The organism is Pseudomonas palmensis, assembly GCF_049942755.1.
Classification (GTDB): domain Bacteria; phylum Pseudomonadota; class Gammaproteobacteria; order Pseudomonadales; family Pseudomonadaceae; genus Aquipseudomonas; species Aquipseudomonas palmensis.
On the sequence record NZ_CP187958.1, the window covers coordinates 5297065 to 5354003 of the forward strand.

Below are 56939 nucleotides of genomic sequence, written 5' to 3' on the forward strand. Positions count from 1 at the left end.
CCTGATGCTCGCCAACAGTGCCTTTGCCGACAAGCTCACGGTGATCTCCTATGGTGGCGCGAGCAAGGCCGCGCAGGTCACCGCGTTCTACAAGCCCTACGAAGAAAAGACCAAGACCCAGGTGATCGCTGGCGAGTGGAACGGTGAAATCTCCAAGCTCATCGCCATGAACGACACCAAGACCGTGACCTGGGACGTGCTCGATACCGAAGACACCGACCGTGCCCGTGGCTGTGAAGAAGGTCTGTTCGAAAAACTCGACTACGAACGCCTCGGCACGCCGGGCGACTGGATCGAAGGCACCAAGAGTGACGACGGCTGTGGCGTCGGTATCTTCGTGTGGTCCAACGTGCTGGCCTACAACGCCGACAAACTGAAGGTCGCCCCTACCGGCTGGGCCGACTTCTGGGACGTGAAGAAATTCCCGGGCAAGCGCAGCCTGCGCAAGTCTGCCCGTGGCTCGCTGGAATTCGCCCTGATGGCCGACGGCGTGCCGCCTGCCGAAGTCTACAAGCTGCTCAGCACCAAAGAAGGTGTGGACCGCGCCTTCAAGAAACTGGACGAGATCAAGCCGTACATTCAGTGGTGGGAAGCCGGTGCACAGCCGCCGCAGTACCTGGTGGCTGGCGATGTGGTGATGGCGTCCTCGTACAACGGCCGCATCCACGCTGCACAGCAGAGCGGCAGCAACCTGAAGATCGTCTGGAACCAGAACCTGTACCAGTTCGACGAGTGGGCCATCCCGCGCGGCACCAAGAACCTGGACAAGGCCTACGACTTCATCAAGTTCGCCATGCAGCCTGAGCAGCAGAAGCTCTACACCGAGCAGATGGCCTACGGCCCGTCCAACACCAAGGCCGCCGAAATGCTCGACAAGTCGCTGGCTGACGACCTGCCCACCGCGGCAGAGAACCAGAAGAATGCACTGCGGGTAAACGTCGAGTTCTGGCTCGAGAACGCAGAAACGCTTGAACAGAAGTTCAACGCCTGGGCTAGCAAGTCCTGATTTCCCCTCCCTGTGCGCCTCATGGATGATCAGCGCACAGGTTCTATTCTCCTGTCCAGGGCCCTCCCCGCAGCCATGTCCAGTCCGCTAGACTGCGATCCTCTATCGTGTCTGGATCGTGGATTGCACATGAAACTCGCCACAGCCCTGGAACAGACCTCCCTCAGCCAGGCCACCGTGGTCGCGGGCAGGCAATGCCTGGACCGCGACCTGGCGTGGGTGCATATCGTCGATCACCCCGACATCTTCAACTGGCTGAAAAAGGGCGACCTGCTGCTGACCACCGGCTACAACTGGCCGCAAGACCCGCAAAAATGCCGCGACATGGTTCGCCGCCTGGCCGAGCTGGGCCTGGCCGGGGTCGTGATGGCAGTCCCGCACTTTCACGAACACTTCCCCCAGGCGGCCATCGAAGAGGCCGACCGCTGCTGTTTTCCCTTGCTGGAACTGCCTTGGGAAGTCGCCTTCAGCGACATCACCCAGCAGGTTCTCGAACAGATCATCAACTTCCAGACCCGCATCATCCGTCGCTCCGACCTTATCCACCGCATGCTCACCCGCGCTGCCATCGAGGCCGACAACCTGCAGAGCCTGGCCAGCGCACTCACCAGCGCCCTGGAACTGCCGGCGCTGATCGTGGCCAGCTCCGGCAGTGTGCTGGGGGCCAGCGAGCCGGCCAATGACGCCGTGGAGCTTGCCGTGATGCGCCACCTGAACGAGCAGGCCAACCTGCTGCAGGGGGTCGAGCCGCAGGTGCTGGAGCTGGACGCCGATGCCGGCGCGTTTCGCCTGGGCTGCCCCATCCGCCTGCAGGGCGAGCGGGTCGGCGTGGTGTGGCTCAAGGGCCAGCGGGACAGCTTCGAGGAGCTGCACTGCCGCGCAGTGGAACATGCTGCGCTGATCGCCGCCCTGCAGCTGTCCCATCAACGCGAATTGCTGGACCAGGAAAACCGCCTGGGCCATGCCCTGGTGGCAGGTCTGCTGGAAGGCAAGTTCCCCGAAACGCCGCGCGCCATCGAACGTGCGCTGGTGTCCGGCTGGTGTCATACCCGCGATTACCGCGTGTGCCTGGTGTTGCTGGACGAGCCGATTCCCCTCAGCCGCGAGGGCTTCCAGCGGCGCAAGGAGCAGGCCGAGCGCATCACCGAGATCATGCAGGGGTTGGGAATCGCGCCCCTGCTGTCGGTGTCGTTGAACCAGATCAGCCTGATCGTGCCGGCCGATGTGATGCCCGAGTCGATCTGGAAGCATATTCGACTGGACGGCGGCGCCATGGCCGCCAGCCGCGTGCACCGGGGCGTGGCAGGCATGGCCCAGGGCGCCGGGGATGTGGCCAGCCTGCTGCCGCTGCTGCGCCCGGGCAAGCTGCATGGGTTTGACGAAGTGCTGTTTCCGCGGGCGCTGATGGGCGACGACGATGCACGGCGCATGCTGCTGGAGCGCCTGGTGACCCCGCTGACCCGGCACAAGAACGGCGCCATGCTCATGGAAACCCTGTGCACCCTTGCCAGCGAAGGCTTTCAGCTGGCCAGCAGCGCCCGCTGCCTGGACATCCACATCAGCACATTACGCTACCGCGTGGAGCGCATCGAAGAGCTGCTGCAGCTGTCGATGGAGAACCCGCAGGCGCGCTTTCAGCTGCAGGTGGCAACCGAGATGTACCGCCTGCAGAACGACGCCTGACAAACAATCTGCTGCCTGTACCGCCCGGTGGCGGGCCAGGCCCGCTCCAGCAGGCCGTCAGTGGCCTTGCGGGAGCGGGCTTGACCGGCGCTGGAGACACCTCGACCACCCCCGCAGCATAGTGTGCTGCCAACCTCCTCAATACGGCATTTATGCCTGGCCCGAGCGGCCATCTCGGCATCGGTCACTGCGTGCCTGTTCTTACAATCGTGCCATTCACCGGACCCGTAGAAGGCACCCTCTCCATGTTGAAAAGCACACTGCGTGACCCCTCGCTGCTTGTCGAACGCGCTTACGTCAATGGCAGCTGGATCGATGCCGACAACGGCGAAACGATTGCCGTGATCAACCCCGCCGACGGCAGCGAAATCGCCCGGGTCCCAGCCCTCGGCGCCGCCGAGACGCGACGCGCCATCGAGGCCGCCCAGGCCCGTTTCGAAAGCTGGCGCGAAGTCCCCGCCGCCACCCGCGCACGTCACCTGGAAGCCTGGTACAGCCTGATCCTGGAAAACCAGGAAGACCTGGCGCTGATCATGACCGCCGAACAAGGCAAGCCCCTGAGCGAGTCGCGCGGCGAAATCGGCTACGGCGCCAGCTTCGTCAAATGGTTTGCCGAAGAGGCCCGTCGCATCTACGGCGACACCATCCCCGCGCCCACCAACGACCGCCGCATCCTGGTGCTCAAGCAGCCGATCGGCGTGGTGGCGGCCATCACCCCGTGGAACTTCCCCAACGCGATGATCACGCGCAAATGCGCGCCGGCCCTGGCCGCCGGCTGCACCGTGCTGGTCAAGCCGTCCGAGATGACCCCGCTGTCGGCCCTGGCCCTGGCGGTACTGGCAGATCGTGCTGGCATCCCGGCCGGGGTGTTCAACGTGCTCACCGGCCTGCCTGCCGGCATCGGCAGCGAAGTGACCGCCAACCAGGCCGTGCGCAAGTTGTCGTTCACCGGCTCCACGCGCATCGGCAAGCTGCTGATGAGCCAGTGCGCCGACACCCTCAAGCGCCTGAGCCTGGAGCTGGGTGGCAACGCGCCGTTCATCGTGTTCGACGACGCCGACCTCGACCTGGCGATTGCCGGGGTGATGCTGAGCAAGTTCCGCAACGCCGGGCAGACCTGCGTGTGCGCCAACCGCATTCTGGTGCAGGACGGCATCTACGACCGCTTCGCCGAGCGCCTGCGGGCTGCCGTGGCCGAGCTGAAGGTGGGTGATGGCCTGGGCGAGAACGTGACCATCGGCCCGCTGATCAACGCCGCCGCCGTCGCAAAAGTCGCCAGCCACATCGGCGATGCGGTGGAAAAAGGCGCCAGCATCTCGATTGGCGGCGTGCCCGACGACACCGGCCTGTTCGTGCAGCCGACCGTGCTGCTGGACGCCACCACCGACATGCTGCTGGCCACCGAAGAGACCTTCGGCCCGGTTGCCCCGCTGTTCCGTTTCAAGGACGAAGCCGAGGCCCTGGCCATCGCCAACGCTACCCCGTTCGGCCTGGGCGCCTACTACTTCACCCAGGACATGCGCCGCGCCTGGCGTGTGGGCGAGCGCCTGGAGTTCGGCATGGTCGGCCTGAACACCGGGATCATCTCCATGGAAGTGGCCCCGTTCGGCGGCATGAAACAGTCCGGTACCGGCCGTGAAGGCTCCAAGTACGGCCTGGACGAGTTCCTCGAAATCAAGGCCTGGCACATGGGCGGCCTCGACTGAATACCTGCGTTCCCGAACCCCTGACACCATCGTTAGTTAATGGAGCTGCACCATGAATTCTGCACTGACTGAAAATCAACGCCTGCTGGCCCTGCGCGAGCAGCACGTACCCCGCGGCATCGCCACCGCCCACCCGATCGTGGTCAGCCACGCCCAGGGTTCGGAGCTGTGGGACGTGGACGGCAAGCGCTACCTGGACTTCGTCGGCGGCATCGGCGTGCTCAACGTCGGCCACAACCACCCGCGTGTGGTCGAGGCCGTGCGCCGCCAGGTGGGCGAGATCTCCCATGCCAGCTTCCAGGTGGTGGCCTATGCGTCGTACATCGATGTGGCAGCGCGCCTGAACGCCATGGTCGGTGGCGGCGAAGCCTACAAGAGCGTGCTGTTCACCTCCGGCGCCGAAGCGGTGGAGAACGCCATCAAAATCGCCCGTGGCTACACCAACCGCCCGGCGGTGATCTCGTTCCGCGGCGGCTTCCACGGGCGCACCCTGCTGGGCGTCACCCTGACCGGCATGAGCCAGCCGTACAAGCAGAACTTCGGCCCGTTCCCGGCCGAGATCTACCACGCCACCTACCCCAACGAATACCGCGGCGTGAGCAGTGACGACGCCCTGGCCGAACTCGACCACCTGTTCGCCACCGACGTGGCCCCCGACCGCGTGGCGGCCATCCTGATCGAGCCGGTGCAAGGCGATGGCGGCTTCCTGCGCGCCCCCGATGCCTTCCTGCGTGCCCTGCGCGAACGCTGCACGCGCCACGGCATCGTGCTGATCCTGGACGAGATCCAGGCCGGCTTCGGGCGTACCGGCAAGCCGTTCGGCTTCCAGCACTCGGGCATCCAGCCTGACCTGGTGACCGTGGCCAAGAGCCTGGCCGGCGGCATGCCGCTGTCGGGTGTGGTGGGGCGTGCCGAGATCATGGACGCGCCGACCCCGGGCGGCCTGGGCGGCACCTACGGCGGCAACGCCGTGGCCTGCGCGGCTGCACTGGCGGTGATGGACCTGTTCGAGGAAGAAGACCTGCTGGCCCAGGGCGAGCAGCGTGCGGTGCAACTGCGTGAAGGCCTGCTGGCCCTGCAGAACCGCTACCCGTGCATCGGCGACGTGCGTGGCCTGGGCTTCATGCAGGCCATCGAGATCGTGGCCGACGACGCCGCGCAGACCCCGGACGCGAACCTGGCCCAGGCCATCATCGACCAGGCCCGTGAAGCCGGCCTGCTGGTGATCAAGTGCGGCGTGTACCGCAACGTGGTGCGCTTCCTGGCACCGCTGGTGACCACCGAGGCGCAGATTTCCGAAGCGCTGCGCATGCTCGACCAGGCGTTGACCCGCGCTACGGCCTAATCCGCCCCTCTGCGGCGCCACCTTCGCTGGCAATGCCGGCTCCCGCCGGGAGCGGCCTTGCCAGCGAAGGCCCCGTGGGTGAAAGTGTGTTTTTTTGTCATCCCGCATTTCAGGAGTCAGGAATGGAAGCGGCAACCAAGCTCGATCGGATCGATATCAACATCCTGGTCCAGTTGCAGAAAGACGGCCGCATGACCAACGTCAGCCTGGCCGAAGCCGTGGGGCTGTCGCCCAGCCCGTGCCTGCAACGGGTCAAGCGACTCGAGGCGGCAGGCTATATCAGCGGCTACGAAGCCCACCTGAACCTGGCAAAGTTCGCCAACTCGGTAACCATCTTCACCGAAGTCACACTGAGCGACCACAAACGCTCCGACTTTCAGAAATTCGAATCGAGCATCCGCAACATCGACGAAGTGCTCGAATGCCACCTGATCAGCGGTGGCTATGACTACCTGGTGCGCTTTCTGACCAGCAGCATCCAGCATTACCAGGAGCTGATGGAAACCATCCTCGACCAGAACATCGGCATCGAGAAGTACTTCAGCTACATCGTGATCAAGTCGCCGGTGATGAAGAACAAGGTGCCCCTGCGCAGCCTGCTCGCCGCCGTCTAGCGCCTGGCCTCGGCCTGCTGTTCATGCAGGCTGTCGAACAACGCCTGGGCCGCAGCCGACAGTTCGTGGCCCGGCTTGCTCAGCACCCCGATGGCACGTTCCACCGGGTCGCGCAGGGTGATGCAGCGCGCGCCCAGCTCGTGCATCTGGCCGGCGCACAGGGCCGGCACCGCGCTGACCCCAAGCCCGCTGGCCACCATGCGACCCACTGTCACCAGTTGATGGCTCTCGAACTCCACCGCCAGCTTCATGCCGCGCGCCTTGAGGTGTTCTTCGAGCATCACGCGCACGTTCGAGGGCCGTTGCAAGGTAATGAACGGCTGCTGCAGCAAGGTCTGCCAGTCGATTTCATCCAGCGCGGCCAGGGGCGAATCCAGCGGCACCACGGCAGTGAACCGGTCGACGTACAGGGGCGAGAACACCAGCGACGAGCCTTCGAACGGTTCGAACGCCACCCCCAGCTCCACCTGGCGGTCACGCACCATCTCCAGCACCTGTTCGTTGATCACGTCGTTCACCGTGACCCCGATGTTCGGGTAGCGGGTGCGAAAGTTCTTCAGGATGGGCGGCAGCAGGTTGCCGGCGAACGACGGCATCGCCGCAATGGTCACGCGCCCGCGCTGCAGGGTGAAGCGCTGGCGGATCTCGTCCTCGGCGTTGTCCCAGTCGGCAAGCAGGCGGCGCGCCAGGGGCAGCAGCGATTCGCCTTCCGGGGTCAGCGTGACGTTGCGCGTGGTGCGCGTGAACAGCCGCCCGCCCAGGCCCTCCTCCAGCGACTTGATGGTCAGGCTCAGTGCCGACTGCGACAGGTGCAGACGCTCGCAGGCCACCGCAAAACTCAGGCTCTGGGCCACTGCCCAGAAGGCACGCAGTTGCTTGACGGTCATGCTGACTCCGGCAAAAGGAGGAATTGTTGAGGTTTATCGATCAATCCATCTCAAAAATCAACTTAACAAATATATGTAATGGCGCAACACTCACGCCACTGGACCACTAACAAGGAGAATATTCCATGCAAGACGTCGTCATTGTCGCGGCCACTCGTACCGCCATCGGCAGTTTCCAGGGTTCGCTGGCCGCCATCCCGGCCCCGGAGCTGGGCGCAGCGGTGATCCGCCGCCTGCTGGAGCAGACCGGGCTGGCCGGCAGCGAAGTGGATGAGGTGATTCTGGGCCAGGTGCTCACCGCCGGCAGCGGCCAGAACCCGGCGCGCCAGGCCGCGATCAAGGCCGGCCTGCCCCATGCGGTACCGGCCCTGACCCTGAACAAGGTCTGCGGCTCGGGCCTCAAGGCCCTGCACCTGGGCGCCCAGGCGATCCGCTGTGGCGACGCCGAGGTGATCATCGCCGGCGGCATGGAGAACATGAGCCTGGCCCCCTACGTGCTGCCTGCCGCGCGCACCGGCCTGCGCATGGGCCATGCCAGCATGATCGACAGCATGATCAGCGACGGCCTGTGGGATGCCTTCAACGACTACCACATGGGCATCACCGCCGAGAACCTGGTGGACAAGTACGCCATCACCCGTGAGGCCCAGGACGCCTTTGCCGCCGCCTCGCAGCAAAAGGCCTGCGCGGCCATCGAAGCCGGCCGCTTTGCCGACGAGATCACCCCGATCCAGATCCCGCAGCGCAAGGGTGAGCCGCTGGTGTTCGCCACCGACGAACAGCCCCGCGCCGGCACCACCGCCGAGTCGCTGGCCAAGCTCAAGCCGGCGTTCAAGAAGGACGGCAGCGTGACGGCGGGCAACGCCTCGAGCCTCAACGACGGCGCAGCGGCGGTGCTGCTGATGAGCGCGGCCAAGGCCAAGGCCCTGGGCATGCCGGTACTGGCGCGCATTGCGGCCTATGCCAATGCGGGCGTGGACCCGGCGATCATGGGTATCGGCCCGGTCAGCGCGACCCGTCGCTGCCTGCAGAAGGCCGACTGGTCGCTGGATCAGCTGGACCTGATCGAAGCCAACGAAGCCTTCGCGGCCCAGGCGTTGTCGGTGGGCCAGGAGCTGGGCTGGGACGCGAGCAAGGTCAACGTCAACGGCGGCGCGATTGCCCTGGGCCACCCGATCGGTGCCTCGGGTTGCCGGGTGCTGGTGTCGTTGCTGCACGAGATGATCAAGCGTGATGCGAAGAAGGGCCTGGCAACCCTGTGCATCGGTGGTGGGCAGGGTGTGGCGTTGGCCATCGAGCGCGCCTGACCCTCGATCTGCAGCGCCTCGTCGCGGGTCAAGCCCGCTCCCACAAGATTGCCGTGGCCCCTGTGGGAGCGGGCTTGACCCGCGATGGCGTCGACACCTTGCATCGCCTGGCTACTGCACCTGCACCATCAGTTCCACCTGCACCTTGGCCAGCATGTGCTCCACCCCCCCGCCCCGGCGCATTCCGCGCACCGGGCACGCATCCAGGTAATCCAGCCCCACCGCCAGCTTCAGGTGGCGCTCGGGCCTGGCCAGCCGATTGGTGATATCGAAACTGTACCAGCCCTCCCCCAGCCAGGCTTCGGCCCAGGCATGGCTGGCCAGGTGCGTGGCGTCCTCGGTGCACAGGTAGCCCGACACATAGCGCGCCGGGATACCCAGGCTGCGCACACAGGCCAGAAACGCATGGGTATGGTCCTGGCAAACCCCCGCCTGCCTGGCGAACGACTCGGCCGCGGTAGTGCCCACCTCGGTGGCGCCGGGGCTGTAGGTCATGTGCTCGGCCAGCGCATTCATCAGCTCGATCAGCGCCGCCCTGTCGCGCCGCTCGCCGCAATGCTGCGCGGCAAACGCCAGCAGCGCCTCGTCGGCGGCGGTCAGCGGGCTGCTGCGCAGAAACGGCAGCGGCGACTGCAGGTCCGGCTCCACCTCGCGGGTGGGGTCGATTTCCACCTGGCCGTGGGCGCACAGCACGATCTCACCGTGGGGCTCGTCCAGGGTCAGTACATGCAGCACGTTGCCATAGGGGTCGAGCTGGCTGCGCGCCTTGCGCGGCATGTCCACCTGCCAGTCGATGACCCGCTGGCGCTCGCTGTCCTGGGGCGTGAGGCGCAGGAACTGGATGCTGGTGCACACCTCGTTGGCATAGCTGTAGGTGGTGTCGTGGCGAATGGACAGTTTCATACCACCTCCAGGTAGGCGTCGTGAATGGCCTGGCCCAGGTCGCGTACCTGATCGATGAACTCGATCAGCCAGGCGTGCAGGCCTGCATCGAGGATCTCGTCGATGCCGGTATAGCGCAGGCGAGCGTTGAGGCCGGCGGCCAGGCGCTGCGCCGGGCGGCCGTTGATGCCGGGCAGGTTGGACAGTTCAAGGTCCAGCTCCTGGATGCAGGCATGCAGCGAGCGCGGCACCTCGGCGCGCAACAGCAGCATTTCCGAAACCTGCTCGGCGTTCGGTGCGTTGCGGTAGATCTCGTTGAAAGCCTCGAACGACGACAGGGCGCGCAGCAAGGCGCTCCACTGGTAGTAGCCACGGGCCGACTTGTCGCTGACCTCCTCCGACTCCTCGCCAAACATCTCGTAGCGCGCATCCAGCAGGCGCAAGGTGTTGTCGGCACGTTCGATGAAGGTGCCCAGGCGAATGAAGCCATAGGCCTCGTTGCGCATGATGGTGCCCGAGGTGGCCCCGCGAAACAGGTGCGAACGCTCCCGCACCCATTCGCAGAACTGGCTGATGCCGTAGCGGCCCAGGCCGTTGCCGGCAATGGCGCGCATCTCCAGCCAGGTGGCATTGATGTTCTCCCACATGTCGGCGGTGATGCGCCCGCGCACGGCGTGGGCATTGCTGCGCGCCGCACGCAAACAGCAGTAGATGCTGCCGGGGTTGGCCTCGTCCAGGGCAAAGAAGTGCAGCATGTGCTCGGTGTCGAGCGCGCCGTGGCGGGCCTTGTAGTCTTCCAGCGTGCCGGCCGCCAGCAGCGACATGGCCAGCTCCGCGTGGCCGTCGCTGCGCCCGGCCTGGGGCATCAGCGACAGCGAATAGCTCACTTCGAGCATGCGCGCGAGGTTTTCCGCGCGCTCCAGGTAACGCGACATCCAGTAGAGGTCTGCAGCGGTTCTTGAAAGCATGGTTCAGTCCTCCACCACCCAGGTGTCCTTGGTACCGCCGCCCTGCGACGAGTTGACCACCAGCGAGCCTTCGCGCAGCGCCACCCGCGTGAGGCCGCCGGGCACCAGGCGGGTCTGGCTGCCCGACAGCACGAACGGGCGCAGGTCGATATGGCGCGGGGCAATGCCGCTTTCGACAAAGGTCGGGCAGGTGGACAGGCACAAGGTGGGCTGGGCGATGTAGTCCTGCGGCCGGGCCTTGAGGCGCAGGCGGAATGCTTCGATCTGCGCTGCCGTCGACGCCGGCCCCACCAGCATGCCGTAGCCCCCGGAGCCCTGGGTTTCCTTGACCACCAGGTGCTCCAGGTTGGCCAGCACATGGGACAGCTCGGCCGGCTTGCGGCACTGCCAGGTGGGCACGTTCTTCAGGATCGGCGCTTCGTCCAGGTAGAAGCGGATCATCTCGCCCACGTAGGGGTAGATCGACTTGTCGTCCGCCACCCCGGTGCCGACCGCATTGGCCAGCACCACGTTGCCCAGGCGGTAGGCGGCAATCAGGCCGGGCACCCCGAGCATCGACTCAGGGTTGAAGGTCAACGGGTCGAGGAAGGCGTCATCCAGCCGGCGGTAGATCACGTCCACCGGCTGGGGGCCGCAGGTGGTGCGCATGAACACGCGGTCGTCACGCACGAACAGGTCGGCGCCTTCCACCAGTTCCACCCCCATTTCGCGGGCCAGGAACGCATGCTCGAAGTACGCACTGTTGAAGCGCCCCGGGGTCAGCACCACCACCGTGGGGTTGTCCAGCGGGCTGGCGCTCCTGAGCGTGTCGAGCAGCAGGTTGGGGTAATGGTCGATGGGCGCGATGCGCTGGGCGGCGAACAGCTCGGGGAACAGGCGCATCATCATCTTGCGGTCTTCGAGCATGTAGCTCACGCCGCTGGGGGTGCGCAGGTTGTCCTCGAGCACGTAGTAGCTGCCGTCGCCATCGCGCACCAGGTCCACCCCCGCGATATGCGCATAGAGGCCCCGGTGCAGCCCCAGGCCACGCATGGCCACCTGGTAGCCCTCGTTGGCCAGCACCTGCTCGGCCGGGATGATGCCGGCCTTGAGGATGCGCTGCTCATGGTAGATATCGGCCAGGAACATGTTCAGTGCCTGCACCCGCTGGATGCAGCCACGCTCGATGACCTGCCATTCGCTGGCCTTGATGCTGCGCGGAATGATGTCGAACGGGATCAGGCGTTCGGTGCCCTGCTCGTCACCGTAGAGCGTGAAGGTGATGCCTGCGCGGTGGAACAGCAGGTCGGCTTCGCGGCGGCGTTGCGCCAGCAGTTCCAGCGGCGTGTCCGCTAGCCAGCGGGCAAACTCGCGGTAATGCGGGCGACACTGGCCCCCTGCGGCATACATTTCGTCAAAAAAAGCTCCGGACATACCCCACTCCTCGCCGTGTTCGTAACGGCTTCTTCTAATTGGCTGCTGTCTTCCAGTACCCGGGCCTTTCAACAGACTTTAGCAAGGGCTGTGCCCAACGCCCGGGAATCGCTCTGCCACGCCCCTCGAGCGCGGCGGGCGACCCGAGCGGTGCATGCATTTGCCCCATAACGGTGCGCGCAACCTGCCCGGTGCACGCTGCGCACCTTTTCGTAAAGACTTGTATCTACGGGGCCTCCCCAGCAGCACATGGCGATCTGGTGGCCTAGAATGCCGACACCTCTTTTCTGCGAGTTGCTGCCATGACCGCTTCGCCATTGCTGACCGCCTTCCTGCCCGTTGCGCTGGGCATCATCATGTTCGGCCTGGGGCTTTCGCTGACCCTGGCCGACTTCGCCCGGGTGGTGAAATACCCCAAGCCGGTGGTCATCGGCCTGGTGTGCCAGATCCTGCTGCTGCCCTTCATCTGCTTTCTGATTGCCAACGGTTTTGGCCTGGCACCGGCCCTGGCGGTCGGCCTGATGTTGCTGGCGGCCTCGCCCGGTGGCACCACCGCCAACCTGTTCAGCCACCTGGCGCACGGTGACGTGGCGCTCAACATCACGCTGACGGCGGTGAACTCGCTGATCGCGATCCTGACCATGCCGCTGCTGGTCAACCTGTCGCTGAGCTACTTCATGAGCGCCGACCAGGCCATCCCGCTGCAGTTCGCCAAGGTGCTGCAGGTGTTTGCCATCGTGCTGGTGCCGGTGGCACTGGGCATGCTGGTGCGGCGCCTGACCCCGGCCTTCGCGGCGCGCATGGAGAAACCGATGAAGCTGGTGGCGGCGCTGTTCCTGGCCGGCACGGTGATGCTGGCGCTGATGAAAGACTGGGCCACCGTGGTCGAGTACGCGCCCCTGGTAGGCGCAGCCGCGCTGTTGTTCAACCTGGTGAGTCTGGGGCTGGGCTACTATGTGCCGCGGATACTGAAGATTCCGAAGCGCCAGGCCATCGCCATCGGCATGGAGATCGGCATCCACAACGGTACGCTGGCGATTGCACTGGCGCTGAGCCCGACCCTGCTCAACAACTCGACCATGGCCATTCCGGCGGCGCTGTACAGCCTGATCATGTTCTTTACCGCCGCCGGGTTTGGCTGGTGGGTGAGCCGCAACCCGGAACCGGTGGCAGTGCTCGACTGACTGCACGGCAAGGCCGGCTGCTACGGGGTTCTGTGAACGGCGCAACCCCCTGTAGGAGCCGGCCTTGCCGGCGAAGCAAGCCAACACCGTTCAATTGCGTTGCTCCAATCGCCGCTGCCGTCTACCCAGCCAGCCCCCGGTAGCCGCCCACCCCAGCGCAATCCCCGCCCCGATCAGCATCGCCAGTTGCGGGTGCTCACCCAGCACATCCAGCCCGCGCTTGACCCAGCCACTGAGCGCATCGCCACCGCGATAGACCACCGTGTCGATGAAGTTCTTGGCGCGGTACTTCTGCTCGGCCGGCAACACGGTGTACAGCATCTCGCGCCCCGGCCGTACCAGCGCATACTCCCCCGCACGGCGCACCACCATCACTACCACGAACACCGCAAACACCGGGGCCAGGGCCAGCCACAGGAAGCCGGCCACCATCACCAGCGGCACCGCCACCAGCAACACGCCCACCCCCATGCGCCGCGCGATCCGCCCTGTGAAAAACAACTGGGTGAGGATCGCCAGCGCCTGCACCACGGTGTCGATCAGGCCGAACACCTGGGTCTGGCGGGTGCGGTCGGTAAAGGTCTGTGCCACCAGCCGCGCCTGCTCGAAGTACAGGAAGGTGCTGATGCTGGCCAGCAGCACCACGAACAGCGCCAGCATCAACAGGTAGGGCGAGCGCAGCACCTCGCCGGCCCCGGCGAACGGGTTGCCGCCCAGCGGCCGGGAGCGCGGGTGTTCGGCCTCCGCCGGCAAGGGCGCACGGTCGCGCCAGCGCTGCAGGTAGGTTGCCGCGCCGATGCTGCCCAGCAGAAACAGCGTGGCCAGCAACACCAGCCCGGCATGCCCGACCACGCCCACCAGCAGGGTACCCAGTATCGGCCCCACCAGCCCGCCCAGGCTCGCACCGGCTGCGAGCAACCCGAACAGGCGCTTGGCCTGCTCGTTGCTGAACAGGTCGGCCAGTACGCTCCAGGCCAGCGAGATGCTCAGCAGGTTGAACACCGACAGCCAGATGTAGAACGCCCGGGCCACCCACAGGTTGTCGGGCTGCACCGCGAACACCAGGGCGAAGGCCAGCAGGTTGCTTGCCAGAAAGCCGTAGGTCCAGGGCAGGATCCTGCGCCGCCGGGCCCGCGCCACCACCCAGCCGAACAGCGGCAATGCCAGCAAGGTGACGATGAAGGTGCCGGTGAACAGCCATTGCAGGTTGTCGACGCCGCCGGCCACCCCCATGGTCTCGCGTACCGGGCGCAGCATGAAATAGCCGGCGAACAGCAGGAAGAACAGCGCAAGGCCGCCCACCACCGCCGGGGTTTCGTCGTCGTGAAAGGTGAACAGCCGGCCCAGCAGGCGCATCAGCCGAACATCTTGATCAGCGCCTGCTGCCGGGCCGTGTCGAGCAACGCGCCACTGCCGGCCTTGAGCTGGTCGCGTTGACGGTCCGGGCGGCTGGTGGCCGGGATCACGGTCGTCACTGCCGGGTGACTGAGGGCAAATTTGAGAAACAGCTGCGCCCAGCTGCCAATGCCGGCTTCGCCGGCCCAGCCCGGCAACGGCTGGCCCTTGACCCTGGCAAACAGCCTGCCGTCGTCGAAGGCGCGGTTGATCAGTACCGCCACGCCCTTGTCCTGTGCCAGCGGCAGCACCGTGCGCGCGGCGCCAGGTGCATTCACCGAATAGTGGATCTGGATGAAGTCCAGCGGCTCGCGGCGCAGGATGCGCTCCAGTTCGTCCAGCCCGCCATCGGTGTAATGGGTAACGCCCACGTAACGGGTCTTGCCCTGGGCCTTGAGTTCACGGGCGTAGGGCAGTTGGCGCTGCCAGTCGCGCAGGTTGTGCACCTGCAGCAGATCGACCTTGTCGGTGCGCAGGCTGCGCAGCGTCTGGGCCCATTGCGCCTGCGCCGCAGCCTGGCTGTCGGCGGCGATCTTGGTGGCCAGGAAGGTGCGCTCGCGCCAACCGCCCTCCTCCAGCAACTGGCCCAGTATCGCGTCGGCGCCGCCATAGTTGGGCGAGGTATCGATGACCCGGCCGCCACCGTCGAAGAACACCTGCAGCACCGCTTTGAGCTGCTGGTACTCGGGGGAACCCGCCGTCACCTCGAAACTGCCCGAGGTGCCGGCGCCGATCACCGGCAAGGCCTCGCCGGTGGACGGCACCTTGCGCTCGAGCAGCGCCGTGTGGGGCTGCGCCAGGGCGTGCGGGCGGCTCAGCAGCAGCCCCAGGCCAGCGGCCAGGGCAGCACTGGTGGCGAGAAAACGGCGACGCGTAGGCATGCGCAGGCCTCCTGCAAAGCGGCGTTGGAAGGGGTCAAAGGGTCAAGCATAGACCATGGCCCAACGGCGCCGATTTGCTCAATTGCCATGCGCTTCTATATTGAGCTAGTCCCTGTTGCGAGTGCCAAGCGTGGCCAGCACCGATCGGTTGATCATCTGCGAACACTGCGACTGCGTGTATGAACGGGTCGAGCTCGCCAAACACCAGAAAGCGCTATGCCTGCGTTGCGGCGCCGTGCTGCAGCGCCATAACGGCCTGGATGTACAGCAGCGCCTGGCGCTGAGCCTCACTGCAGCGATCCTGTGGATGTTCGCCAACTTCTACCCGGTGATGAGCATCAGCCTGCAAGGCCTGCACAACAGCGCCACGTTATGGGACTCGGTGCGCGCCCTGGCCACCGGGCCGATCACCTTCATCGCCCTGGTGGCCGCCATCGCGATCATCATCGCGCCGATGTTCCAGCTGTTGCTGCTGCTGTGGGTGCTGGTGCATGCCCTGGGCCGACGCCGCTCGCCGGCCTTCAGCCTGTGCATGCGCTGGCTGGAAACCCTGCGCCCGTGGAGCATGCTGGAGGTGTGCCTGCTGGGGTCGATGGTGGCGGTGTTCAAGCTGGCCGGGCTGCTCGATGTGCTGCCAGGCCTGGGGTTGATCGCCCTGGCCGCCCTGAGCCTGCTGATGATCCGCCTGGCCGGGCGCGATATCCGCGACCTGTGGGTGTACCTGTCTTGAACGCGCCGCCGCTGGCCAGCGAGCTGGGCCTGGTGCTGTGCCATGCCTGCGGGCTGGCCTGCGACAACCGCGACCACCCCACCCAGTGCCCTCGCTGCGCAGCGCCGCTGCATGAGCGCAAGCCCGAGTCGCTGACCCGAACCTGGGCGTACCTGATCGCCGCCCTGGTGTTCTACATTCCGGCCAACCTGCTGCCGGTGATGAACACCAAGCTGTTCGGTGCCGGCGACGACAGCACCATCATGAGTGGCGTGCTCGAGTTCTGGTCCCATGGCTCATGGGACATCGCACTGATCATCTTCATCGCCAGCATCGCGGTGCCGGCCACCAAGTTCGTGGCCCTGGGCCTGCTGCTGGTGACGGTGCAGCGCGGCAGTACCTGGGCCCAGCGCCAGCGTTCGAAGCTGTTCCGCTTCGTCGAGCTGATCGGCTACTGGTCGATGCTCGATGTGATCGTGGTGGCGCTGGTTGCCGCGCTGGTCAAGTTCCAGGCCCTGGGCGACATCGAGCCGCGCCTGGGCATTCTGTTTTTCGGCATGGTAGTGGTGTTCACCATGCTCGCGGCCATGAGCTTCGACCCCCGCCTGATCTGGCAACCGCCCAACGGCAAGGAACCCGCGCATGAGTGAAGACAGCAACCACAGCGCGGCACAACCGGCCCGCCCGGCGGTGCAGACCCGGCGCTTCAGCGTGTCGCTGGTGTGGATCGTGCCGATCGTGGCAGTGCTGGTGGGCATCTCGCTGGTGGTGCACAACTGGCTGCAGGAAGGCCCCAGTATCCAGGTCACCTTCAAGACCGGACAGGGGCTGGAGGCCAACAAGACAGCAGTGAAGTACCGCAACGTGGTGATCGGCCAGGTCAGCGAAGTGGAGCTCAGCCAGGACCAGAAGAGCGTCACCGCCACCATCAAGCTGGTCAAGCAGGCCGAGAACTTCACCCGCCAGGACTCGCTGTTCTGGGTGGTGCGCCCGCGCATCGGTGCGGGCGGCGTAACGGGTATCGACACGCTGTTCTCCGGTGACTTCATCGGCGCCGATGCCGGGCAGTCGGACACCCGCGCCAAGACCTTCACCGGCCTGGAGACACCACCGCCAATCACCTACGGCGAACCCGGCAAGCGCTTCAACCTGCATGCCTCCGACCTCGGCTCGCTGGGCGTCGGCTCGCCGGTGTACTACCGCAAGATCCAGGTCGGCCAGGTGGTGTCGTACGCGCTGGACGCCAACGGCAAAGGGGTCAATGTCGAAGTGTTCGTGCACGCCCCCAACGATGCCTTCGTCACCGACAACACACGGTTCTGGAACGCCAGCGGCGTGGATGTAGAGGTGGGTGCCAACGGCTTTGCCCTGCGCACCGAGTCGCTGTCGTCGCTGATGGTCGGCGGCGTGGCCTTCAGGGCCCCGGACTACAGCCCCGACGACCAGCCGGCAGCCGAGGACAAGACCTTCGAGCTGTTCGACGACCGCCCCGCCGCCCTCGCCCCGCCGGCGGGCAAGGCGCAGTACCTGGCGCTGCGCTTCGACCAGTCGCTGCGCGGGCTCAAGGTGGGCGCACCGGTGGAGTTCCTGGGCATGGAATTCGGCCGGGTAGTCGCCATCAACCTCGACTTCGACGCCAAGACCCGCACTTTTCCGGTGAATGTGGGCATCGTGATCTACCCGCAACGCCTGGGCCAGGCGCATACCAAGATGCTCAAGGTGCTCAATCACAACCCTGACGATGAACAGGCCGGCGTCCGCCTGATGGGCACCTTCATCGACAACGGCCTGCGCGCCCAGGCCCGCAGCGGCAACCTGTTGACCGGGCAGTTGTACATCGCCCTGGATTTCTACCCCAAGGCGCCCAAGGTGACCTTCGACCCGAGCGCGCGCCCCATCACCATCCCGACCATCCCCAGCAGCCTGGAGCAACTGCAGGAGCAGTTCCAGGCCATGGTCGAGAAGATCAACAAGCTGCCCATCGAACGCATCGCCGGCAACCTTGACGCCAACCTGGTGGAGCTGCGCAAGGCGCTCAAGCAGTTCAATGGCAAGACCCTGCCCGGCATCGAGGGCACGCTGCAGGACATGAGCACCACGCTCAAGAGTGCCAATGCGACCCTGGCCGACGACTCGCCACAGCGCGAGCAGCTGTCGCAGACCCTGGACGACCTGGGCCGCATGACGCGCTCGATGCGCGAGCTGGCCGACTACCTCAAGCGCAACCCCGAGTCGCTGCTGCGCGGGCGGCCCGACAATGCCCCTGCTGATGCCTTGCAACCTTCCTCGCGCCAATGAGCACTGGAGCCCGCCCCATGACCTATCTGCTCAAACCTTCGCTGCTTGGCATCGCGCTGTTGCTGGCGGCCTGTCGCAGCGAGCCGGTGCACTACCACACCCTGGTGCCTGCGCAGCTACAGGCCGGGGCGACCCGTGCGGTAGACGTACGCATAGAGTCCATCAGCGTGCCGCCCCAGGTCGACCGCGAGCAGATTGTCGTGCGTCAGGGCGACAGCGGCCTGGCGGTGCTCGACAGTGAATGGTGGGGCGCCAGCCTGGTGGATGAACTGCGCAGCGCCTTGAGTGGCCAGCTCAACAGCAATGCACCGCGCACCCTGGGCCTGCGCCTGGAGGTGCAGCGCTTCGACTCGGTACCCGGGCAATACGCCCTGCTGGAGGCGCGCTGGCGCCTGCGTACACTGGGCGGCGATGCCAACCGCCCCGCCCTGCGCTGCCACAGCCTGGTACGCAGTGCGGCGGGCACCGGGATTGCCGAGCTGGTAGCAGCCCAGCAACGCAACGTGGCGCGTCTTGCAGGGCTGATAGCCCAGGCGGCCGATGACACCCGGGCCGGGTGCCCGGCCTCCGGTTCCTGAGGCATCGGGCCGGTCAGCTCACTGGGCCGTGCCCACCGGCATGCCCTGCGGCCCCGGTGTGACCACCACGTCCAGGTCGATATGCTTGAACTCGGGCTTGGCACCAAGGCGTGCATTGAAGCGGTAGTTGAAACTGAACGGATCGTTGGTCGGCACGTTGAGCGCGTGTCCGTAGATCGGCTCGACCGCCGCAGCGTCATACCCCAGCAACTGCAGCAGCGTGGGGAAGATGTTGTAGTGGCTGGAGCGGTCCTTGTTGGTCGCCAGTTGCGCCTGCCAGTCCAAAGTCTTCAGGCCCTGGCCCTGGATCACCACCAGCGGCACCAGGCCCTCTTCCTCCACCGGGTTCTCGCCACAGTGGGTGTTGAGCCCCGGGTTGCCGCGCTCATGCAGGTCCTGGCCATGGTCGGAGGTGTAGATGATCACCGCCTGGCTCAGGTCGGCCTGGGCAAACAGGCGCTTGAAGAATTCGCCCACGCTCCACAGCACGCTGTTCTTGTACGAGTTGCGGTACAGCACCCAGTCCTGCGGGGTACCACTGAACCCGTCGCGCTGACCGGTATCGGCGATGTCGGCATAGTGGCCCCGCGGCAACGCCGGCGTGTAGGTCATGAACGCATCCGGGTACTTGTCGTGCACCGGAAAATGCACCCCCACCTTGTTGATCACGATCAGTTGCGGCTTGCCGTCGCCCAGCAGCTCCACGAGCTTTTGCAGTGCGGCCATGTCGCGGTCGCGCACCGGGGTGGTATCGAACTGGATGAACTGGTCGATGTCGCGCTTTTCGGTGGCATCCATCAGGTTCTGCAGGTTGCCGCCGGTGCGCTGGCTGTCGATGTAGACGGTGCCAAGCCCGGCCTGTTTGGCGTACTGCCAGATCGACGGCAGGGTCGAGTTGATGCGCAGGTAATCGCTGCGGGTGCCGCCGTAGCGCAGCGTGACGTTGGTGTCGGCGCTGCAATTGGCGATGGAGGCGGCATAGCCGTAGTTGAAGATGCTGGCCCCCGGCTGGGGGTGGGTGAGGTTGCTGGTGACCCCGTTGGGGGTATTGAGGTCCAGGTAGTTGCCCGAAACGCTCTCGTCGATGATCAGCACGATATCGCGCGCCAATGGCGGGCCGCTGCGCGCCAGCGTCACTGGCTGGCGCGGGCCCACGCTGTCGTGCAGCGATTCGTAGAGGAACAGGTTCAGGTAGGCCAGCGGCGTGTACATCACCGGCAGGCCGCGTGCGCCCTCGCCGGCACGCACGAACAGGATGCCGGTCAACAGCGCCAGGCCCAGCAGCGGTGCGGCCCACGCCAGGGTGCCGGGCAGCCGCTGCACCGGGTCCGGGCGCAGGCCCAGCCCCAGCAGCAACAGCAGCCCCTTGGCCGCGACCCCCACGATCACGCTGTGGTACTGCTCAAGCGCCTCGCCGATGAACCCACCCGAATACACCATCGAAACGAAGGCGCTGTAGGTGAGGTATTCGGCGGTTATGCGCGTATAGGCGTCGAAAAACACCGCGCTGGCACAGAACCCCACTGCAAACAGCCAGCGCACCAGGCCCTGGCGTATGTTCGCGCACAGCCACAGAGCAGCCACCAGCAGCACGAACACACCGGCATACAACACCAGTGCCACCCCCAGCCCGATCGCCTCGAGACGCTCGAGGTAGCACGCATGGAAACTCAGAAGGTAAACCAGCAGCAACAGTCCCTTGATGTAAACGCGCATGACTTCCCCGCCAGAAATGTTTCCCCCAGCCCACTGAGGTTTCCCACACGGTAGCAGGATGCCGACAAAGCGCAAACCACAGTTTGTCAAAAAAATGACGAAATGTAGGGCGCCGATTATGACGCTTTTGAAGCGGGAATCTGATGCATTCGCGAAACAACCCACATTCCACGAGCCACGTTTTACGCGGGCTACGACCGTTCATCGCATTGACAACCGGCCAAGTGCCAGCCCATTTCGACGCTAAGGTACGGATTGGAAAAGGGTTGATGGCAAAACAGTGGAACTCCTACCACCTGTAACTCTACAGATACATGCCATAGGTTTGACACAAACCGGCTCAGCTGGTCTATACCGAATTCACACCCGCTGTTTCACTTTCATTACTCCATACGAGGCACGCCAGCATGGATGTGAGCGTATTTGGCACCGGTTATGTCGGACTTGTGCAAGCTGCCGCCTTGGCTGACGTAGGTCACCGGGTACTCTGTGTCGATGTAGACGCCCATAAAATCAGTCAGTTGCGACAAGGTGTTCCACCTATACATGAGCCTGGCCTGTCGAGCATGCTCGAGGAAAACATCAAGGAAGGTCGGCTGTCGTTCAGTACCCAGGCCAGCGATGCCGTCGCCCACGCCGAACTGATCTTCATCGCGGTCGGCACCCCACCGGACGAAGACGGCTCGGCCGACCTTTCCCACGTGCTGGGCGTCACCCGCCAGATCGCCGGCCTGATGGCGGCGCACCGCACCCTGATCATCAAGTCCACCGTGCCGGTGGGCACCGCCGACAAGGTGGCCGCGCTCGCCCGCGAGGAGCTCGACCGGCTGGGCAAGCATCAACTGCAGGTGCGGGTGGTCTCCAACCCCGAGTTTCTCAAGGAAGGCAGCGCCCTGGCCGACTGCATGCGCCCGGATCGGATCATCGTCGGTACCGCCGATGACCAGGCCCAGCAGCAGTTGTCCGAGCTGTACGCGCCGTTCTGCCGCAATCATGAAAAGCTCATGTTCATGGACAACCGCAGCGCCGAGCTGACCAAGTACGCGGCCAACGCCATGCTCGCCACGCGCATCAGCTTCATGAACGAACTGGCCAACCTCAGCGAGTTCCTCGGTGCCGACATCGAATCGGTGCGCAAGGGCATCGGCTCGGACCCACGCATCGGCTACCACTTCATCTACCCGGGCTGTGGCTTTGGCGGGTCGTGCTTCCCCAAGGACCTGCGCGCGCTGCTGCATACCGCCGAACACAGCGGCATGCCGCTGCGCCTGCTGCAGAGCGTGAGCGAAATCAACGACAGCCAGCGCCAGATCCTGTTCAGCAAGCTCAAGCGCAGCTTCCCCGGCAGCCTGAAGGGCAAATCCATCGCCCTGTGGGGCCTGGCCTTCAAACCCAATACCGACGACATGCGCGAAGCCCCCAGCCGCTACCTGATGGAGGCGCTGTGGGCCGAGGGCGCCACGGTGCGCGCCTTCGACCCCGAAGCCATGGCCGAATGCCGGCGCCTGTATGGCTACCGCGACGACCTGCAACTGTGCGCCACCCGTGACGACACCCTGGAAGATGCCGATGCGCTGGTGATCTGCACCGAGTGGAAGACCTTCCGCGTGGTGGATTTCAACCTGCTGGCGCAAAAGCTGCGCGAACGCCTGATCATCGACGGACGCAACCTCTACAGCCCCGAACAGGTGGCAACCTTCGGCCTGACCTACAGCGGCATCGGCCTGCGCCAGGTACAACCGCAGGTATCGGCGCCATGAGAATACTGGTCACCGGTGCGGCCGGCTTCGTCGGCGCACACTGCACACTGCGCCTGTTGCGCGACGGCCATCAGGTCGTGGGCCTGGATAATTTCAACGACTACTACGACCCCGCGCTCAAGCAAGACCGCGTGCGCTGGGTCCAGGCCCAGGCCGGCGATTTCGACCTGCGCCGCCTGGACCTGGCCGACGGCCCAGGCATCGAGGCGCTGTTCGCCGAGTTCGCCCCCGAGGTGGTGATCCACCTGGCCGCCCAGGCCGGGGTGCGCTATTCGCTGGACAACCCGCGCGCCTACGTGGACAGCAACCTGGTGGGTTTCCTCAACATGCTCGAGGCCTGCCGCCGCCATCCGGTGCAGCACCTGCTGTATGCCTCCTCCAGCTCGGTGTACGGCAGCAACCAGCGCACACCCTATGCCGTGCAGGACGCAGTGGACCATCCGCTGTCGCTGTACGCCGCGAGCAAGAAGGCCAACGAACTGATGGCCCACAGCTACAGCCACCTGTTCGCCATCCCCACCACCGGGCTGCGCTTTTTCACCGTGTACGGCCCCTGGGGGCGCCCGGACATGTCGCCCATCCAGTTCGCCCAGGCCATCAGCCAGGGCCACCCGCTCAAGCTGTTCAACTACGGCCAGCACCAGCGCGACTTCACCTACATCGACGACATCGTCGAAAGCCTGGTGCGCCTGATCCCGCTGGCCCCGGTCAGCGACCCGGCCTGGGACCGCCTGGCCAGCGACCCGGCCAGCAGCCACGCGCCCTGGCGCATCTACAACATCGGCGGGCAACGGCCGGTGGCCCTGACCGACTACGTGGCGCTGCTGGAAAAACACCTGCAGCGCACCGCCCAGGTCGAGTTGCTGCCCCTGCAGCCAGGTGACGTGCTGGACACCTGCGCCGATGCCAGTGCCCTGGCCCAGGCCACCGGCTTCACCCCGTGCATCTCGCTGGACGAAGGGCTGCGCCGCTTCGTCGCCTGGTTCGTCGATTATTACGCGCACACGCCCGACGACGCTGTGCGGTCCATCGGGCAAACGCCGGTTGCCGCGCCCGAGCATCAACGGAGGGTGGTATGACAGGCCAACAGAAAAGTGCTGAAACCCAGGCCCTGCGCCAGGACAAACGCATGGACCCCAATCACCGCATGCGCATCGATGCGGCGATTCACATGCAGGGCCGTGGCTGGATGACCGGGCGCGCCGGCGGGCGGCCGTGGACGCTGTCGCGCACCAACCGCGTACTGTCGTTCATCGGTGCGCTGATGATCGTGCTGTTGATTTCACCGCTGCTGCTGGTGCTGGCCGTGCTGGTCAAGCTGAGCAGCCCCGGCCCGGTGTTCTTCGTGCAGCAGCGCACCGGCTACCGCGGGCGCAGCTTCGGCATGTACAAGTTCCGCACCATGGTCGCCAACGCCGAGGACCTCAAGGAGTCGGTGCGCCACCTGAACAAGCACGGCGCCGACGCCATCGACTTCAAGATCGACAAGGACCCGCGCGTAACCCGCATCGGCAGCTTCCTGCGGCGCAGCAGCCTGGACGAGCTGCCCAACCTGTTCAACGTGATCCGCGGCGAAATGCGCCTGGTGGGCCCTCGCCCCACCTCCTTCAACGCCTATCGCTACAAGGACAGCCACCTGGCGCGCCTGAGCATCTACCCCGGCATGACCGGCCTGTGGCAGATCTCGGGGCGCAGCAACATCGACTTCGACCAGCGGGTCGAGCTTGACCTGAGTTACATCGCCGAACAGAGCTTGAGCCTGGACCTGAAGATCCTGCTCAAGACCCCCTTCAAAGTCTTCAGCGGCCACGGAGCAAGTTGAATGGACGGTTCTACTTCGAGAAGTCTGACCATCGCCACCCCCAGCGAAACCAACCTGACGTCCACCGTGCTGGACCAGGAGCAGCGCGTGCTGCTGCTGACCGCGGCCAATACCGGCAGCGGTACCAGCACCAGTGCGCTGGCCTTCGCCAAGCAGCTGACGCTGATGAGCGGCGGACCGGTACTGCTGGTGGACAGCAGCCCTACCAGCAACAGCCTGACCCAGCAGATGGGCCTGCAGAAGCTGCCCGGCTTTCGCGACCTGCTGTTCGAGCAGGACACCCCGCCCGTGCTGCAGGACTGCCTGGTGCGGGTATCAGACCAGCCTTTCGACATGTTGCCGTGCGGCCAGTACCGGCGTGGCAACGAACGCCTCAACCCGGACCGCCTGCGTGCCCTGCTGAGCCAGCTCAGCGCGCACTACCGCTTCGTGGTCATCGACGGCGAGGCGGTGTACTCCAGCGTCGACAGCCTGGTGATCGGCACCCTGGTCGATGGCGTGATCCTGGTGGTCACCGCCGAGGACACCCGCTGGGAGGTCGCCCAGGCCGCCGCCCAGCGCCTGACCCAGGCCGGCGCCAAGCTGATCGGCAGCGTGTTCAACCGACGCCGCTACTACATGCCCAAATGGCTTTACAACAATCTCTGAGCAGCCAGGCTAAGGATGACGCTATGAATGTGAAACTGTTCGCCCTGCTGGCGCTGCTGCCTCTGGCAGCCTGCACCAGCCAGGAGCCACGCCAGATGCCGGTGCAGATCATGACTGCCAACGCGGCCAACGCCCAGGACACCGAGCTGCCACGCGGCGAGCAGGCGCTGCGCCCGGGGGACGTGCTCGATGTGATCTTCCATATCAGCACCAGCGGCTCGCAGGCCTATCGCATCCAGCCCGGTGACACCGTCGGCCTGGGCTTCCTTGCGGCCAGCTCGCTCAACGGCAACCAGCTGGTGCTGCCCGATGGCACCATCGAACTGCCGCGGGCCAACACCTCGGTGAACGTCGCCGGGATGACCCCGGACGAAGCGCGCCAGGCCATCCAGCAGGCCTACCGCAACAAGCGCCTGTTCCAGCCCAACCGCGACCAGATGACCGTGCAGGTAATCAGCCCGCTGACCAACGAACAGAACCTCAAGAGCGCACTCAACCACCCCGCCACCGGCATGAGCCGCGAGATCACCGTGGGCACCGACGGCCAGGCCAGCTTTCCGGAGGTGGGCGCGGTGCCGCTGCAGGGCATGACCGTCACCCAACTGCAGACCTTCCTCAACAAGCGCTACGCCGACCTGCCCGGGCGCATGACGGTGGACGTGATGCTCAAGTCCACTGCGGTCAACGAGATCTATGTGCTCGGTGAGGTGGCCCAGCCCGGCGCCTATCCGATCCGGCGCCCGGTATCGGTGCTCGAAGCCCTGACCCTGGCCCGCGGGCCCAGCCTCAAGGCCCGGCTCGACTCGGTGGTGATCATGCGGCGCAACGGCAACCAGGTGCAGGCCGTGCCCTACAACGTCGACAAGGCCCTGGACGCCAGCGCCGCGCAGGTGGCCTACCTGCAGCCCGACGACATGCTCTACGTGCCCAAGACCAAGCTGGCCAGCGCCGGCGAACTGGCCCGGCAACTGGCCGACGTGGTGCTGTTCCAGGGGGTGGGCTTCAGCTTCTCCTACCGCGTCGACAACAAAGACAGCGATAACTAAACCCAGGCAGGTGCACGCGCATGACTACCAAAGAAAACTACCTGCATGAATTCTTCAGGATCCTCTTCGCCAACCGTCAGTTGGTGAAGCGGGTATTCCTGGTGTTCGCAGTGATTGCCCTGTTGCTGCCGCTGGTGCTCAAGCAGAGCTTCGACATCACGGCCGAAGTGATCGTGCAGTCGAAAAAGCTCTCCCAGAGCGATACCAACACCGCCCTGGCCCAGGAGACCGACAAGTTCATTCCGCCTTCGCTGGCCGACATGGAGACCGAGAGCAACATCCTGCGTTCACCCACGCTGATCCGCCAGACCATCACCCAGCTGCGCGACGAGGGCCTGTATGACGTGCCCCCCGGCCTGCTGCAGCGCCTGGTGTTCGGGCCGATCCGCAGCCTGATCGTCAACCCGCTGCGCGAGTATGTGGTCAACCCGGTGCGCAGCCTGTTCGGGCTGGAGGTCGACCCGGTACGCGATACCCAGCTCGACACCCTGACCGACGACGCGATCAAGGACCTGAAGATCGAGACCCTGCCCGGCTCCAACGTGGTATCGATCACCTACAGCTTCCCCGACCCCAAGGTCGGTACGCTGTTCGTCAGCCGTCTGCTCGACAACTACCTGCGCAACCGCCAGAACCTGCAGTCCAACGAACTGCCGCAGGAGTTCTACGAGCAGAAGAAGATGCAGTACCAGGTGCGCATGGATGACCTGGAAAGCAAGCGCCTGGGCATGCTCGAAGGCATCGGCTCGTCCGACCCCAAGGAAGAGATCACCTTCCGCCTCAATGCCATCAACACCGAGGAACAGGCACTCAACCAGTACCGCGATCGCCTGCTGCAGAGCCAGCAGTGGCTGGAATACCTCAAGACCAGCCTGGCTGCGGCCAGCAACGCCAACATGCGCGACTTCGCCTTCCCCTTCACCTTCACCCAGACCGTCGACAACGTGGCCTTCGAGGACCGCGAGATCAAGCAACTGGGCGAGCAGCTGACCACCCAGGTACTGACCTACGTCAGCGACCTGGCAGTGTTCCAGCCCGGCAGCGAGCAGATGCTGCTGCAGCGCGAGCAGATCGCCAAGACCCGCCAGCAGTTTCTCAAGATCGTCGCCAACCGTATCCAGGAGCGCGAGAAGGACCTGGCCGTGGTGCAGAACGTGATCGCGCAGAAAACCCAGCGCATCGCCGACTACAAGAGCCGCGTGCACCAGTTGCAGGAAACCCAGAGCAAGGCGCGTCAGCTGGATACCGAGATCGATGCCCTGCACAAGGCGTTCTTCACCTACACCCAGCGCTACGAGGAAGCCCGTGGCGAGCGCCTGCTGTCGGGTGACGTGTCCAACGCACGGATTCTCAGTGCGCCCTATGAGCCCGCCGAGCCGGCCTTTCCCAAACCGATGCTGATCATTCCGTTCGGCATGCTCACCGGCCTGCTGCTGGGCATCGCCCTGGTGTACGTGCGCGAGTTCTTCGACCATCGCTTCAAGCACCCGGCGCAGATCACCCAGCAGCTGGGCTTGCCGGTACTGCTGGTGATCAACGACCAGACCCCGGAAACGCACAACCCGCACAAGGGCTGGTCGCTGCCACGGCTTGTGCACTGGGTGCGCAATTGAACGCAGCCATGAGCCCGCAGCGGCCGATCATCCACCTGCTGGGCAGTGGCGGCTTCTATGGCGCCGAACGGATGTTGCTGGACCACTGCCAGGCCACCCCGGGACAGCACGTGGTGCTGTTTCTGGGCGCGCCGCAGACGCTGGTGGCGCGGTTTGCCGCCGCCGGCGTGGACTGTCGCACCTGCAACGGGCTGGGCGAGGTGCTGCGGGCGCTGGACCAGTACCGCAGCCGGCAGCCGCTGATCAACAGCCACAACTTCAAGGGCATGCTGTTCGGCTGGGTGGGCGCCACCCTGTGGCGCCTGCCGATGGTCGCCACCCAGCACGGCTTCACCCCCAGCAGCCGCAAGCAGCGGCTGTACACCTGGCTGAGCCTGCAACTGTGCCGCACCGCCACCATCGGCAAGGTGGTGTGCGTGGCCGAGAGCATCCGCCGGATCCACCTGCGTGCCGGCGTGTCGCAGCGCAAGCTCGATGTCATCCCCAACGGCCTGCCGGATGCTGGCGCCCTGCCCGCCCATGCCCACGGCCACGAACGCTGGCTGGCCGGCTACGTGGGGCGACTGAGCAGCGAAAAGGGCCCTGACCTGTTCCTCGATACGCTGATCCCGCTGTGCCAGCGCCACCCGCACCTGGACGCGGTGATGCTCGGCGACGGCCCGGAACGCGAAGCCCTGCAGGCCCGCGTCGATGCCGCCGGGCTGCACGAGCGCATCCGCCTGCCAGGCTTTCAGGAAGACATGCGCCAATGGATGGCGCGCCTGGATGCGCTGGTGATCAGCTCGCGCACCGAAGGCACCCCGATGATCCTGCTTGAAGCCATGCAGGATGGCGTGCCGGTGGTGGCCTTTGGTGTCGGCGGCATCCCCGACGTGATCGAGCACGGGCGCAGCGGGCTGCTGGCACCGCCCCTGGCGGTGGACGAACTGGCCGCCCAGCTCGAAGCGCTGATGCTCGACCCGGCCCAGGCCGGCGAGCTGATCGCCCAGGCACGACGCACCCAACGTGAACGTTATCACCTGCCGACGCTGGCGCAACGCTGGGCCCAGGTCTATCGCGGCACGGCAGGTGCGGCCAAGGAGACCTGCGCATGATCATTCCCCTGTCCCTGATCGGCCTGCTGGCGATCGTCAGCGTGGTACTGCTGGCTAGCCCCTACCCGTTCCTGGCCCCCGGCGCGGTGATCGGCCTGGCCGGCGTGCTGGTGCTGTACCGCCGCCCGGCGTGGGGCCTGCTGGCCATCATCACCCTGGTGCCGCTTGAGGGCCTGTTCAAGGACAGCGAGCTGACCGCCTCGAAATTCATCGGCGCCGCGCTGGCCATGGTGCTGCTGCTGCAACTGGCCGTGGGGCAGCTGCCGGGCGAACGCCTGCGCAGCTCCATGTGGCGCCTGCTGCTGGCCTTTATGGCGCTGTACCTGCTGAGCTTTCTGGCCAGTGAAAGCAGCGAGATGTCCATGGGGCACTTTCGCGAACTGGCGGTGGGCCTGGTGCTGTTCGTGCTCACCCTGCTGATCGGGCGCGAACTCAACCTGCCGATGATGTACCGCCTGGTGACCCTGAGCGTGGGCGTCACCTGTGCCATGGCGATGTTCTCGGCCAAGTACCAGGACGAAGGCCGCGCCTCGGGCCTGCTCGAAGACCCCAACGTGTTCGCCATGCTCATCGCCATCGCGGTGCCCATGGCCCTGTGGCTGGTGTTCAGCAGCCCCAACCGCCTGCAGCGGCTGTTCTGGCTGGCCTGCGTGGTGCTGTTGCTGGCCGGCATGACCAAGACCAACTCACGCTCCGGGCTGGTGGTGCTGGCCATCAGCCTGGTGATCGGCCTAGTGCACTACCGCGAAAAACTCACGCACCTGCGCCCGCGCCACCTGGGCTTCGCCATGCTCGGCCTGGCCATCGTGCTGCCTGTGGCGGTCGCGGTGATGCCGGCCAGCTACATCGAGCGTATCCAGTCGCTGGCCTTGCTCAAGTCCGGGGTCAATGCCTACAAGGACGACTCCCTGGGCCGGCGTTCGTCCTACATCGTGGTGGGCAGCAAGATGATCCGCGAACATCCGCTGCTGGGCACCGGCCCCGGCACCTTCCCGCTGGAATACGCCACCACCGGCTACGCCAAGGCGTTCTCGGCCAACCGCAAGGTCGGCGACCTGTACCGCCGTGCCCACAACACCTACCTGGAAATCTTCAGCGAAGTCGGCGTACCGGCGGGCCTGGCATTCGTCGGCATGGTCATGCTGGCCCTGTACAACCTCTGGCATGCACGGCGCCTGTGGCTGCAAAAGGGTGATCAGGGGCAGGCCGACATGCTCACGCACCTGTCCACCAGCATGCTTGCCATCGGCCTGTTCCTGATGTTCCTCAGTGCGCCGAACCACAAGTACCTGTGGATTCTGCTGGCGCTTTCCAGCGTGCTGCGCCTCAAGGCCGAACAGGCGCGCCCCGTGCAGGTGGCCGGATGAAGATCAGTATCGTGATGCCGATGTTCAACGAGGCACGCCATATTGCCCGCACCCTCCACTCGGCGCGTCGGGCCGCCGACCTTGCCGGCCTGGACTGCGAGCTGATCGTGGTGGACAACGGCTCCTCCGACGATGGCCCGCAGATTGCCCGTAACCTCAGCGCCAAGGTGCTCGACCTGCCGGGGCTGACCATCGGCGCCTTGCGCAACCGGGGCGTGCAGGCCAGTTCCGGGGAATGGGTGGCGTTTCTGGATGCCGACATCGAGGTGCCGGAGCAGTGGCTGAGCCTGCTGCTGGACCTGCACGCCCAGGGCCGTGGCGATGTATTCGCGCTGGACTGCGACACCCCGCGCCAGGCGCCCTGGTTCGCCCGCGCCTGGCAGCGACGCACACTGCGCGCCGGCCGGCCGGCGCTGCACAGCATGCAATGGCTGCCCACCCCCAACCTGCTGATGCGCCGCGACTGGTTCGACCGGGTGGGCGGTTTCAACGAAACCCTGCGCACCGGCGAAGACAAGGACTTCACCTGGCGCCTGGGCCAGGCCGGTGCCCGCCTGTTGGCCCTGCGCGCACCGGTGGTGCTGCACTGGGGCTACGAGGGCAGCTGGAGCGAATGGCTGGGCAAGGAGCTGTGGCGCCAGGGCAGCAATCTGCAACTGCTGCGCAGCAATGGCGCGAGCCTGCGCCTGCTGCGCTTCCCGTTGCTGTCCCTCGGGGCCTGGGTGCTCGATGCGCTGGCATTGTCCGCGCTGCTCGACGGCTTTCCGCATCTGGCAATGCTGCTGCTGTTCTTCACCAGCCTGCCGGCGCTGGCGCTGAGCCTGCGCCAGAGCCTCAAACACCGCGACCCGGTGTTCACCCTGCAACTGTGGGGCCTGCACTGGGTTCGCCTGCACCTGGCTGGAGCGGCCTTCGTGCTCAGCCTGTTCAACTGGAACGCAAGGAGGCCCGCACGTGGCTGAGTTCATTTTCTGGCTTTGCCTGCTGTTGCCTTTCTATGCCTGGCTGGGCTACCCGCTGCTGCTCACACTGGTGGGGCCGTTGTTCCCGCGGCACACCCCGCCGCCGCTGCCGCCGCAACGGGTCAGCGTGGTGGTTGCGGCGCACAACGAGGCGCGCAACATCGAGAACAAGCTGCGCAACCTGCTGGAGCAGGACTGTCCGCTCGCCAGCCTGCAGATCGTGGTGGCCAGCGACGGCTCCAGTGACCAGACCGTGGACCTGGCGCGCACCTTCGACGACCCGCGTATCCTGGTGCTGGACCTGCCACGGATGGGCAAGAACCGCGTACTCAATGCCGCCGTCGAGCACTGCAGCGGCGACATCCTGGTGTTCACCGATGCCGACGTGCACTGGGTGGAGGGCACCTTCGCCGCACTGCTCGCGCCCTTTGCCGACCCCGAGGTGGGCGGCACCGTGGGCAACATGACCATCCCGGTGGCGGGCAAGGGCCTGAGCCTGGGCGAGAGCCTGTACCGCCACTACGAAGCCTGGCTGCGCCGGGTAGAAAGCCGCACCGGCTGCACGGTATCGGCCGACGGTGCGCTGCAGGCCCTGCGCCGCGAGCTGTACCAGCCGATCCCGGACCGGGTCAACGACGACTTCTTCATCAATACCTGCGCCCCGGTGGCACACAAGCGCGTGGTCTACGTCGACCAGGCCAGGGTGCTGGACTACGGCGTGGACGAGGCCGAGCGCCAGTTCAGCCGCCGCCAGCGCGTCACCGTCGGCGGGCTGATCAGCCTGGCGGCCCGGCGCGAACTGCTCAACCCGCTGCGCCACGGGCTCTACTCCATCGCCCTGATCAGCCACAAGCTGGTACGCCGCCTGGCCCCCGTGCTGCTGGTGCCCCTGCTGCTGGCCAACCTGTGGCTGCTTGACGGCCACGGTTTCTATCGCCTGACCCTGGCCGCCCAGCTGCTGGGTTATGCCATCGCCGTGGTCGGCCTGCTGGACAAGGGCCACCGCCTGCCCAAGCCGTTTCGCCTGGCCGCCTTCGTGCTGGTGACCCTGGCCGGCATGAGCGTGGGCCTGTGGCAGTTCCTGCGCGGGCACAGCTACAACCAATGGAACCCCGACCAGACCCGATGAGTGCCTTCATGCCGATCAAGACCAGTCTCAAGCGCGCCAGCGGTTGGTTGTACCTGCACTCCCCGAAGGGCCGCAGCCAGCTGCGCGGCGCCGGGGTCATCCTGATGCTGCACCGGGTGCTGGCCGACGACGCCAGCGCGGCCCTGCCCCATCGCAACGAACTGTGCGTGGGCCCGCAGGCCTTCGAGCGCCTGCTGCGCTGGCTGCGCCAGCACTTCGATTGCGTGCACCTGATGGACCTGCTCAAGGACCATCAGCAGCCCAGGGGCGACAGCCGCCCCAAGGTTGCCCTGACCTTCGACGACGGCTGGCGCGACAACGCGCTCAATGCGTTCCCGTTGCTGCAGCAGTACCAGGTACCGGCCAGCATCTTCCTGTCCACCGACTACATCGGCAGCCGCCAGCGCTTCTGGTGGGAGAGCCTGGGCGAAACCCTGTGGGGCAGCCATGGCGAAGGCCCGCGCCACACCCTGATCGAAGCGTTGCGCAAGATCGGCCGGCCGCTGCCGGCTGCCTACTTCATGAACCAGCGGCCCAGCGCCCGCAGCCAGGCGCTGGCCGGCTACCTGCAAAGCCTCAAAACCCTGAGCCCGGCCGCCCTGCACCAACTGACAGACGCCTGCCCGGCCGAATCCCTGCCCCAGGCCCTGGACTGGCAGCAGGTACGCGAACTGGAAGGCTCCGGGCTGATCAGCTTCGGCCCGCACGGGGCCAGTCACGCGCTGCTGCCGGGGCTGGACAACCAGCGCCTGGATGAAGAACTCAGCCGCAGCCACCACGCCCTGCAGCAAGGCTGCCAGCAGCCGCTGCCGGTGTACTGCTACCCCAACGGCGACCATGACGCCCGGGTACGCGCTCGCCTGGCCGCCCATCGCTACCCCTTCGCCCTGAGCACCCGCGCCGGGATCTGCCAGGGTCATGACGACCCACTGGCGTTGCCGCGCATCGGCGTCAGCCAACGCAACGCCAGCCGCCCCTCGCTGCTGGCCTGGCGCATCAGCCGCGGAGGCCGCTCATGAGTCGTGGCAACTACCTGCGCCACCTGCTGCTGAGCATGGGCACACGCCTGGCGATGATCGCCCTGCGCCTGGCGCGCAACGTGCTGCTGGCGCGCATCCTGGGGCCCAGCGAGCGCGGCCTGTTCGCCCTGCTCAGCACCCTGCCCGACCTGATCAGTGCCGCCACCAGCGGCGGGCTGAACACCGCGGTGGGCTATCAGGCGGCGCAGCAACGCTCGATGGGCCTGCTGCTGAGCCAGGTGCTGATCTACGGGTGCCTGCTGGCCGGGGTGCTGACCCTGATCTGCGTGGCGCTGATGCGCGAATTCGGCACTGAACTGGAAGTGACCCTGCAACTGGGCCTGCTGGCCTGGCTGTTGCTGTTGGCGGTTCCGCTGACGGTGCTCAAGAGCGGCCTGCTCACCCTGCACAACGCCACCGGCGGGGTGGGCGCATTCAACGCACTGCGCCTGACCGAATCGCTGGTGCCGCTGCTGCTGTTCGTGGGCATGTTCTGGATGTGGCAGCACGCCGCGCTGGAGGCCGCGCTGATCAGCTGGCTGCTGGGCCTGGGGCTGGTTGCGCTGCTGGGCCTGGTGTGGCTGGGCCGCCAGCACGACATCACGCTGTGCTGGAACCGCGGCGGGCAGCGCGAGCTGCTGGCCTACAGTGCGCGCAGCCACCCGGACGTGCTGTTCCAGCAGGTCATCCTGCGCTCGGACTACCTGTTCATCAGTGCCTTCCTGGGCAGCGCCGCCCTGGGGCACTACGCCATGGCCAGCGCCGCCGCCGAACTGCTGCTGATCATCCCCGAGGCCGTCACCACCCCGCTGATGAAGCGCCTGCTGCAGCAGGATGCCGGCATGGACAAGCTCACCCCGCTGGCCCTGCGCCTGACTGCCACCGTGATGCTGGGGGCCTGCCTGAGCATGGCCCTGGTGGGCGAATGGCTGATCGTCACCCTGTTCGGCGCGGCCTACCAGCCGGCCTACCCGGCCCTGCTGGCACTGCTTCCCGGCTTGTTCGGCCTGTGCTACGCAAGCATCCTGCGCCTGGACCTGCTGGGCAAGAATCGCCCCGGCGCGGTCTCGCTGATGATGGGGGTGGGCGCGGCGGCAAACCTGATTCTCAACGTGGTCCTGATTCCCCGTTTTGGCATCGCGGGTGCGGCCCTGGCCTCCTCCATCGCCTACCTTGGGGTGACGGTGGCCATGCTCGTGCTGTACTGCAGGCTGAGCGGCGTACCGTTGCTGCGGACCTTGTTTGTGTTGCCTAGCGATCTGTTGCCTTTGCGCCAGATGCTGCAACGGAGAACGGTATGAAACGTACATGGATGTTGTTACCCGGCCTGCTGCTGGCCGCCACTGCCCACGCCGCCACCCTGCGCTGGCCGGATATTCGCGACGGCAGCCTGTACCTGGCTCCGCAGCGCAGCGCCCCGCTGCAACTGAGCTGGGTGCCGGCCTGGCAGGCCGATGCCAACCAGGAACAGGTGTACCTGCTCGACGCCACCGGCAAGCTCGATGCGCAACGCATCATTGCCCCCCATGAAGGCCGCGGCCAGCTGAGCTGGCCACTCACCGCCGGCACCGGCACCTACCAGGTGGCCATCCCCGGCTACAGTTTCAGGCGCTACCGCCTCGAATACGACGACACCACCAGCGCCCAGTTCGCCCCCGCCAAGGTGCACTTCAGCCTCGAAACGGACCGCGCCACCACCCTGTACTTTCGCGTGAAAGCCGGTGAAACGGCGGTGCTTGCCGGCAAGTATCACGACGGTGTGCGCAACCTGACCCTGGAGCGCGTGGACGATGGCAAGCGCCTCAAGCTGGCGCTGCTCGAACACCGGGCCTATTGGCAGTTCGATCAGGTGAATCTGCCCGCAAGCGCCCAGGACCAGACATGGCGCCTGAACTTCGAAGGCACCGGCAAGGTGGCCTTCTGGCTGGACGGCAGCGCCAACCTGTTCGCCCTGCGCCCCCAGGACCTCGCCCCACTGGTGCACCGCGACGGCCAGGTAAGCCTGCGCAGCAGTGCCAAGGTACTGGGCCCCACGCCCAGGCTAGGCAACAACCTGCCCTACGTGATGCCGCCACCGTCCAGCCATGCGGTGATCGATGCGCTGCAACTGCAGGCCGCCGGCTACTACACCTTTGCCGACGTGCTGGCACGCAAGCCGCGCTACGAACTGCCGTTTCGCCAGCTGTACCAGGAGCGCTTCGGCATTCACCACGACATCACCCTGATGGCCGCCACCGGGCGCAAGTCCGACCTGATGCGCAGCCGCGCCAACGATGGCGCGCTGGACGACTGGCTGGCCACCAGCGTCGCCCTGGGCGGCAAGGGCCTGCATTACATCGCCTTTGCCGACGAACCCAACCTCAACTACGCCGACTACGCCACCTACCGCACCTTCTTCGCGGCCATGGCCCAGCGTGTGCGCGCCTACCCCGGCGCCCATGAAGCCGGCGTGCGCATCGCCATGCCGGCCAGCTCGCGGCTGGTCAACGGCCCGTTGCGCGGCGATGCGGCGCAGCGCGTCGGCCTGGACTGGGCACGGCGCCTGCTCAAGGAATTCGAACCGCAGATCGACGCCATGGCCTGGCACGAGTGGATGGTCCGCGACCTGCTCGCCACCCGCACCTACCGCGACTCGGTACGCCGCGCCGCCGAACTGGTGGGGCTGGACGCCAACGGTCGCCCGCGCAAGGCGCTGCTGCTCGACCAGACCAACCTGTCCAGTGGCTCGACCCTGAGCCTGTACGAGCAGAACACCCACTATGCCGGCGTATGGTGGGCCTCGGTGGTCATCAATGCCTCCCAGGACGGCCTGCTGGACATGCTCAACTGGTTCCACATCGCCGACGAGCCCGAGTGGCCCAAAGGCATGGTCAAGGTGCTGGGCAACAACCGCTTCGAACTCAAGCCGGTGGGCCTGGCCCAGCAGTTCATCGCCCAGCACTGGCTCGACCAGGTGCTGCACCTGGACAACGACGCCTTCGAGGTCGATGCACTGGCCATGGCACGCGGCGCACAGCGCAGCCTGCTGGGCGTCAACAAGGGCGAACGCCTGCAACACGTCAGCTTCGCCACCCCGGCCAGCCGATGCCCGCAGGCCGCTGCCACGCTCACCCTGTTCGGGCCGGACAACCAGCCACGCGACGCGGCACTGGATTGCCAGCACGGCCAGGTACGTTTCGAACTGCCCGGGCAGACCCTGTTTGCCCTGCGATGGAGCGCCTCATGAACACAGTGCCGAAGATCTCTTCCCCTGCCGGATACGGGAGCCACCATGAATATCGTCAGCAAGTTCAGCCAGCGCGTACACCAGAAAGGCCTGCGCGCCACCCTTCGCAGCGCGTACAAGCGCTACGTGTTCTTTCACTGGGAGCTGCTGTGGATGGAGCGCGACCTGGTCAGCCCGGTGCCGCCGCATACCCTCAAGCCCTATGCGCCGCTACGCGTGGAGCGCATCACGGTGCACAACGTGCAAGGCTTTGCCAAGCACTTCGGCGACCGTGTCGAAACCATGCGTGAACTGGCGGCCGAAGGGCATACCGGGCTGATGTTCCTGGACGAAGACAGCCACGTGGTGGCGTTCATCTGGGGCAGCCCGCGTCACTACCACGACCGTCATTACTATGGCTGCTGGTTCCCGGTCGAGCCGGGCGAGTTCTTCGAGTTCGGCGGTGAACTGGCGCGCCAGTACTGGGGTACGTCGCTGTCGGTCGACCTGCAACTGGCCCTGTGGCGCGCCATGGCCGAACAGGGCTGCGACAAGGTGGTCGACGTGTGCGAGACCCACAACATTCCGGCGCTCAAGCTGCACCTGCGCATGGGCTACGTCGAGCAGGGCCGTGTGATGCACGTGTACTGCCTGTTCGGTCGCTGGAAATTCTTCCGCGAAACGCGCTACAGCGGCTCGCGCCTGGATGCCTTGCGCAAACCGGCGCCGCGCAGCACTACTGCCACGGTGTCCTGAACCGATGACCCTGACCTTTACCTGGCACGCCTCGTTGCGTGCCGACGACTTCCCCGCCGACGCCTACGAGCAGTTGCGCGAGCGGCTGCCCGATGCCACCCCCTTCAACAGCCTGGCCTGGCTGCGCGCCGCCGAGGCTGCCTTGCCGGCCAGCCAGCACCTGCAGGTACTGCTGGGGCACGCACAAGGACGCCTGGTGCTGTGCCTGCCGTTGGTCCGCACCCTTGAGCGCCACGGGCCGCTGGACTTTGCCGTGGTGCACCACCTGGGCTACCCCATGAGCGACCGCATCGGCCTGCTCATCGACCTGCCGACCAGTGCCGCCGGCCAGGTACTGGCAGCCATTCGCACGCGCCTGCCCCATGCCCTGCTGCAACTCAACGAGGTAACGGGCGATTCGCCCTGGCTGCAGCAGTGGGCACGCCGCAGTTCCACCCACGAACAGCGCACCGCCTGCCGTGCGCCGGTGCACCAGATAAGCGAAGCCGACCGCCAGGAAGTCAGTGGCGACCCGCGCTACAAGTTGCGCCGCGCGCGCAAGCGCATCGCCGCCTGCGGTGCACAGGTGCGCCGAGTAACCCCCGATGCCGCCAACGCAGCTTCCTGGCTGGAAGCCGTCAGCGCGGTCGAGGCCGTGAGCTGGAAAGGCGACGACGGGGTCGGCATCTTCTCGGTGCCCGCGCAGCGCCAGTGGATGTTCCAGGCCTTCACCGCGCTGGCGGCCGATGGCCGTCTGCGCCTGGTGGTGCTGGAACTGGACGGGCGCTGCATCAGCTACCGCCTGGGCCTGCTCGAACGGGGCCGCCTGTACGACTACAACCTCGCCTTCGTGCCGCAGTATGCCGACCTTGGCAGCGGCCGGGTGCTGCTGCAGGAATGGATCGACTGGGGGCTGGACGAAGGCTGGACGTGGATCGACGCTTCAAGGGTGAGCCTGGAGAACTCCAGCCACCAGCTGCATGAGCGCATGACCGGCCAGGTCGAGCACCTGCGCCACAGTTTCTACAGCTGGCGCCCGTCGGGCCTGTGCCTGGGCATGGCGCTGCGCCTGTGGCAACGCATCAAGCCCTGGATCAAACGCCGCCAACAGCAGCCCGTGCCGGCACCTGCCACTTCCCCCACTGCCACACCGACAGCACAGGAGCGCCCGGATGCCGTCCCAAGTCATAGTCAACGCTGACGATTTTGGCCTCAACGAACACACCAACGCGGTGATCCTGCGCGCGTTCCAGTGCGGCCTGATCAGCTCTGCCACCGCCATGGCCAGCATGCCGGCATTCAAGGCCGCCTGCGCGCTGGCCCAGCAACCGGCCCTGCGCGGGCGCGTGGGCCTGCATTTCAACCTGACCTACGGGCGCCCGCTTAGCGAGCCGATCCGCGCGCTGGCGCAGTTCTGCAATGCCGAGGGCGAGTTCGACCTGGGCCTGTCGCGCAAGCGCCTGTGGCTGGGGCGCGCGGCCCGCCAGGCGGTGCACGAGGAACTGGCCGCGCAATGGCAGCGCTGCCTGGACCATGGGCTGACCCCCAGCCACCTGGACTCCCACCAGCACGTGCACAACCTGTGGCCCATCGGCGAAATCGTCGCCCGCTTCGCCGCCCGCGAAGGGGTGCCGATACGCCTGGCCCGCAATGTGGGGCACAACATCGGCCCGGCAAAACGCCTGTTCAAGACGTTGCTCAACCGGCGCCTGCGCCAGCTGGCCAGGCTGACCGCCGACCATGTGTGTACCCCGGTCGACCTGCGTGACGGCCTGGCCCCGCGCCATGGCGTGCTCGAAGTGGTGGCGCACCCCAGTGCCCTGGGCAGTCACGACTTCGGCGATGCCTACCTGGGCAGTGGCGAGTCCTTGCAGGCCTTGCTCGACCAGCGCCTGGCGGGCGTGCCCAGGGTCGGCTACGCGTCGCTGCGCGAGGCGCGCCAGAGCACCCTGGACACTGCCTCCAACAGATAACTACCACCGCTTCGCCCGGCTGATCGGTTGTGCTGTCGGTCCACGGACCGGAGCACGACCATGCCTACCTCCCCTTCACGCATTCCCCACTCACCGTTCATCGTCCAGCGCCTGCCCACCTGGCTGAAACACACCAGCGCCCAGGACGCCGAAGACCTTCGGCGCCATCTGGCCCTGACCCATGTCATCCCCGATGCCGAACCGGACTGGCTGGCCAACGGCCTGCCCGATCAGCGTGACGCCGTGCGTGCAGCCAGGCGTCGCTATCGGCGGGCCAGCCAGACACTGGCAGGCACCCTCAAGGCCTTCCAGGGGTTGCTGGCATTTGCCGAGCCGCTGCTGCAGGCGCGCCTTGACGCCGAACTTGGCGAAACCCTGAACCTGCACACCACCGACCTGGTGCAGTTTCACGAAGAGGCCGACCTCTGGCAGCTCGCCACACGTACCACCTACCAGAAGCAGAGCCTGCTGCAGGCAGCGCTGCAGAACTTCGGTGACGACGTGACTTTCCTCGGCAAGAGTGCGATCACCCTGCAAGGCCATTTCCACCTCGACCTGACTGACGCCGGGCTTGCCTACCGCTATACCCGCCATCGCCTGTCACCCGCCGTGTTCGCCCGCCTGTGCCGCGAACTGGACCTGGGCGCCCGCTACCAGCAGCACCTGCAGGCAGTGTTCGAAACACCTGCCACGCAAGACAGGGTGCGTCGCGACTCGATCGATGCCAATCGCCAGTTGCTGCGCCTGGAGGTCACCGTGGCGAAAGCGCGCCAGCGCATCGGGCCAACCGCCTGCCGCCGGTTGCTGGCGCTGCTGGACGCGCCCGCCGCAGCAGGCGCCGAGGCCCCGCCAGTGCAGGCGAGCCTGCTGAGCATGAGCGGCGTACCGTTGCACGACATCCTGCTGTTTGCCCTGGCATCTGAGCAGCAGGCAGACAGCCTGCTGCTGTACCTGCCCGGCGACCCGGACGATGCCCTCACCGAGCATGCGTCGATGCCGGCGCTGGAGCGCTACCTCAAAGGGCGCCTCAACCACCCCGGGTTTCGCAGACTGTTTCAGCGCTACGTACCGCTGCAACAGCAGCAACACCTGTTCGATGTGCTCGGACACAACCTGGCCCGGCAGGTGGTCGACAAGGACGGACCGTGGCACTCGCAGGAGCAGGACCGCCACCTGCAACGCCTGAAGGATGAAGCACGGGTACTCATGGTGCCCACCGCTGAAGCCGACGAGAAAGCGCGCAAGGCCCGCCTGGAACAATGGGAGACACGCGCGCTGAACGTGCTCAATGCCGCGGCGATGTTCGTGCCGGCGCTGGGCCCGGTCATGCTGGCGGTCACTGCGGTACAGCTGATCAAGGAGGTGTATGAAGGCGTGGAGGACTGGCAGAACGGCGACGTCGAGGGCGCCATGGCGCACCTGCAGTCGGTGGCGATCACTGCCGGCATGCTGGCCGGTTCGGTGCTGGCGCTCAAGGCAGCACCAGCGCTGGTCGATGCGTTGATCGAAGTGCCACTGCCCGATGGCAGTACGCGCCTGTACCTGCCCGACCTGGCACCCTACCGGCTGGACACGTCGCTGCCCGCCGAGGTGACAGCCAACGACCAGGGCCAGTACCGGCACGCGGACCGGCACTACATCAGGCTCGGCGCCGACCTGTACGAGCAGCAGTTCGATGCGCACCAGCAGCAATGGCAACTGCGCCACCCCGAGCGTGAAGACGCCTATCGCCCCGCGCTGGAGCACAACGGCCAGGGTGCCTGGCGCAGCGTGCATGAACAGCCGCTGAGCTGGTCGCGGGCCACCCTGCTGCGCCGTCTGGGCCCGCTTGCGCAAGGCCTGAGCGATGCAGAACTCGAACAGGCCTGCCAGGTCAGCGGCACCCGCGAAGACGCGCTGCGTCGGTTGCACGCCGCCAATCTGGGCCTGCCACCCTTGCTGGCCGATACGCTGCAACGGCTCAGGATCGCCCGGCAACTGCGCGCCGAAAACGTCACGGGCAACGTCGGCAAGGCCCTGTTCGAGCAGCGTTACCTGGCCCTGGTGCCCCCGCAGCCGCACATCACGGCCCTGTGCGCACGCTTGCCCGGGTTGAGCCCGGTGCTGGCCCGCAGCCTGCTGGACACTGTCGGCCCGGCCCGGCTGGCACGCTGGGTGCCACCGGCAGCCATCCCCACCAAATTGCTGGAAGAGGCCGCCACGCTGGCCGCCCGTGTTCCCCTGGTACGCGCGACCGAAGGCCTGTACTGGCCAGCCCTGGCGACGCCGCAAAGCACGCGCCTGGCGCTGTTGTGCCTGGAGCACGCCCCTGGCTGGGACGCCTCGGTGGTGCTGGAAGCACGCAGTGGTGGCCCGCGCGGCCCTCTGCTGCAGCGCGTGGGTCGTGCCACCCAGGCGCAGCGCAGGGTTCTGGTGCACGGTGCAGAAGGCTACCAGACCTTCAAGGACGACCTCCCGCTGCACGCGCCCGGCGACGACCTGTTCGCGGCCCTGCATGACAGCATCGCTCCCCGCTATCGCCAGGTGCTGGGCCTGGACACCAGGGCGGCGCTGCAGCAACGCGTGCTGTCGATGCTCGAACGCCCCCGCAGCGAACTTGCCACCTGGCTGTGGTCCGGCGAGGTCCGCGGCTGGGCCAGCGAAGCACGCCTGCTGGGGGGCAGTGATCGCCCCGGCTACCCGCCGGTGTCGGCTGCCAGCTCTTCACAGGAGGCCCGCTACCGCACGCTCTATCCGCATGCCAGCGGCGAAGAGGCGCGTGCCACACTGGCGGCCTGGGAGGCCAGCGAGATTCCGGCACAGGCGCGGCTGCGCACGCTCGAACAAACCCTGCAACGCCTGAAAAGCGCGTTGACCCTGTGGGCCCTGCCCAGTACAGCCCGGCAATCGGCGCGGGAAGAAATCATCGCCGCCTGGCAGCGCCTGTCGGTGCGCGAGGTCGCCGATGGCGAAACCACCGTTCAGCTGAACCTGGACTACCTGGACCTGACCGACGGCGACCTGGAAAGCTTCCCTGCGCTGGAGGCCAACTTCGATCACGTGAATGAGCTGTCACTGGAGCAGAACTCCCTGACCCGGCTGCCTGACGCCTTCCTGCGCCACTTCACCCAGCTGCAGCGCGTCAGCCTGAACGGCTGCGAACTCACCAGCCTGCCCACCGGGCTGGGTGATCGGCTCAGCGTGCTGGACCTGGCCAACAACCGCCTGGTCTGGGACGAGCACCTGCAGCACGCCCTCGAAGGTTACCCGCAGTTGCGCGACCTGAGCCTGGCGAACAACCCGCTGGCCACCCCGCCCGACTTCGCCCGCCTGAACCGGCTGCAGGGCGTGGACCTGTACAACTGCAGCCTGGCGAGCTATCCGGCAGGGCTCGATCAGCTGGACGCGCCGAACCTGGTGGACCTGTCCGGCAACCAGCTGCAGGAGCTGCCACCGACCGCCATCCTCTCACCTCCGCTGGCCCGGGCGCTGCGCCTGGAACACAATCCGCTGAGCGATGCTGCCCTGCAGGCGGCCGATGCCTACTACACCACCCACCGTATCGACCTGCTGGTGGCCGAGATCGATTACAACGAACTGCTCGACGACGCCACGCCACAACAGCGGGCCAGCTGGCAACGACTGCAGCAGAGCCTGCCGTCGGGGTTCTTCCGGGACCTGCGTGCCATGTTCGACAGCCCGCCCTACATCGTCGCCCCACTGACCTACCGGCGCCGCCTGTGGCGTCTGCTGACCTGGATGGACGCCAATGCGCCCCTGCGTGAGCAGATTCTCGCCCGCACAGGCGGCACCCTGCTCGACCTCGAACAGTTGGGCGAGGTGTCACAGGCCCTGGCCATCCCGGACCTGGCAACCCGCTCGCGCACCTTGCTGGCGACCATCGTCAACCACGTGCGTCTCAGAAAGCTCGGCTTCGGCGTGCTGAGCCTTTCGTTCAACATGTCCGAAGACAGCTACGCGACGCTCTACCAGTGGGCGCTCAAACGTATCACCCGGCTGCCGGGCCTGGACCTGGCCCAGGCGGCGCGTGCCGACGAGCCGGTGATCATCGACGCACTGGTCGATGTGATGCCGCTGCCGGGCGAAGCCTGGATAGAACAGCAGCGCAACCTGCTGCTGGCGGTTGACCCGACCACCTCCCACGGCCTGGACGAAGTACTGGCCATGAACCATGAAGAGGAACCGGTCTACCCTGCATGGGAGCACCACTTGCGCGAACGCTTCGCCGCACAGTTCGCCGCCTCGCGGGCAGCGCTGGACGACAGCCTGGAGCAGGCAGCCGAAACGCTGAGCGAAGGTGAACTGCTGGTGGAGGCGCAGCGCTTGCGGCAGGTGTACGAACAACGCCTCGTCGACCTGCGCAGAACCCTGACCGAGGGAGTGGCGCGAGGCACCATCGACTGACAGGCGAGCGCCGGCCCGGAGCGCACCCGGGCCAGGCTGGCTTTTGTGCCGGGGCCGGCGTTATGCTCGGCTGAAACGTTTCATTCACCATGGAAAAGAGGTATTGCGTCATGGATCGTCTGGACTCGCTGTTTCCCGCTGCCACGGATATCCCCGAGGCCTATCGCCTGGGCGACCCGCTCGAGCAGCGCGACTACCTGGTGGATGGGCAGCTGCACCGCTGGGAAGGCCCGCTGGCCACGGTGCGCAGCCCGGTGTGGCTCAAGACCGACGACGGTGAGCAGCAGGTGATACTCGGCAGCGCCCCGCTGCTGGACGCCGATACCGCCCTCACCGCCCTGGACGCCGCCGTGCGTGCCTACGACAAGGGCCGCGGCGTGTGGCCGAACATGCGCGTGGCCGAGCGCATCCAGCATGTCGAGGCGTTCCTGGCCCGCATGCGCGAGCAGCGCGCGGTGGTGGTCAAGTGGCTGATGTGGGAGATCGGCAAGAACCTCAAGGACTCCGAGAAGGAATTCGACCGCACCTGCGACTACATCGTCGAGACCATCGGCGCCCTCAAGGAACTCGACCGGCGCTCCAGTCGCTTCGAACTGGAGCAGGACACCCTCGGCCAGATCCGTCGCGCGCCCCTGGGCGTGGCGCTGTGCATGGGCCCCTACAACTACCCGCTCAACGAGACCTTCACCACCTTGATCCCGGCGCTGATCATGGGCAACACCGTGGTGTTCAAGCCGGCCAAGTTCGGCGTGCTGCTGATTCGCCCGTTGCTGGAGGCGTTTCGCGACAGCTTCCCGGCCGGGGTGATCAACGTCATCTACGGGCGCGGCCGCGAGACCGTCAGCGCGCTGATGGCCAGCGGCAAGGTCGACGTGTTCGCCTTCATCGGCACCAACAAGGCCGCCAGCGACCTGAAGAAGCTTCACCCGCGCCCGCACCGCCTGCGCGCCGCGCTGGGGCTGGACGCCAAGAACCCGGGCATCGTGCTGCCCGAGGTCGACCTGGACAACGCGGTCAACGAGGCGGTCACCGGCGCCCTCTCGTTCAACGGCCAGCGCTGCACGGCGCTGAAGATCCTGTTCGTGCACGAGCAGGTGGTGGACGCCTTTCTCGACAAGTTCCAGCGCAAGCTGGCCGACCTCAAGCCCGGCATGCCATGGGACCCGGGCGTCAGCCTGACCCCGTTGCCCGAAGCAGGCAAGGTCGACTACCTGGGCGGCCTGGTAACCGATGCAGTAGCCCACGGTGCCAGGGTGATCAACCAGGGCGGCGGCCAGAGCCGCGGTTCGTTCTTCTACCCGGCGCTGCTGTACCCGGTGAACCCGCAGATGCGCGTGTACCACGAAGAGCAGTTCGGGCCGGTGATCCCGGTGGTGCCCTACCGCGACCTGCAGACAGTGATCGACTACGTGCTGGATTCGGATTTCGGTCAGCAGTTGAGCATTTTCGGCACCGATTCGGCCACCGTGGGCCGGCTGGTCGACACCTTCGCCAACCAGGTCGGGCGCATCAACCTCAACGCCCAGTGCCAGCGCGGGCCGGACACCTACCCCTTCAACGGGCGCAAGAACTCGGCCGAAGGCACCCTGTCGGTGCATGATGCATTGCGCGTGTTCTCGATCCGCACCCTGGTGGCCACCAAGTTCCAGGAGGCCAACAAACAGCTGATCAGCCAGATCATCCGCAACCGCGAGTCGAGTTTCCTGACGACTGACTACATCTTCTGATTGCGTGGTGGGCAAAACGGTACAAGCATAGGCTTGGATCGCGGCGCACCTATCGCGGGTCAAGCCCGCTCCCACAAAGGCAGTGATGAACACGTGGGAGCGGGCTTGACCCGCGATAGGGCCCGTGTAGGCAACACACTTTTTGCGTACCAATGGAGGAAAAAATGGCCACCCAACCCATCCCCGACGGTCAGCACAGCATCACCCCCTACCTGGGCATCAAGGACGCTGCCAGGGCCATCGACTTCTACAAGGCCGCCTTTGGCGCCACCGAAATGTTCCGCCTCGACGCCCCCGATGGCCGTATCGGCCATGCCGAGCTGAAAATCGGCGATTCCTCGCTGATGCTGGCCGACCCCTGCGACCAGGCCGGCGGGCTCACCAGCAGCCAATCCCTGCAGGGCAGCGCCATCGGCCTGCACCTGTACGTCGAAGATGTCGACGCTACCTTCGCCCAGGCGCTGAAGGCCGGCGCCACCCAGGTCAACGCCGTGCAGAACCAGTTCTACGGCGACCGCAGCGGCACCCTCAAGGACCCTTTCGGCAACCTCTGGTTCGTCGCCACCCACGTCGAAGACGTGTCGGTCGAGGAAATCCGCGCCCGCGCGGCAAAAATGTTCAGCCCGCAATGAACGCCACCTGCACGCGGCGATGGTCGCGTGCAGGGCTTTGAATTAAGGTGGCAGGCACAGGAAGGCTGGCCAGGATCGTCCATGCGAATCATCGAGAAAAACGCCGCGCTGGTGCGCACCCTTACCCCCGCCGAAGAGGAACTGCTGCGCGGGTTCGTGCTGGGCGCCCTGGAGGGCCCACGGCTGCTGCAGGCCAACCAGTTGCTGATGAAGGTACGCGCCGCCGGGCAGTGGCTGGCCTGCGAATGCCAGCCCAAAAGCATGCCGGTACTCAACGTCAACCTCAACGGCAGCACCGGCACGCTGTTTCTCAAGAACAACCCCGGCACCGCCGAACATGCGCCGGGCTGTGCCTTCACCAAGGACGAACGCGACACTGACGCCAGCCACAACGAGGCCGACACCCCGCCGGCGGCCTGGCTGGCACCGGACGCGTCGTTGCGCCTGATCGGCGATTTCCAGCGTGCCGCTGCCGGCAGCGGCGACGGCAACGGCAGCGGCGACAGGCGCGAACAGCATCGCCTGCTCTCGCTGCTGCTGACCCTGATCGAAGCCAGCGGCCTGAACGTCTACGCCACCCACCTCAAAAAGGACCTGACCGCCCAGTTCGCCGAGCTGCGCAGCGTCGCCACCCGCTACCCGCTGATCGACCGCGTGCCCGCCAGCAACTACCTGGAAACCCGCCTGGACATGAAGCACATGATGATGCTCAAGGCACGTCTGCGCGACGCCACGGTGTTCGGCACACATCGGCGCCATGGCCTGCTGCTGGACTGCGTCAGCCAGATCAAGGCGCGCAAGGTGCTCACCGAACGCAGCGAAGACGGGTTCGACTTCCAGGGCCACCACCTGCTGTGGGGCGGTAGCCGCACCCCCGGCCCGCTGCTGGCGCTGGCCATCTATTCCCCCGCCACCGCCGGCAGCCACTTCTACGAACTGATCCATGTGGCCAGCGTGCCGGTGCTGTCGCGCGCTCACCTGTTCCCGGTGTACCGCGACGAAGAGCGCGAACCGCTGAAGATGCTCGTCTCGCTGATCGACTGGATGGCCGGCAAGGGTGTGAAGGTGGTGATGCGCCGGCCGGTGATCGGCGGTCGGGTGATGGACGAACTGGTGCTCAGCTCCGACCAGGACCGGGTGCTGTCCGTGTCGCTGACCGAACAGCCGCTGGGCCCGGAGCCCGAAACGGAAAACTTCAGGCGCTTTGCCGATTTCAAAGGCCTGGACACCTTCCGCAAGTACGTGGCGGGCTTCTTCATGCGGGGTCGCGACTAGACCGTCCGTCGCTCACGCCGCACCCTCGGCGCATGACGACGGACCAATGTCAGGTAGCCCACATGAAAGGAGTTCGACCATGACCCGCACCCCGATCACCGCTCTGCTGTTCGCCGCGCTGCTGGGCGCCCAGGCCACCGTGGCCCTGGCCGCAGGTACCGGCCCGACCAACCCTGCCCCCGGCAACGGCGTGCCCAACTCCACCCTTCCTGGGGCCGGGGTGGATGTACCGGCCCCGTCCAACGAGCCGTCCATGCCCAACGGCACCGACCCACGTACCCAGGGCAACGACGACGGCCGCCAGGGCGGCATGAACACCGATGACACCCGTGGGCAGATGCCCGAGGGCACCGGTTCCGAGAGAAATGGCCACGAAGGCTCCGAAAGCAACAACAGCGGCGGTGTCAGCGGCCCGGCTGGCAGCTGACCGCTGCGCCCGCAAGCTGGCTCCTACCGGCGATACACACCCTGTAGGAGCCGGCCTTGCCGGCGAAGGCCCAAGCACTGCAACCGCTTGAGTGCCGCCCCTGCTGCCCCTATCATCCCCAGCCTCTTCCACCTGGGGCTCCCCGTGTCTGACCCTCGCCTGAAACGCCTTGGCGCTTGCCTGTTGGCAATCCTTGGCAGCGCCTACCTGGCGCAGAACATCGTGCCATGGCGCCAATTGATGGCCGATGAACGCACCGGGCCGGCCCAGACACGCCTGCTGCAATTGAGCGATGGCAGCCAGCTTGCGCTCAACCACGCCACCCATGTGGACATCCGCTTCACCGCGCAGCAACGACGCCTGGTGCTGCACGACGGCGAAGTGCTGGTGCAGGCCAGCAGCGACCCGCGCCCGCTGATCGTCGAAACCCCGAGCGGTGAAGTCCGCGCACACTCCGGGACGTTCAGTGTCGATCATCTGCACAGGGGCTCCCAGGTCAACGCCTACGCGGCTGACGTACAGGTCCTGCCACGGCTGGGCACCCCCAGCCTGCTGCCCAGCGGCAGCGGGCTATGGTTGCGCCGTGCCGGCAGCAGCTGGCAATGGCCAGCCCGGCCCAGCCGAATCAACACCCGGGCCTGGCCCGCCGGTAGCTAGCAGTCGAAGCGGTCCACCGCGCGGCGCCGCTCGTTGTCGTCGCGCATGTCGTAGTTGGCCGTGGTCTGGATGTTGCTGTGATGCGCCAGCTTCTGCGCTATCGACAGGTCGTGCTCCTCGATCACCCGGGTGATGAACGAACGGCGAAAATCGTGGGGCATGATCTTCACGCCCACCTGGGTACCGCGTTGGCGGGCGATGTAGTAGATCGCGTGCTTGGTGATGCGCTCGCGGGTGATATGGCTGCCGCGGCGGATGCGGTTGAACAGGAAGGTATCGTCGGCCTGGCCCTCGGGCAGCTGCGAGCGGCGAAACTCCAGCCAGGCATTGAGCTTGTCGAAGGCCCACACCGGGGCGTACTTGATCAGCTGCTTGTTGCCCTTGCCCAGCACCTGCAGGCTGCGCTCGGCAAAGTCGATCTGCTTGAGGTCGAGGTTGACCGACTCGCTCTTGCGCATGCCGGTGCCGTACAGCAAGGCGATCACCGCCGCGTCGCGCAGCCCCTGCGGGCGCGGGTCGGCAGCGCAGGCCTCCATCAGTTCGCGGATCAGCGTGCGCTTGAGGTTGCGCCCCACCGGCAGGCGCGTGCCCTGGGCGGCCTTGACCGTGCGCATGCGCAGCAGCTGGTCCTGGCTGATCAGGCCCAGGCGCCAGGCTTCGTTCATCACCCCGCGAATCGCGTTGACGTACAGCGACGTGGTGTTGGGCGCATAGCCGTCGGCGCGCAACGCCGCCACCAGCGCAGTGACATGCCCCGGTTCGAGCAAGTGCCAGGGCACCTCCTTGATGTCGATGTCCTCGAAGTCCAGACGGTCGGCGGCGTCCTGCAGGATGTACTTCATGGTCAACTGGCTCGACGGGGCCAGTCGGGCGAGGTAATGCAGCAGGGGGTTGTGGAGCGATGCGTGCAGTGAATCAGGCAAACCGTGGGGTTCCTCTAGCGCAGTAGGGCAAATTCAGCCGGGGATGATACCCCTAGTCCACCAGGTAAAGCTTGATGGTTTCCCGGGTCAGCGAGATCACCTCGTGGGTGTAGCCCTCGGCATCGCTGGTGCCGTATTCCAGATACCCGTCCTTGCGCTGGATCACGTAGGCCACGCGTGGCAGCGGCCTGCCGGTTTCGCTGTCGGTGATGGGCAGGCGTGCACTGTAGAGCGGCGCCTCGACCTGCCTGGCGAAGGGTGCCAGCGGCGTGGCGTCGTCCAGCGTCGGCGCGGCCCACACAAAAGGTGGTATGTACGGGCTGTAGTCGTGCTTGTTCACTTCGGCCAGCAGCACCGAAACCGGGATGCGCATCACCAGTGAAAAGTACGCGTGATACGGGAACGCGGTGATGTACAACTTGCACGGGATTGTGGTTCTGTTCTCGAGCAGGCGCTGGATGGTTTCGCGGGTCAGTTCAGTGCTGCTGGAGCGGCTCGGCAGGGTCTTGTCGAAGCTCATCTGCGCCAGGTAGTTGAAACTGCCATCGGGCGCGCGGCTTTCGAACTCGGGCGAGCCGGACAGGTTGTAGGTGATGACGTGCTCGAGGTCGAAGTTCTCGTCGCCGTCCAGCGCGCACACCAGCCGCTCGCTGATCTGGCCATTGCCGGTGTGGCGTTCGAACAGGCTGAGCAGGTCTTCGTCGGCCTGAAAACGCAGGTCGTAGCGATACGGGTTGTCGCTGAACGACACAAAGCGCAGGGGCAACGGGTCGATGCCGTGGTCCTTGACGCAGCCACTGCTCAACAGTGCACCGGCGGCCAGCGTGAAGCCGAGGGCGAAGCGGTGAAACACAGGCATGCGCCCTTCTTCCATGAGTGTGGCGGGCGCGCAGGATGCCCTAGCAGGCACTCTGCGGCAAGTGTCACGGCGCTTTGTGCGATGCCTCGTGAACCGCTGGCGCAGCGTGACCAACTGGTGTATCAAGGCGCCCTCCCGCCCCCATGGATGACACATGCGCCTGCTTCCACTGATCGTACTTGGCCTGCTGGCTGCCCAGCTCAGTGCCTGTTCACTGTTCATCCCGCGCGCCAAGGCCACGGTCGAACCGATTTCCCTGCAAAAGCAGCTCGACAGCAACCACAGTGTGTACACCCTGACCTTCGCGGCAGATGTGGATGTGCTCGACGCCTTCCGGGGCAAGACCAGCCAGTTGGGCACGCGCATCGAATGCTCGATCACCGAGGATGAGAACCTCGCCTATGACCACCGCATGACGTATTCGCTGATCGGTGAGATCGAACGCGATGACCGACCGCCCCGTGATGGCCTGTTCACCTCGAAACTGAGCTTTCAGAAAAAAGACCAGTACCGCGACCTGAGCGACGCAGCGGCCCTCGACATGCTGGCAAGAAAGCCGGTACTGCCATGCACCATGAAGGCGTCCGGCTTCTTTGTGGGCTACTACTATTCGAAGCCGTTCACCTTGCAGGCCAGCGACCTGATCCGACTGATCAAGGGGCCGGTGCCTTCGCAGCGCCTATTTCTCAAACACTACTGAAGAACGTGCGGCGCCCTTGAAAACAGGTGCTTGACCTCAACCTAACTTGAGGTTTTACCCTTGCGCCTCCCTTGAGTGGAGTCGCCCCATGAGCACCAGCCAACCCGCTGTATTTGTGTTGTCCAACCCCGAAGGCCTGTACGACCCCAGCGCCAATGCCTATTCACACGTGGCCGAGGTCAGCACCGCCGCCAAGCTGCTGTACATCGCCGGCCAGGGGGGTGAAGACCCTGCCGGTACGCTGTCGCCCGACTTTGCCGAACAGGCGCGCCAGGCACTGCTCAACCTGCGCACCGCGCTGGAATCCAGAGGTGCGAGCCTGGCCGATGTATTCAAGCTGACCCTGCTGATCGTGGACCATAGCGAAGCCAGGCTGGCGCTGTGGGTGGCGGCTGCCAACGCCGCCTGGGGCCAGCTCAGCAAACCGACCTGCACCCTGATACCCGTGCCGCGCCTGGCACTGGACGGCATGCAGATCGAAGTCGATGCGGTGGCGGCCCTGCCCGCTTCGAGCTGATGGCCCCTAGCGCAGCGTGCACTGCGTCTGCACGATCGAGCGGTTGATGCGGTCCAGCTCGCTCTCGGCAACGACCCTGTTGTGGACGTTGAAGGCCATTTCATAGGCCTGGTTGGCAAACGCGGTGCAGTTGGGCCGCTCGAGAATCACCGCATCCATGCGCAACGCGTAGATGACCAGGGCGTCCGCCGACTGACCGGCGCGTTCGCGGTAGGCATAGCGTTGCTGGCGGGCCTGCTCGAAGTTGGCCTGCACTGCCTTTTCATAGTTGGCCTTTTGCGTGCGCTGCACAGTGGCCACCGGCACAGTGAGCAATTGATACACCGCCTGCTCGTAGGTCTTGGGGAAGCGGACTTCGTTGGTTTCGTGCAGCAACGTCTGGTTCATCACGTACAAGGTGGTGGTCGGACAGTAGTCGAAGCGCCCGCAGGCCTTGCTTGCCTTGGCTTGCAGGGCATCTGGCTGAAACCGCTGCGCCGACCAGCCCAGGGCCAGGTTGTACTGCTTGAGCGCCGTGTAATCGGCCTTCAACGCCTTGTTGAACGCCGCGAAGCACGCCGTGGTCTGCGCCGTCTGCGCATCGCCACAGCCTTTCACGCCAGAGATGTCGTCCAGCGAGTCGCCGCTGTAGTCGAGGGTCAGCGCTGGCCGTGCAGGCGTTGTCGACACCGCCACACCCTGGGTCTTGAGTGCACTGTAGCGGGCCGTCATTGCTTGCAACCTGGCACCGTCGGCTTTCTGCACGGCGGCGATTTCCAGCAGTTGCTTGACCGCGTCGAGGTCCTGGGGCTTGAGGTCCTTGTTGCCGGTCAGTGCCTCCAGCAGGTCCAGCGTGGCATTGGCATCACCGGCTTCGGAGTCCATGCGCAGCGCGCTCAAGGTCGACGCATAGCGGCTCTGTTGCACGAACTCGCCAAGGTTCATTTCTTCAAGGCTTGCGTACTTGAGCGGCTGTGCAATCTGCTGGCTCATGTCCTGGGCACACGCCAGCGAGGCGTACAGCAGGGTGATGGCAAGGGTAAGGCTGGTCTTCATGGACGTCCTGACAAGGCAACGCCACCGCAATGGTCGCGGTGGCCCACACCTGCATCGGCACGGCTGGCGCTTCCTTTAACTCAGTACACGGCCCCCACCGGGTACACGAATGCATTCACGTCATAGAAGGGCGTGCGCTGGTAAAACCAGTGCAGGCGCGCACTCGGGCTGTCGGCGAACGCCTTGTCGTCCTTGAGGCGGGCTTCGAACTCGGCCTTGAGTGCCGGGCTCGCGGCCAGCATCTTGCGCGCCATCGGCTCCATCACGTATTCCTCTGGCTCCTCCGCCGCCACCAGGGTCGCGTTGAAGAAACCCCAGGCCCAGAACGAGTCGGGGCTTTGCGGGTGCAACAGATTGATCGCCAGCACGCCCAGCGGCTGGTCGACGTCGATCAGCACCGAACCCGCCGCAAAGGTCTGCATACGCTCCAGCGGGTTGGCCACGCCACTGACCAGCAGATGCCCTTCATAGCCCGGAATCTCGTTGGCTGCCGCACGGTCCGGCTCGAAGCCACCGGCCACCTTCACCTCATCCATGCGGTACAGCGTCACCGCCATCGCCGTGGGCTGCTCGAGGGTGCGCATGCGGATGCCATGCGCCTTGAGCCGCGCGATCACCTCGGCCCACTGCGCCGGCACCACGTACTGGCGTGGGCGCTTGACCACCAGGTCGGGCTCGGTGTTGCCAGTGACCGGCACCGTCAGCGGCTTGGGCACGTTGCTCCACACGATCGTCCTGGCACCGGTGATCGGCGACTGTTCGTAGCGGTAGTCGCCCACCTTGAAATCCACCTGCTCCTCCTTGCCCGGCTTCCAGGTCAGCACCACCTCGCGCTGGGCCGCGAGCCGGGCACGGTCACTGGCAATGGCCTGCTGCAGCGAAGCGGCCTGTTCGCCGATCACCTGGAACATCGTCTTGAGCATCACGTAGTTGCCCAGCACCTGGGTCTGGTACGGGTGCAGTGCATGCTGCTCGATCAGAATCGACGGCACGTTGCGGATATCGCCGTACTGGTTGGAGAAGCGCGCCAGGTCGGTGCGGTACGGGTAGTAGCCCTGGGTCGGGTCCTGGTTGTCGTTCATGCTGATGCACTCGTGCACCACATGCCCCTCGCCCTCCAGCGCCTGGTACACCGGCGCACGCATCACCGTGTCCATCCACGCGCTGCTGGCCGGCGACCAGCCATTGCCGTTATGGCAATACGAGCTGTCGTAGGGGTACATCGCGCCATCGGTGGAGTGGGTGTCGGCGAAGAAGCTCAGCTCGTAGGTGTTGAACACCCAGGCCACGTTGCGGATCTCGGCGCTGTCGAGCTTGGTGAAATCGCGGTTCAGGTTGAGGTTGCGCCCGTTCACGCGCCAGCCACTCTGGCGGGGGCCGTTCTGGTTGATTCGGCCATAGGCGCTGCGGCGGATATCGCCGTCCACGTTGACACTGGGGATGAACAGGATGTTGACCTTCTGCAGCAGGCCGGCCAGCGGCTTGCTGCCGGTGGTCATGTCGCGCAGCAGCATGAACATCGCGTCCTTGCCGTTGGACTCGCCGGGGTGGATACCGGCCTCGATAAAGAGCGTCGGCTTGCCGGAACGCTTGAGCGCGGCGGGTGACTTGTCGGCCTCCAGCGAGGCCACCACCAGCAGCATCGGGTGGCCCTCGGCGCTTTTCTCCGGCAGCTCGCTGAGCACGATGGCGCCATTGGCGGCGGATACCAGTTGCTGAAGGTAATCGCGGGTTTGCGCGTAGGTGCTGGTGTCGGCAAAGCCGGTGGCTTCGGCGACGGTGATCAGGGGGTTGCCGGCGGGCGCGATATAGCGGGTGCTGGTGAGGGTCTGCTCGAACATTGCCGGCAGAATGCGTTGCTTGGCGGCCTCGGGGTAGTCGCTGTCATCGATATAGGCCGGGGCGCCGGGCAAGGCCGCAAGGGCGGGCAGGCTGCCGAGCAGCAGCAAGGTGGCCAGCAGGGGCTGCGGGTGCAGGTAGTTCATGATGGGTCCTTATCATGCGTAAGCAGGCAACCTTAGCTGATAAGGGGCAATGTCACCGCGATGGGATGCCGGCGAAGCGCCGCGCGAGCGGCGCTCGGTGCCAGGAGCGCCGTTGCGCCACGCCGTTCTACCGCGCCGCCAACCCCATCTGCCAGAAATCCGCCTCCAGCCGCGACGCCTGGGCAAAGATCGCCACCAGCTCGGTGAAGCGCTGCTCGGTCATGCTGCGCGCCGCCAGCTCGTCCAGGTGCAGGCGCGCTGCAGCAGCCACGCCCTGATACCCCTCCCCGGCATACTCGCCAATCCACTCGCGGTACGGATGATCACCCAGCGCCGCCACCCCGTCGGGGCTCAGCGCCCGGCCGATCTCGGCGTAGCCGATCACACAGGGCGACAGCGCCACATGCAGGTCCAGCAAGTCGCCCGCCGCGCCGCAATCGAGCACGAAGCGCGTATAGGCCACGGTGGCCTGGTGCTCCGGCGCGGCCTCGATGTCAGCCTTGGACAAGCCCCAGCGCGCGCACAGGCGTACATGCAGGTCGGTCTCGTCCAGAATCGCCGCAAGCCCCGCCTGGGCGGCACGGATGTCCGAAGGCCGGCGGCTCTTGTACGCGGCCAGCGCCCAGGCCCGCGCGAACTGGATCAGGAACAGGTAATCCTGCACCAGGTAGGTACGAAACGCCGTTTCGGGCAAGCTGCCCTGGCCCATCTGGCGCACGAAGCTGTGGTCCACGTAACTGGCCCACTCGGTCGGTGCAGCAGCTTTCAAACGGTCGAAAATATCCATCGTTCACTCCCCCTGTGGGTACACGGCATCGAAAAACTCAAGCTCCAGCGCCACGGCACGCAAGAAGAAATCGGTGCTCAGCGCCTCTTCCTGGGGGCCCACACGGTCGAGTTCGGCGCCCAGGAACGCGACGAAGTCGGCGAAGGCCGGGTTGTCGTGCAAGGTGATCCACTCGGCGTGCACGAAGTTTTCCGGCAGCGGCCTGGGCGCCTTGAGCGCCCAGTCCAGGTACAGGCCCTCGGCCACGTTGAGCACCGCCAGCACTGCCGCATAGGATCGGGTGGCCGCCGCCTGGCGCATGATCGCCTTGAAGCCGGCCGTGGGCTGTGTGTCGGCCGGCGCGGTGCGTTGCGCCTCGCTCACGCCCAGTGCCTCAAAGGCGCGCAGGAAATAGGTGTTTTCATCGCTGGCGATCATGCCGGCGAAACGCGCCAGGCGCAGGCGCGCATCGAAGGTGTCGGCGGTGGCAATGGCCGCGCCGAGCAGGGTCAGGAAGCTGTCGATGAAGCGATGGTCCTGCACCAGGTAACGCACCATCACCGGGTCCGGCAGGCTGCCGTCGCACAGCTGGGTGACGAAACGGTGGCCGACGGCGGCCGACCAGGTGGGTTCGCTTTGTTTGCGCAGGTGTTCGGTGAAACGTGGGGCAGTCATGTAGCGGCCTCGCAGTGAGACCGGCAAAGAAGGCAGGCGCTAGATCCCATCCCTTCGCCGGCATGATCCGGATCAGGTTCGAAGGGTCACCGCGCTGCAGATGCCAGCGGTTTCTCAGCCCGTTGCCGGGGCTCCCCTTGGTGCGCACACTGTATACAGCGATGTGGGCAATGTGCAATGCGCAGGCACCGCATCGATGCCATCGCGGGTCAAGCCCGCTCCCACAGGAGCTGGCGCCGTCCTTGTGGGAGCGGGCTTGACCCGCGATAGGCATTCACACCGAAACCGGTTTCAACATCCCCCGCTCGACAATGAACCCGATCACCGCCTGCAAACCCTGCCCCGTCTTCAGGTTGCTGAACGTCCACGGCCGCTCGGGCCGCATGCGCCGGGTGTCCTTTTCCATGACCTCCAGCGACGCACCCACATAGGGCGCCAGGTCGATCTTGTTGATCACCAGAAAATCCGACTTGGTGATCCCCGGCCCGCCCTTGCGCGGGATCTTCTCGCCCTCGGCCACGTCGATCACGTAGATCGTCAGGTCGGCCAGCTCCGGGCTGAAGGTGGCACTCAGGTTGTCACCGCCACTCTCGACGAAGATCACTTCCAGGTTGCCGAACTTGCGCGCCAGATCCTCCACCGCCGCCAGGTTCATCGAGGCATCTTCACGGATCGCGGTATGCGGGCAGCCGCCGGTCTCCACGCCGACGATGCGCTCGGGTTCGAGCGCGCCGGCTTCGGTAAGGATGCGCTGGTCTTCCTTGGTGTAGATGTCGTTGGTGACCACGGCGATCTGGTAGTCATCGCGCATGGCCTTGCACAGCGCTTCGAGCAGCGCGGTCTTGCCGGAACCGACCGGGCCGCCGACACCGACGCGCAAGGGTTGCTGGTAGCTTTGCATGGCAGTTTCCTCAGGATCGGAACAATCGGGTGTATTGGGTTTCATGGCGGGCAGAGGCAATCGCCAGCAACGGCAGGCCGCCGCCCAGGTGTTCATCAGGTACGTCCAGCGCCCACTCCAGTACCGCAGGCAGCTCCTCGCACAACTCGCGCAGCAGGGTCTGGGCTGCCTGCTGACCGAACGGCACCAGCTTGACCCCGGCCATCACCGCCCCTTCCAGCCAGGCAAAGCCATGCCCCAGGGCCAGCTCACGCAGCGGGATCTGCCAGTGCACGGCCAGCCAGGCCATGCCGCCCAGCTGGCTCAGCTCGACGCTGCTGCGCCAGGCCGGCGCCTGACACAGCTGCCAGCCATCGAGCAGGCGCGCCAGGGCCTTGCCACGCTGGCGTTCCTCCAGGCGCAGCTCGGCGGTTTCGCGGTTGGCCAGCAAAAAGCTGCTCCAGTGGGCGAACGCATCGGCATCTTGCGCGCGGCACGCGCTGTACAGCCGTTGCAGCAGCGGCCAGTCGAG

General features: G+C 65.9%; 50 protein-coding genes and 1 riboswitch (2 of these 51 only partly in view). Of the genes, 35 read left to right on the forward strand and 15 right to left on the reverse strand.

What is annotated here, in order from left to right; all coding sequences use genetic code 11:
- From ACPRTJ_RS24445 to ACPRTJ_RS24465, 5 genes are all read left to right on the forward strand, one after another.
- On the forward strand, positions 1 to 1006 hold the 3' portion of the coding sequence (locus tag ACPRTJ_RS24445) for a polyamine ABC transporter substrate-binding protein (RefSeq protein ID WP_043861222.1). The gene continues 38 nt to the left of window position 1, outside the view; the window shows 1006 of its 1044 coding nt (coding positions 39–1044); its start codon lies beyond the left edge, outside the window; its stop codon occupies positions 1004 to 1006.
- A 129-nt stretch (positions 1007 to 1135) separates the two neighbouring features.
- Positions 1136 to 2689 (forward strand): PucR family transcriptional regulator, encoded by a 1554-nt coding sequence (locus ACPRTJ_RS24450; RefSeq protein WP_426427431.1) that lies wholly within the window; start codon positions 1136 to 1138, stop codon positions 2687 to 2689.
- A 245-nt stretch (positions 2690 to 2934) separates the two neighbouring features.
- A complete protein-coding gene (locus ACPRTJ_RS24455) occupies positions 2935 to 4395 on the forward strand; it encodes an NAD-dependent succinate-semialdehyde dehydrogenase (RefSeq protein ID WP_210014427.1) in 1461 nt (486 codons plus the stop codon).
- 52 nt (positions 4396 to 4447) lie between these two features.
- Positions 4448 to 5740 carry a 4-aminobutyrate--2-oxoglutarate transaminase gene (gene gabT / locus ACPRTJ_RS24460; protein WP_043861219.1) on the forward strand — a complete coding sequence of 431 codons (1293 nt, stop codon included), beginning with the start codon at positions 4448 to 4450 and terminating at the stop codon, positions 5738 to 5740.
- Between the two features lie 122 nt (positions 5741 to 5862).
- Complete coding sequence (locus tag ACPRTJ_RS24465; RefSeq protein WP_043861218.1) at positions 5863 to 6354, forward strand: Lrp/AsnC family transcriptional regulator; 492 nt, start codon at positions 5863 to 5865, stop codon at positions 6352 to 6354.
- Here the strand turns inward: ACPRTJ_RS24465 and ACPRTJ_RS24470 are convergent.
- Positions 6351 to 7241, reverse strand: a complete 891-nt coding sequence (locus tag ACPRTJ_RS24470) for a LysR family transcriptional regulator (protein WP_043861217.1) — start codon at positions 7239 to 7241, stop codon at positions 6351 to 6353. The two genes, ACPRTJ_RS24465 and ACPRTJ_RS24470, sit on opposite strands and share 4 nt — an antisense overlap.
- 125 nt (positions 7242 to 7366) lie before the next feature.
- Here ACPRTJ_RS24470 and ACPRTJ_RS24475 point away from each other — a divergent pair, with 125 nt between their 5' ends.
- Positions 7367 to 8548 carry an acetyl-CoA C-acetyltransferase gene (locus ACPRTJ_RS24475; RefSeq protein WP_426427434.1) on the forward strand — a complete coding sequence of 394 codons (1182 nt, stop codon included), beginning with the start codon at positions 7367 to 7369 and terminating at the stop codon, positions 8546 to 8548.
- A 111-nt stretch (positions 8549 to 8659) separates the two neighbouring features.
- On the opposite strand, the gene ACPRTJ_RS24480 is transcribed toward ACPRTJ_RS24475, so the two are convergent.
- Genes ACPRTJ_RS24480 through ACPRTJ_RS24490 form a run of 3 tightly spaced genes read right to left on the reverse strand, consistent with a single transcriptional unit; the run spans position 8660 to position 11811 of the window.
- The gene (locus tag ACPRTJ_RS24480) at positions 8660 to 9451 is read right to left on the reverse strand and encodes a transglutaminase family protein (RefSeq protein WP_426427436.1); all 792 of its coding nucleotides are present in this window, start codon (positions 9449 to 9451) and stop codon (positions 8660 to 8662) included.
- On the reverse strand, positions 9448 to 10398 hold the full coding sequence (locus ACPRTJ_RS24485; protein WP_043861214.1) for an alpha-E domain-containing protein: 951 nt from the start codon (positions 10396 to 10398) through the stop codon (positions 9448 to 9450). Before ACPRTJ_RS24485 ends, ACPRTJ_RS24480 begins: the two co-directional genes overlap by 4 nt.
- Positions 10399 to 10401: 3 nt before the next feature.
- Positions 10402 to 11811, reverse strand: coding sequence for a circularly permuted type 2 ATP-grasp protein (locus ACPRTJ_RS24490; RefSeq protein WP_043861213.1), 1410 nt, complete (start codon positions 11809 to 11811; stop codon positions 10402 to 10404).
- Positions 11812 to 12113: 302 nt separating this feature from the next.
- Here ACPRTJ_RS24490 and ACPRTJ_RS24495 point away from each other — a divergent pair, with 302 nt between their 5' ends.
- A complete protein-coding gene (locus tag ACPRTJ_RS24495) occupies positions 12114 to 12995 on the forward strand; it encodes a bile acid:sodium symporter family protein (protein ID WP_054914467.1) in 882 nt (293 codons plus the stop codon).
- A gap of 90 nt (positions 12996 to 13085) precedes the next feature.
- Here the strand turns inward: ACPRTJ_RS24495 and ACPRTJ_RS24500 are convergent, their stop codons facing one another.
- The gene (locus tag ACPRTJ_RS24500) at positions 13086 to 14351 is read right to left on the reverse strand and encodes an NTP/NDP exchange transporter (protein WP_054914466.1); all 1266 of its coding nucleotides are present in this window, start codon (positions 14349 to 14351) and stop codon (positions 13086 to 13088) included.
- Positions 14351 to 15271 (reverse strand): aldo/keto reductase, encoded by a 921-nt coding sequence (locus ACPRTJ_RS24505; RefSeq protein WP_196932198.1) that lies wholly within the window; start codon positions 15269 to 15271, stop codon positions 14351 to 14353. The genes ACPRTJ_RS24500 and ACPRTJ_RS24505 overlap by 1 nt, the downstream gene beginning before the upstream one ends.
- 130 nt (positions 15272 to 15401) lie before the next feature.
- On the opposite strand from ACPRTJ_RS24505, the gene ACPRTJ_RS24510 reads away from it, so the two are divergent.
- The 4 genes from ACPRTJ_RS24510 to ACPRTJ_RS24525 are packed head-to-tail and all read left to right on the forward strand — an operon-like array spanning position 15402 to position 18856.
- Positions 15402 to 16001, forward strand: coding sequence for a paraquat-inducible protein A (locus tag ACPRTJ_RS24510; RefSeq protein WP_043860615.1), 600 nt, complete (start codon positions 15402 to 15404; stop codon positions 15999 to 16001).
- The gene (locus ACPRTJ_RS24515) at positions 15998 to 16630 is read left to right on the forward strand and encodes a paraquat-inducible protein A (protein ID WP_058540221.1); all 633 of its coding nucleotides are present in this window, start codon (positions 15998 to 16000) and stop codon (positions 16628 to 16630) included. Before ACPRTJ_RS24510 ends, ACPRTJ_RS24515 begins: the two co-directional genes overlap by 4 nt.
- Positions 16623 to 18278, forward strand: coding sequence for an intermembrane transport protein PqiB (locus ACPRTJ_RS24520; protein WP_100632732.1), 1656 nt, complete (start codon positions 16623 to 16625; stop codon positions 18276 to 18278). The genes ACPRTJ_RS24515 and ACPRTJ_RS24520 overlap by 8 nt, the downstream gene beginning before the upstream one ends.
- A 17-nt stretch (positions 18279 to 18295) precedes the next feature.
- Entirely contained in the window at positions 18296 to 18856 is a 561-nt protein-coding gene (locus ACPRTJ_RS24525; protein ID WP_043860612.1) for a PqiC family protein, read from the forward strand.
- Positions 18857 to 18874: 18 nt separating this feature from the next.
- On the opposite strand, the gene ACPRTJ_RS24530 is transcribed toward ACPRTJ_RS24525, so the two are convergent.
- On the reverse strand, positions 18875 to 20572 hold the full coding sequence (locus tag ACPRTJ_RS24530; protein WP_426427442.1) for a sulfatase-like hydrolase/transferase: 1698 nt from the start codon (positions 20570 to 20572) through the stop codon (positions 18875 to 18877).
- Between the two features lie 407 nt (positions 20573 to 20979).
- Here ACPRTJ_RS24530 and ACPRTJ_RS24535 point away from each other — a divergent pair, with 407 nt between their 5' ends.
- From ACPRTJ_RS24535 to ACPRTJ_RS24640, 22 genes are all read left to right on the forward strand, one after another.
- Entirely contained in the window at positions 20980 to 22332 is a 1353-nt protein-coding gene (locus tag ACPRTJ_RS24535) for a UDP-glucose dehydrogenase family protein (RefSeq protein WP_426427444.1), read from the forward strand.
- Positions 22329 to 23411, forward strand: coding sequence for an NAD-dependent epimerase (locus tag ACPRTJ_RS24540; RefSeq protein ID WP_043860609.1), 1083 nt, complete (start codon positions 22329 to 22331; stop codon positions 23409 to 23411). The genes ACPRTJ_RS24535 and ACPRTJ_RS24540 overlap by 4 nt, the downstream gene beginning before the upstream one ends.
- Positions 23408 to 24154, forward strand: a complete 747-nt coding sequence (locus tag ACPRTJ_RS24545) for a sugar transferase (protein WP_043860608.1) — start codon at positions 23408 to 23410, stop codon at positions 24152 to 24154. Before ACPRTJ_RS24540 ends, ACPRTJ_RS24545 begins: the two co-directional genes overlap by 4 nt.
- Positions 24155 to 24802, forward strand: coding sequence for a CpsD/CapB family tyrosine-protein kinase (locus tag ACPRTJ_RS24550; protein WP_043860607.1), 648 nt, complete (start codon positions 24155 to 24157; stop codon positions 24800 to 24802).
- Between the two features lie 23 nt (positions 24803 to 24825).
- Positions 24826 to 25848 carry a polysaccharide biosynthesis/export family protein gene (locus ACPRTJ_RS24555; protein WP_043860606.1) on the forward strand — a complete coding sequence of 341 codons (1023 nt, stop codon included), beginning with the start codon at positions 24826 to 24828 and terminating at the stop codon, positions 25846 to 25848.
- 20 nt (positions 25849 to 25868) lie between these two features.
- Positions 25869 to 27461 (forward strand): GumC family protein, encoded by a 1593-nt coding sequence (locus ACPRTJ_RS24560; RefSeq protein ID WP_043860605.1) that lies wholly within the window; start codon positions 25869 to 25871, stop codon positions 27459 to 27461.
- An 8-nt stretch (positions 27462 to 27469) separates the two neighbouring features.
- Positions 27470 to 28555, forward strand: a complete 1086-nt coding sequence (locus ACPRTJ_RS24565; protein ID WP_196932195.1) for a glycosyltransferase family 4 protein — start codon at positions 27470 to 27472, stop codon at positions 28553 to 28555.
- Positions 28552 to 29922, forward strand: coding sequence for an O-antigen ligase family protein (locus tag ACPRTJ_RS24570; protein WP_054914458.1), 1371 nt, complete (start codon positions 28552 to 28554; stop codon positions 29920 to 29922). The genes ACPRTJ_RS24565 and ACPRTJ_RS24570 overlap by 4 nt, the downstream gene beginning before the upstream one ends.
- Entirely contained in the window at positions 29919 to 30884 is a 966-nt protein-coding gene (locus ACPRTJ_RS24575) for a glycosyltransferase (RefSeq protein ID WP_043860602.1), read from the forward strand. The genes ACPRTJ_RS24570 and ACPRTJ_RS24575 overlap by 4 nt, the downstream gene beginning before the upstream one ends.
- Complete coding sequence (locus tag ACPRTJ_RS24580; protein WP_350488991.1) at positions 30877 to 32013, forward strand: glycosyltransferase; 1137 nt, start codon at positions 30877 to 30879, stop codon at positions 32011 to 32013. Before ACPRTJ_RS24575 ends, ACPRTJ_RS24580 begins: the two co-directional genes overlap by 8 nt.
- An 8-nt stretch (positions 32014 to 32021) precedes the next feature.
- The gene (locus tag ACPRTJ_RS24585) at positions 32022 to 33032 is read left to right on the forward strand and encodes a polysaccharide deacetylase family protein (protein ID WP_415377459.1); all 1011 of its coding nucleotides are present in this window, start codon (positions 32022 to 32024) and stop codon (positions 33030 to 33032) included.
- Positions 33029 to 34333 carry an oligosaccharide flippase family protein gene (locus tag ACPRTJ_RS24590; protein ID WP_054914457.1) on the forward strand — a complete coding sequence of 435 codons (1305 nt, stop codon included), beginning with the start codon at positions 33029 to 33031 and terminating at the stop codon, positions 34331 to 34333. The genes ACPRTJ_RS24585 and ACPRTJ_RS24590 overlap by 4 nt, the downstream gene beginning before the upstream one ends.
- Entirely contained in the window at positions 34330 to 36258 is a 1929-nt protein-coding gene (locus ACPRTJ_RS24595) for a hypothetical protein (RefSeq protein WP_426427450.1), read from the forward strand. Before ACPRTJ_RS24590 ends, ACPRTJ_RS24595 begins: the two co-directional genes overlap by 4 nt.
- 45 nt (positions 36259 to 36303) lie before the next feature.
- Positions 36304 to 36993: a GNAT family N-acetyltransferase gene (locus tag ACPRTJ_RS24600; RefSeq protein ID WP_043860598.1), complete on the forward strand. Its 690-nt coding sequence runs from the start codon at positions 36304 to 36306 to the stop codon at positions 36991 to 36993.
- Between the two features lie 4 nt (positions 36994 to 36997).
- Positions 36998 to 38173 (forward strand): GNAT family N-acetyltransferase, encoded by a 1176-nt coding sequence (locus tag ACPRTJ_RS24605; protein WP_353227218.1) that lies wholly within the window; start codon positions 36998 to 37000, stop codon positions 38171 to 38173.
- On the forward strand, positions 38145 to 38945 hold the full coding sequence (locus ACPRTJ_RS24610) for a carbohydrate deacetylase (protein ID WP_213607417.1): 801 nt from the start codon (positions 38145 to 38147) through the stop codon (positions 38943 to 38945). Before ACPRTJ_RS24605 ends, ACPRTJ_RS24610 begins: the two co-directional genes overlap by 29 nt.
- Before the next feature lie 60 nt (positions 38946 to 39005).
- Positions 39006 to 43349 (forward strand): dermonecrotic toxin domain-containing protein, encoded by a 4344-nt coding sequence (locus ACPRTJ_RS24615; protein WP_426427453.1) that lies wholly within the window; start codon positions 39006 to 39008, stop codon positions 43347 to 43349.
- Between the two features lie 110 nt (positions 43350 to 43459).
- Positions 43460 to 45076 (forward strand): NADP-dependent glyceraldehyde-3-phosphate dehydrogenase, encoded by a 1617-nt coding sequence (locus ACPRTJ_RS24620; protein ID WP_058540227.1) that lies wholly within the window; start codon positions 43460 to 43462, stop codon positions 45074 to 45076.
- A gap of 164 nt (positions 45077 to 45240) precedes the next feature.
- On the forward strand, positions 45241 to 45708 hold the full coding sequence (locus ACPRTJ_RS24625; RefSeq protein WP_043860593.1) for a VOC family protein: 468 nt from the start codon (positions 45241 to 45243) through the stop codon (positions 45706 to 45708).
- 81 nt (positions 45709 to 45789) lie between these two features.
- Positions 45790 to 46983: a hypothetical protein gene (locus ACPRTJ_RS24630; protein ID WP_426427455.1), complete on the forward strand. Its 1194-nt coding sequence runs from the start codon at positions 45790 to 45792 to the stop codon at positions 46981 to 46983.
- A gap of 79 nt (positions 46984 to 47062) precedes the next feature.
- Positions 47063 to 47410 (forward strand): hypothetical protein, encoded by a 348-nt coding sequence (locus ACPRTJ_RS24635; protein ID WP_043860591.1) that lies wholly within the window; start codon positions 47063 to 47065, stop codon positions 47408 to 47410.
- Between the two features lie 144 nt (positions 47411 to 47554).
- Complete coding sequence (locus ACPRTJ_RS24640) at positions 47555 to 48067, forward strand: FecR family protein (protein ID WP_054914451.1); 513 nt, start codon at positions 47555 to 47557, stop codon at positions 48065 to 48067.
- On the opposite strand, the gene ACPRTJ_RS24645 is transcribed toward ACPRTJ_RS24640, so the two are convergent.
- Entirely contained in the window at positions 48064 to 48909 is an 846-nt protein-coding gene (locus tag ACPRTJ_RS24645) for a site-specific integrase (RefSeq protein WP_229590266.1), read from the reverse strand. The genes ACPRTJ_RS24640 and ACPRTJ_RS24645 overlap by 4 nt on opposite strands.
- Positions 48910 to 49042: 133 nt before the next feature.
- Positions 49043 to 49849 carry a hypothetical protein gene (locus ACPRTJ_RS24650; protein WP_043860589.1) on the reverse strand — a complete coding sequence of 269 codons (807 nt, stop codon included), beginning with the start codon at positions 49847 to 49849 and terminating at the stop codon, positions 49043 to 49045.
- A 154-nt stretch (positions 49850 to 50003) separates the two neighbouring features.
- On the opposite strand from ACPRTJ_RS24650, the gene ACPRTJ_RS24655 reads away from it, so the two are divergent.
- Both ACPRTJ_RS24655 and ACPRTJ_RS24660 read left to right on the forward strand, forming a co-directional pair.
- Positions 50004 to 50549, forward strand: coding sequence for a hypothetical protein (locus tag ACPRTJ_RS24655; protein ID WP_043860588.1), 546 nt, complete (start codon positions 50004 to 50006; stop codon positions 50547 to 50549).
- An 88-nt stretch (positions 50550 to 50637) separates the two neighbouring features.
- Complete coding sequence (locus ACPRTJ_RS24660; protein ID WP_054914449.1) at positions 50638 to 51066, forward strand: RidA family protein; 429 nt, start codon at positions 50638 to 50640, stop codon at positions 51064 to 51066.
- 6 nt (positions 51067 to 51072) lie between these two features.
- On the opposite strand, the gene ACPRTJ_RS24665 is transcribed toward ACPRTJ_RS24660, so the two are convergent.
- The 6 genes from ACPRTJ_RS24665 to ACPRTJ_RS24690 form a co-directional block, all read right to left on the reverse strand.
- Positions 51073 to 52101, reverse strand: coding sequence for a hypothetical protein (locus ACPRTJ_RS24665; protein ID WP_058540233.1), 1029 nt, complete (start codon positions 52099 to 52101; stop codon positions 51073 to 51075).
- A gap of 80 nt (positions 52102 to 52181) precedes the next feature.
- Positions 52182 to 54086 carry a M14 family metallopeptidase gene (locus ACPRTJ_RS24670; RefSeq protein WP_426427458.1) on the reverse strand — a complete coding sequence of 635 codons (1905 nt, stop codon included), beginning with the start codon at positions 54084 to 54086 and terminating at the stop codon, positions 52182 to 52184.
- Between the two features lie 127 nt (positions 54087 to 54213).
- Entirely contained in the window at positions 54214 to 54873 is a 660-nt protein-coding gene (locus tag ACPRTJ_RS24675) for a TenA family protein (protein ID WP_043860584.1), read from the reverse strand.
- A gap of 3 nt (positions 54874 to 54876) precedes the next feature.
- A complete protein-coding gene (locus ACPRTJ_RS24680) occupies positions 54877 to 55527 on the reverse strand; it encodes a TenA family protein (RefSeq protein ID WP_123753066.1) in 651 nt (216 codons plus the stop codon).
- 32 nt (positions 55528 to 55559) lie between these two features.
- A riboswitch (TPP riboswitch) is annotated at positions 55560 to 55675 on the reverse strand.
- Between the two features lie 126 nt (positions 55676 to 55801).
- Positions 55802 to 56428, reverse strand: a complete 627-nt coding sequence (ureG, locus tag ACPRTJ_RS24685) for an urease accessory protein UreG (RefSeq protein WP_043860582.1) — start codon at positions 56426 to 56428, stop codon at positions 55802 to 55804.
- A gap of 10 nt (positions 56429 to 56438) precedes the next feature.
- Positions 56439 to 56939, reverse strand: the 3' portion of a protein-coding gene (locus ACPRTJ_RS24690; RefSeq protein WP_054914445.1) for an urease accessory protein UreF. 174 nt of this gene lie beyond the right edge of the window; 501 of the gene's 675 nt are visible here — the last part of the coding sequence; the start codon falls outside the window, past its right edge; it ends in the stop codon at positions 56439 to 56441.

Coding starts and splice junctions, on each gene's coding strand:
- ACPRTJ_RS24450 (WP_426427431.1), top strand. CDS start 1,136: ATGAAACTCGCCACAGCCCTGGAACAGACCTCCCTCAGCCAGGCCACC.
- ACPRTJ_RS24455 (WP_210014427.1), top strand. CDS start 2,935: ATGTTGAAAAGCACACTGCGTGACCCCTCGCTGCTTGTCGAACGCGCT.
- gabT (WP_043861219.1), top strand. CDS start 4,448: ATGAATTCTGCACTGACTGAAAATCAACGCCTGCTGGCCCTGCGCGAG.
- ACPRTJ_RS24465 (WP_043861218.1), top strand. CDS start 5,863: ATGGAAGCGGCAACCAAGCTCGATCGGATCGATATCAACATCCTGGTC.
- ACPRTJ_RS24470 (WP_043861217.1), bottom strand. CDS start 7,241: ATGACCGTCAAGCAACTGCGTGCCTTCTGGGCAGTGGCCCAGAGCCTG.
- ACPRTJ_RS24475 (WP_426427434.1), top strand. CDS start 7,367: ATGCAAGACGTCGTCATTGTCGCGGCCACTCGTACCGCCATCGGCAGT.
- ACPRTJ_RS24480 (WP_426427436.1), bottom strand. CDS start 9,451: ATGAAACTGTCCATTCGCCACGACACCACCTACAGCTATGCCAACGAG.
- ACPRTJ_RS24485 (WP_043861214.1), bottom strand. CDS start 10,398: ATGCTTTCAAGAACCGCTGCAGACCTCTACTGGATGTCGCGTTACCTG.
- ACPRTJ_RS24490 (WP_043861213.1), bottom strand. CDS start 11,811: ATGTCCGGAGCTTTTTTTGACGAAATGTATGCCGCAGGGGGCCAGTGT.
- ACPRTJ_RS24495 (WP_054914467.1), top strand. CDS start 12,114: ATGACCGCTTCGCCATTGCTGACCGCCTTCCTGCCCGTTGCGCTGGGC.
- ACPRTJ_RS24500 (WP_054914466.1), bottom strand. CDS start 14,351: ATGCGCCTGCTGGGCCGGCTGTTCACCTTTCACGACGACGAAACCCCG.
- ACPRTJ_RS24505 (WP_196932198.1), bottom strand. CDS start 15,271: ATGCCTACGCGTCGCCGTTTTCTCGCCACCAGTGCTGCCCTGGCCGCT.
- ACPRTJ_RS24520 (WP_100632732.1), top strand. CDS start 16,623: ATGAGTGAAGACAGCAACCACAGCGCGGCACAACCGGCCCGCCCGGCG.
- ACPRTJ_RS24525 (WP_043860612.1), top strand. CDS start 18,296: ATGACCTATCTGCTCAAACCTTCGCTGCTTGGCATCGCGCTGTTGCTG.
- ACPRTJ_RS24530 (WP_426427442.1), bottom strand. CDS start 20,572: ATGCGCGTTTACATCAAGGGACTGTTGCTGCTGGTTTACCTTCTGAGT.
- ACPRTJ_RS24535 (WP_426427444.1), top strand. CDS start 20,980: ATGGATGTGAGCGTATTTGGCACCGGTTATGTCGGACTTGTGCAAGCT.
- ACPRTJ_RS24540 (WP_043860609.1), top strand. CDS start 22,329: ATGAGAATACTGGTCACCGGTGCGGCCGGCTTCGTCGGCGCACACTGC.
- ACPRTJ_RS24545 (WP_043860608.1), top strand. CDS start 23,408: ATGACAGGCCAACAGAAAAGTGCTGAAACCCAGGCCCTGCGCCAGGAC.
- ACPRTJ_RS24550 (WP_043860607.1), top strand. CDS start 24,155: ATGGACGGTTCTACTTCGAGAAGTCTGACCATCGCCACCCCCAGCGAA.
- ACPRTJ_RS24555 (WP_043860606.1), top strand. CDS start 24,826: ATGAATGTGAAACTGTTCGCCCTGCTGGCGCTGCTGCCTCTGGCAGCC.
- ACPRTJ_RS24560 (WP_043860605.1), top strand. CDS start 25,869: ATGACTACCAAAGAAAACTACCTGCATGAATTCTTCAGGATCCTCTTC.
- ACPRTJ_RS24565 (WP_196932195.1), top strand. CDS start 27,470: ATGAGCCCGCAGCGGCCGATCATCCACCTGCTGGGCAGTGGCGGCTTC.
- ACPRTJ_RS24570 (WP_054914458.1), top strand. CDS start 28,552: ATGATCATTCCCCTGTCCCTGATCGGCCTGCTGGCGATCGTCAGCGTG.
- ACPRTJ_RS24575 (WP_043860602.1), top strand. CDS start 29,919: ATGAAGATCAGTATCGTGATGCCGATGTTCAACGAGGCACGCCATATT.
- ACPRTJ_RS24585 (WP_415377459.1), top strand. CDS start 32,022: ATGCCGATCAAGACCAGTCTCAAGCGCGCCAGCGGTTGGTTGTACCTG.
- ACPRTJ_RS24590 (WP_054914457.1), top strand. CDS start 33,029: ATGAGTCGTGGCAACTACCTGCGCCACCTGCTGCTGAGCATGGGCACA.
- ACPRTJ_RS24595 (WP_426427450.1), top strand. CDS start 34,330: ATGAAACGTACATGGATGTTGTTACCCGGCCTGCTGCTGGCCGCCACT.
- ACPRTJ_RS24600 (WP_043860598.1), top strand. CDS start 36,304: ATGAATATCGTCAGCAAGTTCAGCCAGCGCGTACACCAGAAAGGCCTG.
- ACPRTJ_RS24605 (WP_353227218.1), top strand. CDS start 36,998: ATGACCCTGACCTTTACCTGGCACGCCTCGTTGCGTGCCGACGACTTC.
- ACPRTJ_RS24610 (WP_213607417.1), top strand. CDS start 38,145: ATGCCGTCCCAAGTCATAGTCAACGCTGACGATTTTGGCCTCAACGAA.
- ACPRTJ_RS24615 (WP_426427453.1), top strand. CDS start 39,006: ATGCCTACCTCCCCTTCACGCATTCCCCACTCACCGTTCATCGTCCAG.
- ACPRTJ_RS24620 (WP_058540227.1), top strand. CDS start 43,460: ATGGATCGTCTGGACTCGCTGTTTCCCGCTGCCACGGATATCCCCGAG.
- ACPRTJ_RS24625 (WP_043860593.1), top strand. CDS start 45,241: ATGGCCACCCAACCCATCCCCGACGGTCAGCACAGCATCACCCCCTAC.
- ACPRTJ_RS24630 (WP_426427455.1), top strand. CDS start 45,790: ATGCGAATCATCGAGAAAAACGCCGCGCTGGTGCGCACCCTTACCCCC.
- ACPRTJ_RS24635 (WP_043860591.1), top strand. CDS start 47,063: ATGACCCGCACCCCGATCACCGCTCTGCTGTTCGCCGCGCTGCTGGGC.
- ACPRTJ_RS24645 (WP_229590266.1), bottom strand. CDS start 48,909: ATGAAGTACATCCTGCAGGACGCCGCCGACCGTCTGGACTTCGAGGAC.
- ACPRTJ_RS24650 (WP_043860589.1), bottom strand. CDS start 49,849: ATGCCTGTGTTTCACCGCTTCGCCCTCGGCTTCACGCTGGCCGCCGGT.
- ACPRTJ_RS24655 (WP_043860588.1), top strand. CDS start 50,004: ATGCGCCTGCTTCCACTGATCGTACTTGGCCTGCTGGCTGCCCAGCTC.
- ACPRTJ_RS24660 (WP_054914449.1), top strand. CDS start 50,638: ATGAGCACCAGCCAACCCGCTGTATTTGTGTTGTCCAACCCCGAAGGC.
- ACPRTJ_RS24665 (WP_058540233.1), bottom strand. CDS start 52,101: ATGAAGACCAGCCTTACCCTTGCCATCACCCTGCTGTACGCCTCGCTG.
- ACPRTJ_RS24670 (WP_426427458.1), bottom strand. CDS start 54,086: ATGAACTACCTGCACCCGCAGCCCCTGCTGGCCACCTTGCTGCTGCTC.
- ACPRTJ_RS24675 (WP_043860584.1), bottom strand. CDS start 54,873: ATGGATATTTTCGACCGTTTGAAAGCTGCTGCACCGACCGAGTGGGCC.
- ACPRTJ_RS24680 (WP_123753066.1), bottom strand. CDS start 55,527: ATGACTGCCCCACGTTTCACCGAACACCTGCGCAAACAAAGCGAACCC.
- ureG (WP_043860582.1), bottom strand. CDS start 56,428: ATGCAAAGCTACCAGCAACCCTTGCGCGTCGGTGTCGGCGGCCCGGTC.